At 60.3% G+C, this 56,870-nt stretch carries 51 protein-coding genes, 6 tRNA genes and 2 other RNA genes (1 of these 59 only partly in view); 44 read left to right on the plus strand and 15 right to left on the minus strand.

The window, feature by feature from the left end; genetic code table 11:
- Window positions 1-15: 15 nt before the first annotated feature.
- The 6 genes from kdpE to C3F38_RS08495 all read right to left on the minus strand — a co-directional run bounded on the left by kdpE (window position 16) and on the right by C3F38_RS08495 (window position 7,953).
- On the minus strand, window positions 16-705 hold the full coding sequence (gene kdpE / locus C3F38_RS08470) for a two-component system response regulator KdpE (RefSeq protein ID WP_047728498.1): 690 nt from the start codon (window positions 703-705) through the stop codon (window positions 16-18).
- 16 nt (window positions 706-721) lie between these two features.
- Window positions 722-3,418: a two-component system sensor histidine kinase KdpD gene (kdpD, locus tag C3F38_RS08475; protein ID WP_047728496.1), complete on the minus strand. Its 2,697-nt coding sequence runs from the start codon at window positions 3,416-3,418 to the stop codon at window positions 722-724.
- A gap of 73 nt (window positions 3,419-3,491) precedes the next feature.
- Window positions 3,492-4,061, minus strand: a complete 570-nt coding sequence (kdpC, locus tag C3F38_RS08480; protein ID WP_055311935.1) for a potassium-transporting ATPase subunit KdpC — start codon at window positions 4,059-4,061, stop codon at window positions 3,492-3,494.
- A gap of 18 nt (window positions 4,062-4,079) precedes the next feature.
- A complete protein-coding gene (gene kdpB, locus C3F38_RS08485; RefSeq protein WP_047728494.1) occupies window positions 4,080-6,149 on the minus strand; it encodes a potassium-transporting ATPase subunit KdpB in 2,070 nt (689 codons plus the stop codon).
- A gap of 26 nt (window positions 6,150-6,175) precedes the next feature.
- Window positions 6,176-7,864: a potassium-transporting ATPase subunit KdpA gene (gene kdpA / locus C3F38_RS08490; RefSeq protein WP_038877511.1), complete on the minus strand. Its 1,689-nt coding sequence runs from the start codon at window positions 7,862-7,864 to the stop codon at window positions 6,176-6,178.
- A complete protein-coding gene (locus tag C3F38_RS08495) occupies window positions 7,864-7,953 on the minus strand; it encodes a K(+)-transporting ATPase subunit F (RefSeq protein WP_016928742.1) in 90 nt (29 codons plus the stop codon). Before C3F38_RS08495 ends, kdpA begins: the two co-directional genes overlap by 1 nt.
- A gap of 441 nt (window positions 7,954-8,394) precedes the next feature.
- Between C3F38_RS08495 and C3F38_RS08500 the strand changes: the two genes are divergently transcribed.
- The 12 genes from C3F38_RS08500 (at window position 8,395) to nei (ending at window position 18,693) form a co-directional block, all read left to right on the plus strand.
- A complete protein-coding gene (locus tag C3F38_RS08500) occupies window positions 8,395-8,604 on the plus strand; it encodes a YbfA family protein (protein WP_004939916.1) in 210 nt (69 codons plus the stop codon).
- A 141-nt stretch (window positions 8,605-8,745) separates the two neighbouring features.
- Window positions 8,746-9,702 carry a DUF523 and DUF1722 domain-containing protein gene (locus tag C3F38_RS08505; protein WP_038877513.1) on the plus strand — a complete coding sequence of 319 codons (957 nt, stop codon included), beginning with the start codon at window positions 8,746-8,748 and terminating at the stop codon, window positions 9,700-9,702.
- 15 nt (window positions 9,703-9,717) lie between these two features.
- The gene (gene phrB / locus C3F38_RS08510; protein WP_055315459.1) at window positions 9,718-11,148 is read left to right on the plus strand and encodes a deoxyribodipyrimidine photo-lyase; all 1,431 of its coding nucleotides are present in this window, start codon (window positions 9,718-9,720) and stop codon (window positions 11,146-11,148) included.
- A 22-nt stretch (window positions 11,149-11,170) separates the two neighbouring features.
- Window positions 11,171-12,151 carry an MBL fold metallo-hydrolase gene (locus C3F38_RS08515; RefSeq protein WP_038877517.1) on the plus strand — a complete coding sequence of 327 codons (981 nt, stop codon included), beginning with the start codon at window positions 11,171-11,173 and terminating at the stop codon, window positions 12,149-12,151.
- 18 nt (window positions 12,152-12,169) lie between these two features.
- Complete coding sequence (locus tag C3F38_RS08520; RefSeq protein ID WP_055316096.1) at window positions 12,170-12,913, plus strand: type 2 GTP cyclohydrolase I; 744 nt, start codon at window positions 12,170-12,172, stop codon at window positions 12,911-12,913.
- A 159-nt stretch (window positions 12,914-13,072) separates the two neighbouring features.
- Window positions 13,073-13,729 (plus strand): 5-oxoprolinase subunit PxpB, encoded by a 657-nt coding sequence (pxpB, locus tag C3F38_RS08525; RefSeq protein ID WP_004939909.1) that lies wholly within the window; start codon window positions 13,073-13,075, stop codon window positions 13,727-13,729.
- The gene (gene pxpC / locus C3F38_RS08530; protein WP_038877519.1) at window positions 13,723-14,655 is read left to right on the plus strand and encodes a 5-oxoprolinase subunit PxpC; all 933 of its coding nucleotides are present in this window, start codon (window positions 13,723-13,725) and stop codon (window positions 14,653-14,655) included. Before pxpB ends, pxpC begins: the two co-directional genes overlap by 7 nt.
- A complete protein-coding gene (gene pxpA / locus C3F38_RS08535; RefSeq protein WP_038877521.1) occupies window positions 14,645-15,385 on the plus strand; it encodes a 5-oxoprolinase subunit PxpA in 741 nt (246 codons plus the stop codon). The genes pxpC and pxpA overlap by 11 nt, the downstream gene beginning before the upstream one ends.
- Before the next feature lie 62 nt (window positions 15,386-15,447).
- Window positions 15,448-16,179 carry a DUF969 domain-containing protein gene (locus C3F38_RS08540; RefSeq protein WP_048232937.1) on the plus strand — a complete coding sequence of 244 codons (732 nt, stop codon included), beginning with the start codon at window positions 15,448-15,450 and terminating at the stop codon, window positions 16,177-16,179.
- On the plus strand, window positions 16,176-17,195 hold the full coding sequence (locus tag C3F38_RS08545; protein WP_038877526.1) for a DUF979 domain-containing protein: 1,020 nt from the start codon (window positions 16,176-16,178) through the stop codon (window positions 17,193-17,195). The genes C3F38_RS08540 and C3F38_RS08545 overlap by 4 nt, the downstream gene beginning before the upstream one ends.
- An 8-nt stretch (window positions 17,196-17,203) precedes the next feature.
- The gene (gene pcp / locus C3F38_RS08550; protein ID WP_055316097.1) at window positions 17,204-17,848 is read left to right on the plus strand and encodes a pyroglutamyl-peptidase I; all 645 of its coding nucleotides are present in this window, start codon (window positions 17,204-17,206) and stop codon (window positions 17,846-17,848) included.
- A gap of 53 nt (window positions 17,849-17,901) precedes the next feature.
- Complete coding sequence (gene nei, locus C3F38_RS08555; protein ID WP_038877530.1) at window positions 17,902-18,693, plus strand: endonuclease VIII; 792 nt, start codon at window positions 17,902-17,904, stop codon at window positions 18,691-18,693.
- A 57-nt stretch (window positions 18,694-18,750) separates the two neighbouring features.
- On the opposite strand, the gene C3F38_RS08560 is transcribed toward nei, so the two are convergent.
- The gene (locus C3F38_RS08560) at window positions 18,751-20,043 is read right to left on the minus strand and encodes a citrate synthase (protein ID WP_016928730.1); all 1,293 of its coding nucleotides are present in this window, start codon (window positions 20,041-20,043) and stop codon (window positions 18,751-18,753) included.
- 730 nt (window positions 20,044-20,773) lie between these two features.
- Here C3F38_RS08560 and sdhC point away from each other — a divergent pair.
- From sdhC to sucD, 8 genes are all read left to right on the plus strand, one after another.
- Window positions 20,774-21,163: a succinate dehydrogenase cytochrome b556 subunit gene (sdhC, locus tag C3F38_RS08565; RefSeq protein WP_004939893.1), complete on the plus strand. Its 390-nt coding sequence runs from the start codon at window positions 20,774-20,776 to the stop codon at window positions 21,161-21,163.
- Window positions 21,157-21,504, plus strand: a complete 348-nt coding sequence (gene sdhD, locus C3F38_RS08570) for a succinate dehydrogenase membrane anchor subunit (protein ID WP_004939891.1) — start codon at window positions 21,157-21,159, stop codon at window positions 21,502-21,504. The genes sdhC and sdhD overlap by 7 nt, the downstream gene beginning before the upstream one ends.
- Window positions 21,505-23,271: a succinate dehydrogenase flavoprotein subunit gene (gene sdhA / locus C3F38_RS08575; RefSeq protein WP_015376974.1), complete on the plus strand. Its 1,767-nt coding sequence runs from the start codon at window positions 21,505-21,507 to the stop codon at window positions 23,269-23,271. It begins immediately after the preceding gene.
- Window positions 23,272-23,287: 16 nt separating this feature from the next.
- Window positions 23,288-24,004, plus strand: a complete 717-nt coding sequence (locus C3F38_RS08580; RefSeq protein WP_004939885.1) for a succinate dehydrogenase iron-sulfur subunit — start codon at window positions 23,288-23,290, stop codon at window positions 24,002-24,004.
- A gap of 275 nt (window positions 24,005-24,279) precedes the next feature.
- Window positions 24,280-27,087: a 2-oxoglutarate dehydrogenase E1 component gene (gene sucA / locus C3F38_RS08585; protein WP_004939884.1), complete on the plus strand. Its 2,808-nt coding sequence runs from the start codon at window positions 24,280-24,282 to the stop codon at window positions 27,085-27,087.
- A 64-nt stretch (window positions 27,088-27,151) separates the two neighbouring features.
- Complete coding sequence (gene odhB, locus C3F38_RS08590; protein WP_033637469.1) at window positions 27,152-28,369, plus strand: 2-oxoglutarate dehydrogenase complex dihydrolipoyllysine-residue succinyltransferase; 1,218 nt, start codon at window positions 27,152-27,154, stop codon at window positions 28,367-28,369.
- Between the two features lie 122 nt (window positions 28,370-28,491).
- Window positions 28,492-29,658 (plus strand): ADP-forming succinate--CoA ligase subunit beta, encoded by a 1,167-nt coding sequence (gene sucC, locus C3F38_RS08595; RefSeq protein WP_025301883.1) that lies wholly within the window; start codon window positions 28,492-28,494, stop codon window positions 29,656-29,658.
- Complete coding sequence (sucD, locus tag C3F38_RS08600; protein ID WP_004939878.1) at window positions 29,658-30,530, plus strand: succinate--CoA ligase subunit alpha; 873 nt, start codon at window positions 29,658-29,660, stop codon at window positions 30,528-30,530. Before sucC ends, sucD begins: the two co-directional genes overlap by 1 nt.
- 72 nt (window positions 30,531-30,602) lie before the next feature.
- Here sucD and C3F38_RS08605 read toward each other — a convergent pair whose 3' ends face one another.
- The gene (locus C3F38_RS08605; protein WP_103791718.1) at window positions 30,603-32,501 is read right to left on the minus strand and encodes a bifunctional UDP-sugar hydrolase/5'-nucleotidase; all 1,899 of its coding nucleotides are present in this window, start codon (window positions 32,499-32,501) and stop codon (window positions 30,603-30,605) included.
- A 683-nt stretch (window positions 32,502-33,184) separates the two neighbouring features.
- Here C3F38_RS08605 and cydA point away from each other — a divergent pair.
- The 21 genes from cydA to pnuC all read left to right on the plus strand — a co-directional run bounded on the left by cydA (window position 33,185) and on the right by pnuC (window position 45,381).
- Window positions 33,185-34,753, plus strand: a complete 1,569-nt coding sequence (gene cydA, locus C3F38_RS08610) for a cytochrome ubiquinol oxidase subunit I (RefSeq protein WP_019454034.1) — start codon at window positions 33,185-33,187, stop codon at window positions 34,751-34,753.
- Window positions 34,754-34,767: 14 nt separating this feature from the next.
- Window positions 34,768-35,907, plus strand: a complete 1,140-nt coding sequence (gene cydB, locus C3F38_RS08615; protein WP_019454033.1) for a cytochrome d ubiquinol oxidase subunit II — start codon at window positions 34,768-34,770, stop codon at window positions 35,905-35,907.
- Window positions 35,908-35,924: 17 nt separating this feature from the next.
- The gene (gene cydX / locus C3F38_RS08620) at window positions 35,925-36,038 is read left to right on the plus strand and encodes a cytochrome bd-I oxidase subunit CydX (RefSeq protein WP_004939868.1); all 114 of its coding nucleotides are present in this window, start codon (window positions 35,925-35,927) and stop codon (window positions 36,036-36,038) included.
- Window positions 36,038-36,334: a cyd operon protein YbgE gene (ybgE, locus tag C3F38_RS08625; RefSeq protein WP_038877538.1), complete on the plus strand. Its 297-nt coding sequence runs from the start codon at window positions 36,038-36,040 to the stop codon at window positions 36,332-36,334. The genes cydX and ybgE overlap by 1 nt, the downstream gene beginning before the upstream one ends.
- A gap of 130 nt (window positions 36,335-36,464) precedes the next feature.
- Window positions 36,465-36,869, plus strand: a complete 405-nt coding sequence (ybgC, locus tag C3F38_RS08630) for a tol-pal system-associated acyl-CoA thioesterase (RefSeq protein ID WP_025160034.1) — start codon at window positions 36,465-36,467, stop codon at window positions 36,867-36,869.
- Window positions 36,866-37,549: a Tol-Pal system protein TolQ gene (tolQ, locus tag C3F38_RS08635; protein WP_004939862.1), complete on the plus strand. Its 684-nt coding sequence runs from the start codon at window positions 36,866-36,868 to the stop codon at window positions 37,547-37,549. Before ybgC ends, tolQ begins: the two co-directional genes overlap by 4 nt.
- Before the next feature lie 12 nt (window positions 37,550-37,561).
- Window positions 37,562-37,990: a colicin uptake protein TolR gene (gene tolR, locus C3F38_RS08640; protein ID WP_004939859.1), complete on the plus strand. Its 429-nt coding sequence runs from the start codon at window positions 37,562-37,564 to the stop codon at window positions 37,988-37,990.
- A gap of 81 nt (window positions 37,991-38,071) precedes the next feature.
- Window positions 38,072-39,298, plus strand: a complete 1,227-nt coding sequence (gene tolA / locus C3F38_RS08645; RefSeq protein ID WP_055316099.1) for a cell envelope integrity protein TolA — start codon at window positions 38,072-38,074, stop codon at window positions 39,296-39,298.
- A gap of 132 nt (window positions 39,299-39,430) precedes the next feature.
- The gene (tolB, locus tag C3F38_RS08650) at window positions 39,431-40,723 is read left to right on the plus strand and encodes a Tol-Pal system beta propeller repeat protein TolB (RefSeq protein ID WP_004939856.1); all 1,293 of its coding nucleotides are present in this window, start codon (window positions 39,431-39,433) and stop codon (window positions 40,721-40,723) included.
- A 44-nt stretch (window positions 40,724-40,767) separates the two neighbouring features.
- A complete protein-coding gene (pal, locus tag C3F38_RS08655) occupies window positions 40,768-41,277 on the plus strand; it encodes a peptidoglycan-associated lipoprotein Pal (protein ID WP_025160033.1) in 510 nt (169 codons plus the stop codon).
- 9 nt (window positions 41,278-41,286) lie between these two features.
- Window positions 41,287-42,081, plus strand: coding sequence for a cell division protein CpoB (gene cpoB / locus C3F38_RS08660; RefSeq protein ID WP_055316100.1), 795 nt, complete (start codon window positions 41,287-41,289; stop codon window positions 42,079-42,081).
- A gap of 178 nt (window positions 42,082-42,259) precedes the next feature.
- Window positions 42,260-42,335, plus strand: a tRNA-Lys gene (locus tag C3F38_RS08665).
- 29 nt (window positions 42,336-42,364) lie between these two features.
- Window positions 42,365-42,440, plus strand: a tRNA-Val gene (locus tag C3F38_RS08670).
- Between the two features lie 7 nt (window positions 42,441-42,447).
- Window positions 42,448-42,523, plus strand: a tRNA-Lys gene (locus C3F38_RS08675).
- A gap of 15 nt (window positions 42,524-42,538) precedes the next feature.
- Window positions 42,539-42,663: non-coding RNA, RtT sRNA (locus C3F38_RS08680), on the plus strand.
- 152 nt (window positions 42,664-42,815) lie between these two features.
- Window positions 42,816-42,891: transfer RNA gene (locus C3F38_RS08685), tRNA-Lys, on the plus strand.
- Between the two features lie 13 nt (window positions 42,892-42,904).
- Window positions 42,905-43,027: non-coding RNA, RtT sRNA (locus tag C3F38_RS08690), on the plus strand.
- A gap of 36 nt (window positions 43,028-43,063) precedes the next feature.
- Window positions 43,064-43,139, plus strand: a tRNA-Val gene (locus C3F38_RS08695).
- Window positions 43,140-43,145: 6 nt separating this feature from the next.
- Window positions 43,146-43,221: transfer RNA gene (locus C3F38_RS08700), tRNA-Lys, on the plus strand.
- Between the two features lie 352 nt (window positions 43,222-43,573).
- The gene (nadA, locus tag C3F38_RS08705; protein WP_015376982.1) at window positions 43,574-44,635 is read left to right on the plus strand and encodes a quinolinate synthase NadA; all 1,062 of its coding nucleotides are present in this window, start codon (window positions 43,574-43,576) and stop codon (window positions 44,633-44,635) included.
- 20 nt (window positions 44,636-44,655) lie between these two features.
- Window positions 44,656-45,381, plus strand: a complete 726-nt coding sequence (gene pnuC / locus C3F38_RS08710; protein ID WP_038877544.1) for a nicotinamide riboside transporter PnuC — start codon at window positions 44,656-44,658, stop codon at window positions 45,379-45,381.
- Between the two features lie 36 nt (window positions 45,382-45,417).
- Here pnuC and zitB read toward each other — a convergent pair whose 3' ends face one another.
- From zitB to C3F38_RS08725, 3 genes are read right to left on the minus strand one after another with little or no spacing between them, the layout of a single operon-like run.
- Entirely contained in the window at window positions 45,418-46,380 is a 963-nt protein-coding gene (gene zitB / locus C3F38_RS08715) for a CDF family zinc transporter ZitB (protein WP_055317475.1), read from the minus strand.
- Window positions 46,380-49,580, minus strand: coding sequence for a transporter substrate-binding domain-containing protein (locus tag C3F38_RS08720; protein WP_055317476.1), 3,201 nt, complete (start codon window positions 49,578-49,580; stop codon window positions 46,380-46,382). The genes zitB and C3F38_RS08720 overlap by 1 nt, the downstream gene beginning before the upstream one ends.
- A complete protein-coding gene (locus C3F38_RS08725; RefSeq protein ID WP_038877570.1) occupies window positions 49,577-50,182 on the minus strand; it encodes a response regulator transcription factor in 606 nt (201 codons plus the stop codon). Before C3F38_RS08725 ends, C3F38_RS08720 begins: the two co-directional genes overlap by 4 nt.
- Before the next feature lie 212 nt (window positions 50,183-50,394).
- On the opposite strand from C3F38_RS08725, the gene aroG reads away from it, so the two are divergent.
- The 3 genes from aroG to C3F38_RS08740 all read left to right on the plus strand — a co-directional run bounded on the left by aroG (window position 50,395) and on the right by C3F38_RS08740 (window position 53,960).
- Window positions 50,395-51,447 carry a 3-deoxy-7-phosphoheptulonate synthase AroG gene (aroG, locus tag C3F38_RS08730; protein WP_038877552.1) on the plus strand — a complete coding sequence of 351 codons (1,053 nt, stop codon included), beginning with the start codon at window positions 50,395-50,397 and terminating at the stop codon, window positions 51,445-51,447.
- 271 nt (window positions 51,448-51,718) lie between these two features.
- A complete protein-coding gene (locus C3F38_RS08735) occupies window positions 51,719-52,909 on the plus strand; it encodes a YjgN family protein (protein WP_055317483.1) in 1,191 nt (396 codons plus the stop codon).
- Window positions 52,910-52,916: 7 nt separating this feature from the next.
- Window positions 52,917-53,960 (plus strand): M48 family metallopeptidase, encoded by a 1,044-nt coding sequence (locus C3F38_RS08740; protein WP_055317477.1) that lies wholly within the window; start codon window positions 52,917-52,919, stop codon window positions 53,958-53,960.
- A gap of 49 nt (window positions 53,961-54,009) precedes the next feature.
- Here the strand turns inward: C3F38_RS08740 and gpmA are convergent, their stop codons facing one another.
- The 4 genes from gpmA to galK all read right to left on the minus strand — a co-directional run.
- Entirely contained in the window at window positions 54,010-54,762 is a 753-nt protein-coding gene (gene gpmA / locus C3F38_RS08745; RefSeq protein WP_004939834.1) for a 2,3-diphosphoglycerate-dependent phosphoglycerate mutase, read from the minus strand.
- Between the two features lie 215 nt (window positions 54,763-54,977).
- Complete coding sequence (locus tag C3F38_RS08750) at window positions 54,978-55,325, minus strand: PsiF family protein (RefSeq protein WP_033642211.1); 348 nt, start codon at window positions 55,323-55,325, stop codon at window positions 54,978-54,980.
- Window positions 55,326-55,522: 197 nt separating this feature from the next.
- Window positions 55,523-56,566, minus strand: a complete 1,044-nt coding sequence (gene galM / locus C3F38_RS08755) for a galactose-1-epimerase (protein WP_055317478.1) — start codon at window positions 56,564-56,566, stop codon at window positions 55,523-55,525.
- Window positions 56,560-56,870: the 3' end of a galactokinase gene (gene galK / locus C3F38_RS08760; protein ID WP_047728448.1), read on the minus strand. 841 nt of this gene lie beyond the right edge of the window; 311 of the gene's 1,152 nt are visible here — the last part of the coding sequence; the start codon falls outside the window, past its right edge — the gene reads right to left on this strand; its stop codon occupies window positions 56,560-56,562. Before galK ends, galM begins: the two co-directional genes overlap by 7 nt.

The raw sequence follows: 56,870 nt of genomic DNA on the forward strand, positions 1-56,870 counted from the left end.
CCGCGCCCGCCGGGGTTAAGGCATGAAGCGATAGCCGACGCCGGTTTCGGTCAGCAGGTGTTTGGGCCGGGCCGGATCGGCTTCGAGCTTCTGCCGCAGGTGGCCCATGTAGATGCGCAGATAGTGGCTGTGCTCCACGTAGTTCGGCCCCCAGACGTGGCTCAACAGCTGGCGTTGGGTGATCACCTTGCCGGCGTTGGCCAGCAGCTCCGCCAACAGGCGAAACTCGATCGGTGTCAGATGCAGATCTTCGTCGTTGCGCAGTACCCGGCGATTCACCAGATCGACGGTGATTTCCGAAAAGCTTATCAGCGGGCTTTCCTGTTGGCTGCCGGAGTGGCGACGCAGTGCGACCCGCACCCGCGCCAGCAGCTCGCCGATGCCGAACGGTTTGCTGAGATAGTCGTCGGCGCCGGCGTCCAGCGCGGCGATTTTGTCCTCTTCGGCGTTGCGCGCCGACAGCACGATCACCGGAATGGCGCTCCACTGCCGCAGATCGCGGATGTAGCTCAGCCCGTCGCCGTCCGGCAAGCCCAAATCAAGAATGATCAGATCCGGTTTGCGCGTGCCGGCTTCAATCAACCCGCGCTGCAGCGTTTCACTTTCAAATACCCGCAGGCCTTCGCTCTCCAGCGCGGTGCGCACGAAGCGGCGGATCTCTTTTTCATCTTCAACAATTAGAATGTTGGTTGGCGTTATGCTCACGTTTCCCCTGCGTTGATTACAGATCGAAGGCGTCGCCGTCGATCTCGGGCGGTTTTTCCAGCGGCAGCACGAAGCGGAAGCTGGCACCGCCGTTGGCGCCGTTTTCCGCCCAGATGCGGCCATCATGCACTTCAATAATGGCACGGCAAATCGCTAACCCCAAGCCGACGCCGGGGATTGCCGACTCTTTATTGCCGCGTGAAAACTTGTCGAAAATCAGCTGCAGCTGATCGGCGGGGATGCCGGGGCCGTTATCCCAGACCTCGACTTCCAGCCACTCGGGCAGCGTGCGCGCGCGAATGCCGATGGTGGCCTCGGTGCCGGCGTATTTATTGGCGTTTTCCAACAGGTTGGTGAACACCCGCTCCAGCAGGCTGCCGTCGCAGTTCACCAGGATCTGTTCCGGCGGCAGCTCGACCACGATCGGATGCTGGCTGAGCAGCGGCTCCAGCATGTGCAGCGAGGCGCCGACGATCTCTTCCAGCGACTGCCACTCTTTGCGCAGGCTGAAACCGCCGGACTGGATGCGCGCCATATCCAGCAGGTTGTTCACCAGCCGGGTGGTGCTCAGCACCTGCTGGCGGATCTGGCTGGCCTGGGTGGCGTGATTGGAACCTTCGGCCGCCAGGTCCAGCGTGAGAATTTCCGCCTGGCCGAACAGCACCGTCAGCGGCGTGCGCAGATCGTGCGACAGCGCCGCCAGCAGCGAGTTGCGCAGCTGTTCGCGCTCGGCGTCCAGCTTGGCTTCTTCGGCGCTGCGCGCCAGGTGCAGCCGCTCCAGCGCGCTGGCGATCAGCACCGCGAAGGTCTGCAACAGCCGCTGCTGTTCCGGCACCATCAGCTGGCGCAGGTTATTGGGCTCGATCGCCAGCAGGCCGAAGGTCTGCTTGGGGGTATTGAGCGGCAGCAGCTGGTAAGGCACGCCGGGCAGGGTGTCGGTGCCGGCGCCGGCCGGCAGGCCTTTGTCGAAGCTCCAGCGTGCGATAGCCTCGTCTACCGACAGCAGCCCGCCTTCCTCGCCGACCATCTGTTGCAGGCGGCCGTCTTCCTGCGGCAGCAGCAGCACGGTTTTCGCCTGGAAACTGCTGGAGAGGAAGTGGCGGCTGGTGTTGGCGATGTCGGCCACGGTCAGCGCGCGGCTCAGCCCGCGCGACATTTCGTACAGGTGACGCGCCCGCTGCTCGCGGTAGCGCGCCACCCGGGCCTGATAACGCACTCCGGCGGTCAGGTTACCGATGATGATGCCGACGGCGAGCATCACGCCGAAGGTCAACAGGTACTGCATGTCGCTGACGGCGAACGACCATTCGGGCTGGACGAAGAACAGATCGAAACTGGCGACGTTGATCACCGCCGCCAGCACCGACGGCCAGCGGCCGAAGAACAGCGCGACGATCGCCACGCCGAGCAGATAGACCATCACCAGGTTGGCCTGATCGAAGCCCGGCAGCAGCCACTGCGAGAGCAGGGTAATCAGCGCGCACAGCGCCACCGCGACCGCGCAACCGCGCAGCTGCATGCGCCATTTATCATTGAAGCTGCGGCCGTCGTGCTCCTTGCCCGGCGGCGGTTGTGCGGTGTCGCTCTCCAGCGCCACGATCACCAGATCGAGATCCGGCCCCAGCCGGCCGAGGCGATCGGCGAAGCTGCCGCGCAGCTTCCAGCGCTGCTCGCTGCGGCGGCCGATGATGATTTTGCCGAGGTTATGCTCGCGGGCGTAGCGCAGCACCGCGCGCTCTTCGGAAGGATCGGCCAGCGTGGCGGTTTCTGCTCCCAGTTCCTGCGCCAGCCGCAGCGCGCGCAGAATGGCGCGGCGCTGGTTTTCCGGCAGCCGGTGCAGCTTGGGGGTTTCCACATAGACCGCATGCCAGTGGCAGCCGAGCCGCGCCGCCAGCCGGGCGGCGATGCGCACCAGCTTTTCGTTGCCGCTGTTGTGGCCGACGCACAGCAGAATGCTGTCGCGGGTGTGCCACACTTTCTCGCGCCCCTGGGTGTCGCGAAACTCGCGCATCTGGTCATCGACCCGATCGGCGGTGCGGCGCAGCGCCAGCTCGCGCAGGGCGATCAGGTTGCCTTTGCGGAAGAAGTGCTCAATGGCGCGCTCGGCCTGGCCGGGAATATACACTTTGCCTTCGTGCAGCCGCCGGCGCAGATCGTCCGGCGGCAGATCGACCAGCACCACTTCGCTGGCCTCGTCAAACACGTGGTCGGGCACCGTTTCGCGCACCCGCACGCCGGTCACGCCGCCCACTACGTCGTTCAGGCTTTCCAGATGCTGTACGTTGACGGTTGTCAGCACGTCGATGCCGGCATCCAGCAGCTCTTCCACATCCTGCCAGCGTTTGGGGTGGCGCGAACCGTGAGCGTTGCTGTGCGCCAGTTCATCCATCAACACCAGCGCCGGGTGGCGCGCCAGCGCGGCGTCGAGATCGAATTCATGCACCAGCCGGCCGCGATGCTGGATGCGTTTTTGCGGCAGCAGCGTCAGGCCGTCGAGCAGGGCGGCGGTCTCGCTGCGGCCGTGGGTTTCCACCACGCCGACCAGCACGTCCAGCCCCTGAGCGCGCAAACGCTGGGCTTCCTGCAGCATGGCGTAGGTTTTGCCGACGCCGGCGCAGGCACCGAAGAATACCTTCAATCGGCCGCGCGGTTTTTCATTGGCCATCGCCAGCAGGCTATCGGGATCGGGGCGCTGCTGCTCTTCTTCGACCATGACAATTCCTTGTGTTACCAAGCAAAAAGGGGTTCGGCATGCCGAACCCTATCACTATGCTGAATACGGCGCGTTACTTCAACGCATCCAGCGCCAGGTTCAGCTTCAGTACGTTCACCACCGATTCCCCCATGAAGTTGGGCGTGGCCCGATCGGTGTTGTCTTCGATCAGTTTGGCTATCTGTTCCGGCGGCAGATGCCGCGCCGCCGCGACCCGTGCCAGCTGATACTGTGCGGCGGCGATCGAGATCTGCGGATCCAATCCGCTGCCGGAGGCGGTCAGCAGATCGACCGGGATCGGGCCGCTCATCGCAGGGTTGGCCTGGCGCAGCTGTGCTGCGCGCTCGGCGATAGCCTTATCCAACGCCGGGTTGGTTGCCGCCAGGTTGCTGCCGGCAGAGGCCAGTGGATTATAGGCCGAATCGCCGGTGGCCGATGGGCGGCCCCAGAAATAGTCGGCGCGCGTGAAGTTCTGGCCGATCAGCGCGGAGCCGACCGCCTTGTCGCCCCGGTACAGCAGCGAACCGTTGGCCGCACCCGGAAACAGCAGCTGCGCCAACCCGGTGGTCAGCAGGGGATAGGCGATGCCGGTGATCAGCGTCAGCAGGATCAGCATCACCAGCGCAGGTCGTAAATAAGTCATGTTCATTTCCCTCAATGGTTAACCGGCGACGTGCAGCGCGACCAGGATCAGGTCGATCAGTTTGATGCCGACGAACGGCACCAGCAGGCCGCCGACCCCGTACAGCCACAGGTTGCGGCGCAGCAGGGCCGCGGCGCTCATCGGTTTGTAGCTCACCCCTTTCAACGCCAGCGGGATCAGGAACACGATCACCAGGGCGTTGAAGATCACCGCCGACATGATGGCGGAGGCCGGGGAATGCAGATGCATCACGTTCAGCGCGTTCAGCTGCGGATAGGTGGCCGCGAACGCCGCCGGAATGATGGCAAAGTATTTGGCCACGTCGTTGGCGATGCTGAAGGTGGTCAGCGAGCCGCGCGTCATCAGCATCTGTTTGCCGATGTGCACCACTTCGATCAGCTTGGTCGGGTTGGAATCCAGATCGACCATGTTGCCTGCCTCTTTGGCGGCCTGGGTGCCGGAGTTCATCGCCACCGCCACATCGGCCTGCGCCAGCGCCGGGGCGTCGTTGGTGCCGTCGCCGGTCATCGCCACCAGGCGGCCTTCCGCCTGGTACTGGCGGATCAGCGCCAGCTTGGCTTCCGGCGTGGCTTCCGACAGGAAGTCGTCCACCCCGGCTTCGGCGGCGATCGCCGCCGCGGTCAGCGGGTTATCGCCGGTGATCATCACCGTTTTGATGCCCATCTTGCGCAGCTCATTGAAGCGTTCCTTGATGCCGCCCTTGACGATATCCTTCAGCGCTACCACGCCCAGCACCCGGGCGCCTTCCGCCACCACCAGCGGTGTACCGCCGGTGCGCGCCACGCTTTCCACCAGATCGTCCACCGCCCGCGGGAAGTGCCCCTGATTGGATTCGACGTGACGGCGAATGGCATCCACTGCGCCTTTGCGGATCATGCGCTCCTGCACGTTGACGCCGCTCATGCGGGTCTGGGCGGAGAAGGGCACGAAGGTGGCGTTCAGCGCCTGCAGATCGCGTTCGCGCAGGTTGAATCGCTGTTTGGCCAACACCACGATGCTGCGGCCTTCCGGCGTTTCGTCCGCCAGCGAGGCCAGCTGCGCGGCATCCGCCAGCTCTTGCTCTTTCACGCCCGGCGCCGGCAGGAACTCCGAAGCCTGGCGGTTGCCCAGCGTGATGGTGCCGGTTTTATCCAGCAGCAGCACGTCCACGTCGCCGGCGGCTTCCACCGCGCGGCCGCTGGTGGCGATCACGTTGGCGCCGAGCATGCGGCTCATCCCGGCCACGCCGATGGCGGACAGCAGGCCACCGATGGTGGTGGGGATCAGACAGACCAGCAGCGCGACCAGCACGGTGATGGTGACCACGCTGCCGCTGCCGGCCGCTTCCACGCTGTATTGCGAGAACGGGAACAGGGTGGCGGTGGCCAGGACGAACACGATGGTCAGCGCCACCAGCAGGATAGTCAGTGCGATCTCATTCGGCGTTTTGCGGCGTTTGGCGCCTTCCACCATGGCGATCATGCGATCGAGGAAGGTTTCCCCCGGGTTGACGCTGCACTGCACCACCAGCCAGTCGGACAGCACGCGGGTGCCGCCGGTGACCGAGGAGAAGTCGCCGCCGGACTCGCGGATCACCGGCGCGGACTCACCGGTGATGGCGCTTTCATCTACCGAGGCGCCGCCTTCCAGCACTTCGCCGTCGCACGGGATGGTGTCGCCGGCTTCCACCAGCACGATATCGCCCTTGCGCAGGCTTTCGGCGGCCACTTTCTCCGTGGCGCCGTCGCGGCGCGGGCCGGCCAGTTTTTTCGCCCAGCTGGTTTTCTTGGTGCCCTTCAGGCTTTCCGCCTGGGCCTTGCTGCGCCCTTCGGCCAGCGCTTCCGCGAAGTTGGCGAACAGTACGGTGAACCACAGCCACAGGGAGACGCTGCCGGTAAAGGCGGCGGCGCCGTCGGTTTGGCCGGTGAGGATCGCCAGCCAGATGGCGGTGGTCAGAATGCTGCCGATATACACCACGAACATCACCGGGTTGCGCCATTGAACGCGAGGGTCCAGTTTTTTCACCGCATCGATCAGCGCGGTGCGCACCAGGGCCGGTTCAAACAGCGCGCGTTGTTTGCGAGTCATCTCTTATTCTCTCTCTGTGACGTCTGTTAGTTTGCCAACCAAAGCTGCAAATGCTCGGCCACCGGGCCCAGCGCCAGCGCCGGCACGAAGGTCAGCGCGCCCACCAGCAACACGGTGCCGATCAGCAGGCCGATAAACAGCGGCCCATAGGTCGGCAGGGTGCCGTTGCCCGCCGGTTGGCGTTGTTTGGCGCTCAGCGAACCGGCGATCGCCAGCACCGGCAGGATCACCCCGAAGCGGCCGACAAACATGGCGAAGGCCAACAGCAGGTTGTAGAACGGCGTATTGACGCTCAACCCGGCGAAGGCGCTGCCGTTGTTGTTGGCGGCGGAGGACAGGGCATACAGCACTTCGCTGAAGCCGTGGGCGCCCGGGTTGAGGATGCCGGCGCGGCCCGCGTCGGTGCCGATGGCCAGCGCGCTGCCCAGCAACACCAGCGTCGGCGTGACCAGGATCGCCAGCGCGGTCATCTTCATGTCGTAAACGTCGATTTTCTTGCCCAGATATTCCGGGGTGCGGCCGATCATCAGACCGGCGATAAACACCGTCAGCAGCACGAACAGCAGCATGCCGTACAGGCCGGAGCCGACGCCGCCGAACACCACCTCACCGATCTGCATCAGCCACATCGGCACCATGCCACCCAGCGCGGTGAAAGAGTCGTGCATGGCGTTAACCGCCCCGCAGGACGCGGCGGTGGTCACCACCGAGAACAGGCTGGTGGCAAGAATGCCGAAGCGCGACTCTTTGCCCTCCATATTGATGTTGCTGTCGGCGCCCAGCGCGCTCAGGTGCGGGTTGCCCGCCAGTTCGGCGTACATCACCACCACCACTGCTACCACGAAGATCAGCGCCATTGCCCAGATCAGTGCATGGCCCTGGCGGTTTTCACCGGCCAACTGGCCGAAGGAGAAGCACAGCGCGCAGGGGATCAGGAAGATGGCCAGCATCTGCACGAAGTTGGTCAGCACGGTTGGGTTCTCGAACGGGTGCGCCGAGTTGGCGCCGAAGAAGCCGCCGCCGTTGGTGCCAAGCATCTTGATCGCTTCCTGCGAGGCGACCGGCCCCATCGGCAGCGTCTGCTGCGCGCCTTCGAGCGTGGTGACGTGCAGGTAAGGCAGGAAGTTTTGCAGCGTGCCCTGGCTGACGAAGAACAGGGCGATCAGCAGCGCGATCGGCAGCAGCACATACAGCGTGATGCGGAACAGATCGGCCCAGGCGTTGCCGACGGTGTTGCCGGCGCGGCGGGTAAAGGCGCGGATCAGCGCAAAGGCCACGGCGATGCCGGTGGAGGCGGAGACGAAGTTCTGCACCGCCAGCCCGGCCATCTGGCTGAAATAGCTGAGGGCGCTTTCGCCGCTGTAGGCCTGCCAGTTGGTGTTGGTGACGAAGCTGACGGCGGTGTTGAGCGCCAGATCCCAGGAGAGGCCCGGGAAGCCTTGCGGGTTGAGCGGCAGCGAGCCCTGCGTCATCAGCAGGGCGAACAGCAGCGCCAGGCCGAGCAGGTTGAACGCCAGGATCGCCAGCGCGTACTGCCACCAGTTCATCTCGGTGGCGCGGATGCCGCAGGCGCGCCAGACGCCGGCTTCCACCCCGCGCAGCGCAGGCAGCGGCTCACCCTCGATCAGGCGCGCCATAAAGCCGCCCAGCGGCCGGGCCAGCAGCAGAAGCACCAGCAGGAAGCTGGCGATCAGTAAAAAGGCTGAAGCCGCCATCAGAAATCCTCCGCGTTAAACAGGGCGTAGACCAAATAGGCCAACAGCAGCAGAACCAACAGCGCACCACCAATAACGCTGAAACTCACGGGACACCTCCAGAGGTGTTGTTTTTGATAGAGGCAGTGTAGGGAGAGGGGTAGAAAGAAGATGAAAAAATCGCGCGGGTGGGTGTAAAAAAAGTATAAAAATGGCTGAAATTTCAGCGGAAATTCAGCGCTTCAACCATCAGGCCGGTGGCGAGATTGCCCCTGATGGGGGAGGGAGAACGGGCGTAAGCGGGAAATAACCACCCGGATAATAACCACAATGTAACCCATGGTAAGTTAAAAATTAACCTGGCTGTAACAAAATTACGGATCGCTGCGGCGATTAGCGATTTTTTGTGCGATTTAGTGGTCGGATGAGTAGTAAAATTTCATCAAGTGCGCTAAAATTTTGCCCAGTTACCAAATTACCGATTGTTCATTTGATACGCCGACGCCGTTTTCCCTGACAAATCAACGGCAGGCGTTTTTAAGGAGGTTCGCATGTCTACTACCTATCACGCTTATTCACTGCATCGGATTCTCCTGCGCCGCAGCGCAGTGGTTATCGCGGGCATTTTGGCCCTGCCGGTGATGCTGTTCCGCAGCGACCGCGGGCGTTTTTACAGCTACCTGCACCGCGTCTGGTCAAAAACCAGCGATAAGCCGGTCTGGCTGCAGCAGGCGGAACTGGCGTCCTGCGATTTCTACTGAGCCACTGCCGATTCACGAAAAACCCTCGCCCTGCGGCGGGGGTTTTTTTATGCCTATAGCCGCCCCTATCAAGCGCAAGGTCGTATTCGGCAAGCCATTCTTCTACACTTTCCTCATCGGCCAACAACACGGGAGAGCGATATGAGCGACAAGATCCCTATCGGTATCAGCGCCTGTTTACTGGGCGAGGCGGTGCGTTTCGACGGCGGCCACAAGCGGCTGGCCTTTGCGGTGGAACAGTTGGCACCCTATGTGCGCTTTGAGCCCGTTTGCCCGGAAATGGCGATCGGCCTGCCCACGCCGCGCCCGGCGCTGCGCCTGGTGAAGCAGGCGCAGCCGTGGCCGGCGATGCGCTACAGCAACGACGCCGGCGTGGATCTTACCGAGGAGATGCGCGGCTTCTCCGCGCAGCGCGTGGCGGCCTTGCAGCATCTGTGCGGCTATATCGTCTGCGCCAAGTCACCGAGCTGCGGCCTGGAGCGGGTGCGGGTCTACAGCGAAAACGGCAAGGACTCGCGTAAAAACGGCGTCGGTCTGTTTACCGCCGAACTGCTGCGCCAGATGCCGTGGCTGCCGGTGGAAGAGGATGGACGATTGCAGGACGCGGCACTGCGGGAAAACTTCATTGAACGGGTATACGCGCTGTACGAGCTGAACATGCTGTGGCGTCAGGGGCTGACCCGCGGCGGGCTGATCGCGTTTCACAGCCGCTATAAGCTGTCGCTGCTGGCGCATTCGCAGCCGGCGTATCGGGAGCTGGGGCGCTTCGTCGCCGATATTCACCGCTGGGACTCGCTGGAGGCCTTCGCCGTGGAATACCGCAGCCGCCTGATGGCGCTGTTGGCGCACAAGGCAACGCGCCGCAACCACACCAATGTGCTGATGCACGTGCAGGGCTACTTCCGCCGTCAGCTCAGTACGGCGCAGCGCCAGGAGCTGGCGCACCTGATCGACCGCTACCGGCAGGGCATGCAGCCGCTGTTGGCGCCGATCGCGCTGCTCAAGCATTACATGGCGGAATACCCCGATCGCTATCTGGCGGAACAACGCTATTTCGAACCTTATCCGGAGGCGCTGCGTTTGCGTTACGGCCATTGATTGACAAGGAGTTTTATGACCACGCATCTGGTCTGGTTGCGTAACGATCTGCGTATCACCGACAACAAAGCGCTGCAGGCGGCCTGCAGCGATCCCGAAGCCCGGGTGCTGGCGGTGTTTATCGCCACGCCGCAGCAGTGGCGGCAACATGAGATGGCGCCGCGGCAGGCGGCGCTGATCCACGCCAGCCTGCAGGCGGTGCAGCAGGCGCTGGCGCACAAGGGCATTGCGCTGCATTGCCATTCCTGTGCGGACTTTGCCGCGTCGATTGATTGGCTGTCGGACTATTGTGAGCGGGAGCAGGTGGATGCGCTGTTTTACAATCGCCAATACGAACTGAACGAACGGCGGCGAGATGCGCGGCTGGAACAGCGGTTGAGTGGCCGGGTGAGGTGCCACGGTTTCGATGACAGCCTGCTGTTGCCGCCGGGCAGCGTGCTCACCGGCGGCGGCGAGATGTACAAGGTCTATACGCCGTTTCGCAACGCCTTTCTTCAACGCCTGACCGAGTCCGACGTGAGTTGCCTGCCGGCGCCGAAGATCCGCGCCGGTGGTGCGTTACCCATGCCTGAAGCGCCGGTGGCGTTCGATTATCCCATGGCAGACATCGGGGATGGCTATCCCGCCGGTGAGGAGGCCGCGTTGCAGCGGCTGCGCGCCTTTTGCCGCGAGCAGGTGCAGGATTACCTCCGGCAGCGCGATCTGCCGGCCCTCGCCGGCACCAGTAGCCTGTCGCCCTATCTGGCGATCGGCGTGCTGTCGCCGCGCCAGTGCTTCAATCGCCTGCGCGCCGAATGCCCGCAGCTGCTGGAAGATCGCGAAAGCGGTGCCTTCGCCTGGCTCAACGAGCTGATTTGGCGCGAGTTCTATCGCCATCTGCTGGTGGCCTATCCCGATCTGTGCCGCCATCGGCCGTTTATTGCCTGGACGGACAAGGTGCGCTGGTGCGATGACGCGGCGAAGCTGCAGGCCTGGCAGCGGGGCGAGACCGGCTACCCGATCGTCGATGCCGCCATGCGCCAGCTCAACGCCACCGGCTGGATGCACAACCGGCTGCGCATGATCAGCGCCAGTTTTCTGGTGAAGGATCTGCTGATCGACTGGCGCGCCGGGGAGCGCTATTTCATGTCGCAACTGCTGGATGGGGATCTGGCGGCCAACAACGGCGGCTGGCAGTGGGCGGCCTCTACCGGCACCGACGCCGCGCCGTATTTCCGCATTTTCAACCCGACGACTCAGGGTGAACGTTTTGATCCACAAGGCACTTTTATCCGTAAATGGTTGCCGGAACTGGCGGATGTGCCCGACAATGACATCCATCATCCCCATCGCTGGGCGGAAAAGCAGCGATGCACGCTGAACTACCCGCTGCCGATCGTCGACCATAAGCAAGCTCGGCTGGAGACGCTGGCGGCGTTCGAGGCGGCAAAACGGGGAGAGTCTTGAGGCAACTGCAAGGAGCGACGCAATGATGAAAAAGGTGCTGGCCCTGTGCCTGAGCGGCTATTCGGCGCTGGCGATCGCCGGCTTTGACGTGGTGGCGCTCGGCGTCGACGGCGGCGTCAGCGACGGGAATCTGACCTCCTACCTGATCCGCAGCGACAATCAGCCGCGTTATGTGGCGCTGGACGCCGGTTCGCTGCTGCCGGGCATCGCCAAAGGGCTGGAGAAGGGCAGCTTCCCGCAGGTGACGCCCGAGCTGGCCGCGCCTTACACGCCGCAGGGCTATGTGTTCCGGCAGTTGATCGGCAGCTACTTTATCAGCCACGGCCACCTGGACCACGTGGCGGGGCTGATCGTCGGCTCACCCGAGGACAATAAAAAAACCGTTTACGCCCAGGCGGACACGGTACTGACCCTGCGTAATCACTACTTCAACTGGAAGGCGTGGCCGAACTTTACCGACGCCGGCAACGGCTCGCGGCTGGGCACCTACCGGCTGCAAACGGTGCGGCCGCAGCAGCGGTTTACCCTCGGCCTGACCGGATTGACCGGCGTGATGTACCCGCTCAGCCACGATCGCTATCCGTCGTCGATGCTGCTGATTTCCAACGGCAACGAGTTCTTCGCCTACTTCGGCGATACCGGGCCGGATAAGGTGGAGCAGTCGCGCGATCTCGATACCGTCTGGCGCGCGCTGGGGCCGCTTGTCGAGCAGAAGAAGCTCAAGGGCATGATTATCGAAACCTCTTACCCTAACGGGGTGGAGGATAAACATCTGTACGGTCATTTGACGCCGGCTTGGCTGCTGAAGGAGCTGAAGAACCTGACGCAGTACAGCGGCGGCGATGGCTCGCTGAACGGTTTGCCGGTGGTGATCAGCCACATCAAGCCCAGCCTGAAACAGGGCGAAGACACGCGCGCCGCCATTGCGCAACAGCTGGCGCAGGGCAACGATCTGGGCGTGAAATTTATCCTGATGGCGCAGGGCGACCGGCAGACATTTTGACTATGAAGAGAGAAGAGAATGCGTAACCTCGATCTGGAACAACTGATCAACACGGAACTGAACGTCGCGGCGTTTCAGGACTACGCCCCCAACGGATTGCAGGTAGAAGGCTGCCCGCACGTGCAGCGTATCGTGACCGGCGTCACCGCCTGTCAGGCGCTGCTGGACGCCGCGGTGGCGCATCAGGCCGACGCGATTATCGTGCACCATGGCTATTTCTGGAAAAACGAGGCGCCGGTGGTGCGCGGCATGAAGCGCAACCGCCTGAAAACGCTGCTGACCCACGATATCAACCTGTACGGCTACCACCTGCCGCTGGACGCGCATCCGGTGCTGGGCAACAACGCGCAGCTGGCGCAGGCGCTGGGCATTCGGGTGATTGGCGAAGTCGAGCCGCTGGTGCCGCACGGCGAATTTGAACAGCCGCTGACCGGCGAAGCGCTGCAGCAGCGAATCGAAAGCCGGCTGGGGCGCGCGGTGCTGCACTGCGGCGATAACGCGCCTGAGCACATTCGCCGGGTGGCCTGGTGCACCGGTGGCGGCCAGGGCTTTATCGACAGCGCGGCGCGCTTCGGCGTCGATGCGTTCATCAGCGGTGAAGTGTCTGAGCAGACCATTCACAGCGCGCGCGAAATGGGCGTGCATTTCTTCGCCGCCGGCCACCACGCCACCGAGCGCGGCGGCGTGAAGGCGCTGGGCGACTGGCTGGCGCAGCACCACGGCTTTGATGTGACCTTTATCGATATCCCGAATCCCGCCTGATTTTTTTCTTCCCCGGATCCAGCCCGGCCTGTGCGCCGGCTGAATCCTTTTACCGCGCTATTTCCTTATTTTCCTTATGGTTGCGTTCTATTGACAGCCGGGGCCGCGTCACGCATAACTGGTGTGTTTTTCATCGCGATAATAATAAGGAGAATAAGGGTGCAACAAGCACGTTATTACCTGTTGGGTGAAAGAGCGGTAGTGCTTGAACTGTCGCCGCCGGTGACCTTACCGAGCCAGCAGCGCATCTGGGCGCTGGCGGAAAAGCTGAATCACCACCCCGACGTGCGGGAAGTGGTGCCGGGGATGAATAACCTGACGCTGTTGCTGCATACGCCGCAGGCCGACGCCGAAGCGATGCTCGCATTGTTGCAACAAGGTTGGGAAAGCAAAGAGAGCCTGACGCCGGAATCGCGTCAGGTGGATATTCCGGTGGTCTACGGCGGGGAGCAAGGCCCCGATCTGGATGAAGTGGCGCGCCATACCGGCATGACGCCGCGGCAGGTGGTGGAATGCCACGCGGCGGCGGCCTACGTGGTCTATTTCCTCGGCTTTCAGCCGGGTTTCTCCTATTTGGGCGGCATGCCGGAACAGCTGGCGACGCCGCGCCGCGCTGAGCCGCGTCTGGCGGTGGCGGCCGGCTCCGTCGGCATCGGCGGCGGCCAGACCGGCATCTATCCGCTGGTGACTCCCGGCGGCTGGCAGCTGATTGGCCGCACGCCGCTGGCGCTGTTCAATCCGCATGAAATGCCGCCGACGCTGCTGCGCCCGGGCGATAACGTGCGCTTCGTGCCGCAGAAGGAGGGCGTATGCTGATTATTCTGCGTGCCGGCATCTATACCACGGTGCAGGATTTGGGCCGCGAGGGATTCCGACGCCTGGGCATCAGCACCGGCGGGGCGCTGGATCAACCGGCGTTGAAGATCGCCAACCTGCTGGTGGGCAATGCGCCGGAGGCCGCCGGGCTGGAGATCACCCTCGGCCAGTTCAGCGCCGAGTTTACCCGCCCTGGCTGGATCGCCCTGACTGGCGCCGGCTGCGACGCGCAGCTGGACGGCAAGCCGCTGTGGACCGGCTGGCGCTACCCGGTGAAAAAGGGGCAGCGGCTGGCGCTGGGCACGCCGAAACGCGGCATGCGCAGCTACCTGGCGATCTCGGGCGGCATCGCCGTGCCGGAAATGCTGGGCTCGTGCAGCACCGACATGAAAGCCGCCTTTGGCGGCCATGAAGGCCGTAATCTGAAGGACGGCGATCGGCTGCCGCTGGGCAAATCCCACGCGCTGCCGCAACACCGCTGTGGCGTGAAGCAGCTGCTGTTCACCAACCGCATCCGCGCACTGCCGGGGCCGGAGTACGCTGAGTTCAGCGAAGAGGCGCAGGACACGTTTTGGCGCACCGCCTGGCAGCTCAGCCCGCAGAGCAACCGCATGGGCTACCGCCTGCACGGCGGCACGCCGCTGGAGCGCACCACCGACCGCGAGATGCTGTCGCACGGCCTGCTGCCCGGCGTGGTGCAGGTGCCGCACAACGGCCAGCCGATCGTGCTGATGGCCGATGCGCAAACCACCGGCGGTTACCCGCGTATCGCCTGCGTGATCGAGGCCGATCTCTACCACTTGGCGCAGATCCGTCTCGGCGAACCGATCCACTTCGTTCTCTGCTCACTGACCGAGGCGCAGCGCGCCAAAGCCGAGCAGGATCTCTTCCTTCGACAGATTGCCTGGGGGTTACATGATCGTTGATTTAAACGCCGATCTCGGCGAAGGCTGCGCCAACGACCAGGCGCTGTTGCAATTGGTGAGTTCGGCCAACATCGCCTGCGGCTTCCACGCCGGCGATGCGCAGACCATGCGTCAGTCGGTGCGCTGGGCATTGCAGTACGGCGTGGCGATCGGCGCTCACCCGAGTTTTCCCGATCGGGAGAACTTCGGCCGCACCCGCATGCAGCTGCCGCCGGAAACGGTCTACGCGCAGGTGGTGTATCAGCTCGGGGCGCTGGCGGCGATCGCCCGCGCCGAGGGCGGAGTGATGGTGCACGTTAAGCCGCATGGCATGCTGTACAACCAGGCGGCGGTTGAGCCGGCGCTGGCGGAAGCGATCGCCCGGGCGGTGCAGGCGGTTGATCCGGCGCTGCGGCTGGTGGGGCTGGCCGGCAGCGAGCTGATTCGCGCCGGGGAACAACTCGGTCTGACCACCCGGCAGGAGGTATTCGCCGATCGCGGCTATCAGGCCGACGGCACGCTGGTGCCGCGCGGTTTGCCGGGGGCGTTGATCGACGATGACGAACAGGCGCTGGCGCAAACGCTGGAGATGGTGCGCCATCACCGGGTGCGCAGCGTGGATGGCGTCTGGACTGCCGTTCAGGCGGAAACCGTCTGCCTGCATGGGGACGGCGAGCATGCGCTGGCGTATGCGCGCAGGCTGCGGGACAGTTTTGTTCAGCAGGGCATCCGCGTCAGCGCGGAGCAGTAAAGCAATAAAGCAAGACACAACATCACAAGCAAAAAACTATTAGAAAATATCGAGGGAAGACTATGGAACAGGCCGTGAATCTCTGGCCACTGATTGGCATCGCCGCCATCGTGGTCGGGTTTATATTGCGTTTCAACCCGGTGCTGGTGGTGATCGCCGCCGGCATCATCACCGGTTTGGCGGCGCTGATGCCGCTGGATGTCATTCTGGAAAAGCTCGGCGAGGGCTTTCTCAACACCCGTAACCTGCCGCTGATCCTGCTGCTGCCGCTGGCGGTGATCGGCCTGCTGGAGCGCCACGGGCTGAAAGAGCGTGCGCAGGCGTGGATCGCCAAGATCAAAAGCGCCACCGCCGGCCGTTTGCTGATCGTATACCTGTTCGTGCGCGAGATTACTGCAGCGATGGGGCTGACCAGCCTGGGCGGGCATCCGCAGATGGTGCGGCCGCTGCTGGCGCCGATGGCGGAAGGAGCGACGGAAAACCGCTACGGCGAGCTGCCGGAGCGCACCCGCCACCGTCTGCGCGCCATGTCGGCCGCGACCGACAACGTCGGGCTGTTCTTCGGCGAAGATATCTTCGTCGCCTTCGGCGCGATCATCTTCATGCACAACTTTATGCTGGAGTCCGGCGGCATTCAGACCGAGCCGCTGCATATCGCGCTGTGGGGCATTCCGACCGCGATTTTCGCTTTCCTGATCCACGCGTTGCGGCTGTATCGGATGGATAAGCAGCTGAGCGCCGAGCTGGCGCAGCTGAATCAGGCGGCGCTGCAGGCGAAGGGGGAGGCACGATGAACTTCCAGCAACAATATCTCTACTGGCTGGCCGGCGCGGTGCTGCTGATTGTGGCGGTGATGTCCTTCCGCGATCGCGCCAACCCGCGCCGCATCACCACCGGGCTGTTTTGGGGGCTGTACGGCCTGGTGTTCCTGGTCGGCGACTGGACTTACCGCCTGCTGGGCGACGTACTGGGCGAGGGCAGCAACGAAAAACGCATGCTGCATATCATCGTTGGCGGGGTGGTGGTGGTGATGGCCCTGATTGCCGGCTTTGGCGGTGTGCGCCTCGGCAGCTATCACCAGCGGACGCCGCAGGAGCGCGAGGCCAGCGCCAAGCGCCTGGGCAACAAGCTGTTTATCCCCGCCCTGGCGATCCCGGTGGTGACGGTGATCGGCGTGCTGTTGTTCAACAACGTGCCGGCGTTGCAAACCGCGGTGTTCGGCAGCGGCAACCATGCGACGTTGATCACCCTGTTCTCGATGACCGTCGGCTGCCTGATTGGCCTGGCGATCGCGGTGAAAATGACCCACGAGAAGGCGCTGCAGCCGGTGCAGGAAGCGCGGCGCTTGCTGGATTCGATCGGCTGGGCGTTCATTCTGCCGCAGATCCTCGCCACGCTGGGGCTGCTGTTTACCGTCGCCGGCGTCGGCACCGCGATCTCGCATTTGACCCAGGAGTATCTGGCGGTCGATAACCGCTTTATCGCTGTGGCAGTCTACGCTATCGGTATGGCGGTGCTGACTATGGTGATGGGCAACGCCTTCGCCGCTTTCCCGATCGTTACCGCCGGCATCGGCATTCCGATCCTGGTGTTGCAGCACGGCGGCAACCCGGCGGTGATGGCGGCGATCGGCATGTTTTCCGGCTATTGCGGCACCCTGATGACGCCGATGGCGGCGAACTTCAACATCGTGCCGGCGGCGTTGCTGGAGCTGCCGGACAAGAATGCGGTGATCAAGGCGCAGGTGCCGACCGGCGTGCTGCTGCTGTTGGTTAACGTGTTCCTGCTGTATTTCCTGATGTTCCTGTAGGAGTAAGGATGCAAAAAGTATTGATTACCGGCTTTGAGCCGTTTGGCGGCGAGCGCCTCAACCCCTCCTGGGAAGTGGTGAAGCAGCTCAATGATATGGAGCTGGTCGGCACGCGCATCGTGGCGCGCCAGCTGCCGTGCGTGTTCGGCGCGGCGTTGGACGCGCTCAATGCGGCGATCGACGAGGTGCAGCCGGTGATGGTGCTGGCTATCGGCCAGGCCGGCGGCCGTACCGACATCACGATTGAACGGGTGGCGATCAACGTCGACGACGCGCGTATCCCCGACAATCAGGGGCAGCAACCGGTGGATGAGCCGATCGTCGCCGGCGGTCCGGCGGCCTATTTCAGCACTTTGCCGATTAAAGCGATGGTCAGTTCGATGCGCGAGGCCGGCATTCCGGCCGCCGTTTCGCAGACCGCCGGCACCTATGTGTGCAACCATGTCATGTATGGCCTGCTGCACCGTTTGAGCGGCCAGCACGAGGTCAAGGGCGGGTTTATCCATATCCCGTACCTGCCGGAACAGGCGGCGGCACACCCGGGTGCGCCGAGCATGGCGGCCTCGACGGTGCTGTTTGCATTGGAGCTGGCCGTTTCCATCGCTTTGCAGGTGGATCACGATCTGAAAGTGGTGGGCGGCGCGACGCATTAATCATGTCATCCCCGGCGCATCGGGCTGCGCCGGGTCTACGCAAGGAGTGGTCTATGCCGGAAGGACCGGAGATTCGCCGGGCGGCGGACAAATTGGCGGCGGCAGTGATCGATCAGCCGCTGACCGCCGTCGATTTCGCTTTTCCCCAGCTGAAACACTATCGCCAGCGTCTGCTCGGCGAGCGCATCGTCGCCATCGAGCCGCGCGGCAAGGCGCTGCTGACCCATTTCTCCAATGGGCTGACAATGTACAGCCACAACCAGCTGTACGGCGTGTGGAAAGTGGCGGCGGCAGGGGAGACGCCGGAGACCAAGCGCGATCTGCGGGTGCGGCTGGAAACCGCCCGCAGCGCGATATTGCTTTACAGCGCTTCCGACATTACCGTCGGGCCGCGCGAGGAAATAGAGCAACACCCGTTTTTGCAACGCATCGGCCCCGACGTGTTGGACATGTCGCTGACGGTAGACGATGTGGAGGAGCGGTTGCTGACGCCGCGTTTTCGCCGCAGGCAGCTGGGGGGCATGCTGCTCGACCAGGCGTTTCTTGCCGGATTGGGCAATTATCTGCGCGCCGAAATCCTGTGGCAGGCCGAACTGGCGCCGCAGCACAAACCGCAGGATCTGACGCCAGAGGCGCTGCGCCGCCTGGCGGAGGCATTGCTGGCGGTGCCGCGCCTTTCCTACCAGACGCGCGGGCAGGCGGATGACAACCGGCATCACGGCGCGCTGTTTCGCTTCAAGGTATTTCATCGCAGCGGCGAGCCCTGCGAACGCTGCGGTGGGATGATCGTGCGTACCGAACTGTCGTCGCGGCCGTTTTATTGGTGCCCGGGCTGCCAGAAATAACCAAAAAAAACGCCGCCCGAAGGGGCGGCGCTGTGCGGTTTCAGCCGGGAAAGCGGCTTACTTGTTTTTCAGCTGGGATTTGAAATCACGCTCGGCATAGCCGGTGTACAGCTGACGCGGACGGGCAATTTTGATGCCTTCGTCGTGCATTTCGTTCCAGTGGGCGATCCAGCCGATGGTGCGCGCGATGGCGAAGATCACGGTGAACATGGAAGAAGGAATGCCCATCGCCTTCAGGATGATGCCGGAGTAGAAGTCGACGTTCGGGTACAGTTTCTTCTCGATGAAGTACGGGTCGTTCAGCGCGATGTGTTCCAGCTCCATCGCGACCTGCAGCAGGTTGTCGTCCTTCTTGTTCAGCTCTTTCAGCACTTCGTGACAGGTTTCGCGCATCACGGTAGCGCGCGGATCGTAGTTCTTGTACACGCGGTGGCCGAAGCCCATCAGGCGGAAGGAGTCGTTCTTGTCCTTGGCGCGCTTGATGAATTCTGGAATGTGCTCGACGGTCTTGATCTCTTCCAGCATTTTCAGCGCCGCTTCGTTGGCGCCGCCGTGCGCCGGTCCCCACAGGGAGGCGATACCGGCCGCGATGCAGGCGAACGGGTTGGCGCCGGAAGAGCCGGCGGTGCGCACGGTAGAGGTAGAGGCGTTCTGCTCATGGTCGGCGTGCAGGATCAGAATGCGGTCCATGGCGCGTTCCAGCACCGGGTTCACCACGTACTCTTCGCACGGAGTGGCGAACATCATGTGCAGGAAGTTGCCGGCATAGGACAGATCGTTGCGTGGGTAAACGAACGGCTGGCCCAGGGAATATTTGTAGCACATCGCGGCCACGGTCGGCATCTTGGACAGCAGACGGAACGCGGTGATTTCACGGTGACGCTCGTTGTTGACGTCCAGCGCATCGTGGTAGAACGCCGCCAGCGCGCCGGTCACACCGCACAGCACCGCCATCGGGTGCGAGTCGCGACGGAAACCACGGAACAGATGGGTGATCTGGTCGTGAATCATGGTGTGGCGGGTGACGGTGGTCTTGAAGGTCTCGAACTCTTCCGGCGTTGGGGTCTCGCCGTACAGCAGGATGTAGCACACTTCCAGGTAGGAAGATTCTTTCGCCAGCTGCTCGATAGGGAAGCCGCGGTGCAGCAGCACGCCTTTGTCGCCGTCGATGAAGGTAATCTTGGATTCGCAAGAAGCGGTGGAGGTAAAGCCGGGATCAAATGTGAAATAACCTTTGGAACCCAGAGCGCGGACATCGAGGACATCAGGGCCCAGTGTCGGTGTCAATACGCCCAGTTCGATCGGAGCTTCGCTGTCGTTAATGGTTAGCGTCGCTTTCTTATCAGTCATTTACTGTCTCCTTAGCGCCTTATTTTAAAAACCACTAACAACTGAAATACCTTAAATCTCTGCAGGTTGCCCGCAAAAAAATGGTGCGGACGCTAACTCTGTGAGCGACTGCGCAACTGTGCGCGGGTAGGGTACAGAGTGCTGACCAGGCGAACGAGACGGGTGACCAGTTGTTAACGATTCATAGTAATTCGTTATAGTCTGTTAATCTTACCTATGAGCTGTTCGAAGAGATGTGAACCTATCCCAATAATCTGTTTTTATTTGCTTTATTTGCTTTTTGACGCCGGCAAAATCGAGCGGGAAACAACGGCTATTGGGATAGGTTCGTCAAATACACTGTTGCATAACTCGAACCCGGGGGGAAGTGTATCTGCTGACCCATAGCGCATCATAGGACCGTTTGTGCCCCTATATGTAATGGAAATGTTGATCTCTTGTCAAATCAGATAATTAATTTTGCACTAATTGTGAAATCCGTGATCTGAATCACTGTTCGGGGGAAATGTTATCAAAGCGGTTGTATGAGAATTGTAATCAGAATGTGATCCTCCTATACTGCCGCCAGGTCTCCGGATTACCCTGAAGTAGGAGCACCCAGCGTTATAAATGCGCGCCGTTTGAGCACAGAGGATGTTGATGTTTGAGCGCGTGACGTGTAAGGGTTTTAGGCTCTTAACGCTGTCTGATCCCCGCCCAGGCCCGGAGGAAGGAAAATAATAAGAGCTGTGTGGGCAAATACGTGAAAAAACAACGACCTGTCAACTTGGATCTGCAAACGATCCGGTTCCCCGTAACTGCGATAGCGTCTATCTTACACCGAGTCTCTGGCGTAATTACCTTCGTTGCCGTGGGTATCCTCCTCTGGCTGCTGGGCCTGTCACTCTCTTCCCAAGAGGGGTTCCTGCAGGCGGCCGCCATCATGAATAGCTTCATCGTCAAATTCATATTCTGGGGCATCCTCACGGCGCTGGCCTATCACATTTGCGGTGGCATCCGTCACTTGTTAATGGATTTTGGCTACATCGAAGAGAGTTTGGCCGCCGGTACCCGTTCCGCCCAGGTGGCGATCGGTCTGACCGTCGTGCTGTCAGTTCTGGCTGGAGTCCTCGTATGGTAAACAACGTTTCTGCATTAGGGCGCAACGGCGTGCACGATTGGCTGCTGCTGCGCGCTTCCGCTATCATCATCACCCTGTACGTCCTGTATATCCTGGGCTTCTTCGTCACGGCCCCGGAACTGACTTATGACATCTGGCGCGGTTTCTTCGCCACTTCCATTACGAAAGTGTTCACTCTGCTGACCTTGCTGTCGATTCTGGTGCACGCCTGGATCGGGCTGTGGCAGGTGCTGACGGACTACGTCAAGCCACTGGCGGTTCGCCTGGTGTTGCAGCTGGCTGTCGTGGTCGCGTTGCTGGTCTATTTACTGTACGGAACAATCGTAGTGTGGGGTGCTTAAATGAAACTGCCAGTCAGAGAGTTTGATGCCGTCGTAATCGGCGCCGGCGGTGCGGGCATGCGTGCCGCGCTGCAAATTTCCCAAGCGGGCTCGACCTGTGCCCTGCTGTCCAAAGTTTTCCCGACCCGTTCCCATACCGTGTCCGCACAGGGCGGCATCACCGTCGCGCTGGGCAACAGCCACGAGGATAACTGGGAATGGCATATGTACGACACGGTGAAAGGTTCCGACTATATCGGTGACCAGGATGCCATCGAATATATGTGTAAAACCGGCCCGGAAGCGATTCTGGAACTGGAACACATGGGCCTGCCGTTCTCTCGTCTGGACGACGGCCGCATCTATCAGCGCCCGTTCGGCGGCCAGTCGCTGAACTTCGGCGGCGAGCAGGCGGCGCGTACCGCAGCCGCAGCCGACCGTACCGGCCACGCGCTGCTGCACACCCTGTACCAACAGAACCTGAAAAACCACACCACCATCTTCTCCGAGTGGTATGCGCTTGATCTGGTGAAAAACCAGGACGGCGCGGTGGTCGGCACCACGGCTATCTGTATCGAAACCGGTGAAGTGGTTTACTTCAAAGCCAAGGCCACCGTGCTGGCGACCGGCGGCGCAGGCCGTATTTACCAGTCCACCACCAACGCCCACATCAACACCGGCGACGGTGTCGGCATGGCGCTGCGCGCCGGCGTGCCGGTGCAGGACATGGAAATGTGGCAGTTCCACCCGACCGGCATCGCCGGCGCGGGCGTGCTGGTGACCGAAGGCTGCCGCGGCGAAGGCGGTTACCTGCTGAACAAACACGGCGAGCGCTTCATGGAGCGTTATGCGCCGAATGCCAAAGATCTGGCGGGCCGCGACGTGGTTGCCCGTTCGATCATGATCGAAATCCGCGAAGGCCGCGGCTGCGACGGTCCTTGGGGCCCGCACGCCAAGTTGAAGCTGGATCACCTGGGTAAAGAGGTGCTGGAATCCCGTCTGCCGGGCATTCTGGAACTGTCCCGTACCTTCGCGCACGTCGATCCGGTGAAAGAGCCGATCCCGGTTATCCCAACCTGCCACTATATGATGGGCGGCATTCCGACCAAGGTGACCGGCCAGGCGTTGACCGTGAACGAGAAAGGCGAAGACGTGGTGATCCCGGGGTTGTTCGCGGTGGGCGAAATCGCCTGCGTATCGGTGCACGGCGCCAACCGCTTGGGCGGCAACTCGCTGCTCGACCTGGTGGTGTTCGGCCGTTCCGCCGGCATGCACCTGCAGGAATCGCTGGAAGAGCAGGGCGTGAGCCGTGACGCCAGCGACTCCGACGTGGAAGCCTCGCTGGACCGTCTGAACCGTTGGAACAACACCCGTTCCGGCGAAGACCCGGTCGAAATTCGCAAGGCGCTGCAGTCTTGCATGCAGCACAACTTCTCGGTATTCCGCGAAGGCGATGCGATGGCCAAGGGCCTGGAAGAACTGAAAGTGATCCGTGAACGTCTGAAGAACGCACGCCTGGACGATACCTCCAGCGAGTTCAACACCCAGCGCATCGAGTGCCTGGAGTTGGATAACCTGATGGAGACCGCGTATTCCACCGCCGTGTCGGCCAACTTCCGTACCGAGAGCCGTGGCGCACACAGCCGCTTCGACTACCCGGAACGCGATGACGCCAACTGGCTGTGCCATTCGCTGTATCTGCCGCAATCGGAAAGCATGACGCGTCGTGAAGTGAACATGCAACCGAAGCTGCGCCCGGCATTCCCGCCGAAAGTGCGTTCTTACTAATTGCGGAGATCGACAGATGAAACTCGAATTTTCCATTTATCGCTACAACCCGGATGTCGATGACGCGCCGCACATGCAGGACTACACCCTGGAAGCGGAAGAAGGTCGCGACATGATGCTGCTGGATGCGTTGATCCAGCTGAAAGAAAAAGACCCGACCCTGTCGTTCCGTCGCTCATGCCGCGAAGGCGTGTGCGGTTCCGATGGCCTGAACATGAACGGTAAAAACGGCCTGGCGTGCATCACCCCGATTTCGTCGCTGCGCAAAGGCAACGGCAAGATCGTGATCCGTCCGCTGCCGGGCCTGCCGGTGGTGCGCGATCTGGTGGTGGATATGGGCCAGTTCTATACCCAGTATGAAAAGATCAAGCCATACCTGCTGAACGACGGCAAGAACCCGCCGGCGCGCGAGCACCTGCAGTCGCCGGAGCAGCGCGCCAAGCTGGACGGTCTGTACGAGTGCATTCTGTGCGCCTGCTGCTCGACCTCTTGCCCATCGTTCTGGTGGAACCCGGACAAGTTCATCGGGCCTGCCGGTCTGTTGGCGGCATATCGCTTCCTGATCGACAGCCGTGACACGGAAACGCAAGAACGTTTAGATGATCTGGACGACGCTTTTAGTGTTTTCCGCTGCCATAGCATTATGAATTGTGTCAGTGTATGTCCTAAAGGCTTGAACCCGACGCGTGCTATCGGGCATATCAAGTCCATGCTGCTGCAACGCGGCGCATAAACGGAATGAGATGCTGCGCCGGGCTCTTTTCCGGCGCACATCCCATAGGGGAGGGAACCTCTAAAAACTGACCTGCGGCTGCGGCGCTATGCAGCCTGGTTCTTCCGCCGGTTTTTAGAGGTTCCTTGTAAGGGACCGCAAGGTCCATAACAGAACGTATCGGGCCGTCATGGCCGCAAGTACGTCGAGTGAACCGTTTTACGGCAAACCGTATTCATCACGGTAATTATGTTAACCACGGCGAAAACTAAAGCTTCAAAGCTTAAGGGATCATGATGCAGAACGGCGCAATGAAGGCCTGGCTGGATTCCTCCTATCTGGCGGGCGCGAACCAGTCTTACATAGAACAGCTCTATGAAGACTTCTTAACCGATCCGGGTTCCGTTGAAGATAGCTGGCGTTCCATTTTTCAACAGCTACCAACCGCGGGTGTCAAACCCGATCAGCTTCACTCTCAAACGCGCGATTACTTCCGCCGCCTGGCGAAAGACTCCGCGCGCTATAACACCACCATCACCGATCCGGAAACCGACGCCAAACAGGTCAAGGTACTGCAGCTGATCAACGCCTTCCGCTTCCGCGGGCATCAGCATGCCAACCTCGATCCGCTCGGCCTGTGGCAGCGCGAGCAAGTTCCTGACCTTGATCCCGCTTACCACAACCTGACCGAAGCCGATTTCCAGGAAACCTTCAACGTGGGCTCTTTCGCCATCGGCAAAGAAACCATGAAGCTGGGCGATCTGTACGCCGCGCTGAAGCAGACCTATTGCGGGTCGATCGGTGCTGAGTATATGCACATCACCAACACCGAAGAGAAACGCTGGATCCAACAGCGCATCGAGTCAGTGGTGGGGCGCGCCAGCTTTACCGCCGACGAAAAACGCCGTTTCCTGAACGAGCTGACCGCGGCGGAAGGCCTGGAACGTTACCTGGGCGCCAAATTCCCGGGTGCTAAACGCTTCTCGCTGGAAGGCGGCGACGCGCTGGTGCCGATGCTGAAAGAGATGGTGCGCCACGCCGGTAAGAACGGCACGCGCGAAGTGGTGTTGGGCATGGCCCACCGCGGCCGTCTGAACGTGCTGATCAACGTGCTGGGCAAAAAGCCGGCAGACCTGTTCGACGAATTCGCCGGCAAGCATAAAGAACACCTCGGCACCGGTGACGTGAAATATCACCAGGGCTTCTCTTCCGACGTGGAAACCGAAGGCGGCATGGTTCACCTGGCGCTGGCGTTCAACCCGTCGCACCTGGAGATCGTCAGCCCGGTGGTCATGGGCTCGGTACGTGCCCGTCGCGATCGTCTGGACGAAGCGCGCAGCAACATGGTGCTGCCGATCACCATCCACGGCGACGCCGCCATCACCGGCCAGGGCGTGGTTCAGGAAACCCTGAACATGTCTCAGGCTCGCGGCTACGAAGTGGGCGGCACCGTGCGTATCGTCATCAACAACCAGGTTGGTTTCACCACCTCCAACCCGCTGGATGCGCGCTCTACCGAATACTGCACCGACATCGCCAAAATGGTTCAGTCGCCGATCTTCCACGTTAACGCGGACGATCCGGAGGCCGTGGCCTTCGTCACCCGCCTGGCGTTGGATTTCCGTAACACCTTTAAGCGTGACGTGATGATCGATCTGGTCTGCTACCGTCGCCATGGGCACAACGAGGCCGACGAGCCGAGCGCCACCCAGCCGGTGATGTATCAGAAGATCAAGAAACACCCTACGCCGCGCAAAATCTACGCTGACGTTCTGACCGAGCAGAAAGTGGCCAGCCTGGAAGATGCCACGGAAATGGTCAACCTGTACCGTGACGCGCTCGACCGCGGCGATTGCGTGGTTGAAGAATGGCGTCCGATGAACCTGCACTCCTTCACCTGGTCTCCGTACCTGAACCACGAGTGGGACGAAGAGTACCCGAGCAAGGTCGAGATGAAGCGCCTGCAGGAGCTGGGCCGCCGCATCAGCACCGTGCCGGAAGCGATCGAAATGCAGTCGCGCGTGGCGAAAATCTACGCGGACCGCGCCGAGATGGCGGCGGGCAACAAGCCGTTCGACTGGGGCGCCGCCGAAACGCTGGCCTACGCCACCATGGCGGATGAAGGCATTCCAATCCGCATCTCCGGCGAAGACGCCGGCCGCGGTACCTTCTTCCACCGCCACGCGGTGGTGCACAACCAGAAAAACGGTTCCGTCTACGTTCCGCTGGCGAACATCCACAGCGGCCAGGGCGAATTCAAGGTCTGGGACTCCGTGCTGTCCGAAGAAGCGGTGCTGGCGTTCGAATACGGCTACGCGACGGCGGAACCGCGCACGCTGACCATCTGGGAAGCGCAGTTCGGCGACTTCGCCAACGGCGCGCAGGTCGTTATCGACCAGTTCATCAGCTCCGGCGAGCAAAAATGGGGCCGTATGTGCGGCCTGGTGATGCTGCTGCCGCACGGCTATGAAGGCCAGGGCCCAGAGCACTCTTCCGCGCGTCTGGAACGCTATCTGCAGCTGTGCGCAGAGCAGAACATGCAGGTGTGCGTCCCGTCCACGCCGGCGCAGGTTTACCATATGCTGCGTCGTCAGGCGCTGCGCGGTATGCGCCGTCCGCTGGTGGTGATGTCGCCGAAGTCGCTGCTGCGTCACCCGCTGGCGATTTCTTCGCTGGACGAACTGGCCAACGGCACCTTCCTGCCGGCGATCGGCGAGATCGACGACTTGGATCCGAAAGCGGTCAAGCGCGTCGTGCTGTGCTCCGGTAAGGTCTACTACGACCTGCTGGAACAGCGTCGCAAGAACGAGCAGAAAGATGTGGCCATCGTGCGTATCGAGCAGCTGTATCCGTTCCCGCATCAGGCCGTGCAGGCCGTGCTGGAGCAATACTCGCACGTGCATGATTTCGTCTGGTGTCAGGAAGAGCCGCTGAACCAGGGCGCCTGGTACTGCAGCCAACACAACTTCCGTGAAGTGGTACCGTTCGGGGCTTCTTTACGTTACGCAGGACGTCCGGCCTCCGCTTCTCCGGCGGTGGGCTATATGTCCGTACACCAGAAGCAGCAGCAGGCTCTGGTGAACGACGCGCTGAATATTGACTAATGTTCGCTCGCTTGCCGGCCGAGGGGCCGGCAAGCAGATGATAAAAAACTTAAGGGAAAGCTAAATGAGTAGCGTAGATATTCTGGTTCCTGACCTTCCTGAATCGGTTGCCGATGCGACCGTAGCCACCTGGCACAAAAAACCGGGCGACAGCGTGCAGCGTGATGAAGTCCTGGTTGAAATCGAAACTGACAAAGTGGTGTTGGAAGTGCCGGCCAGTGAAGCGGGCATTCTCGATGCTATCGTGGAAGAAGAGGGCGCGACCGTGCTGTCTCGCCAGCTGCTCGGCCGCATCCGTCCGGGCGACAGCTCCGGCAAGCCGACCGCTGAGAAGAGCCAAGAGAAAGAAGCCACGCCTGCCCAGCGCGCTACCGCGAGCCTGGAAGAAGAAAGCAATGACGCGCTCAGCCCGGCGATTCGTCGCCTGATCGCCGAACACGATCTCGATGCCGGCGCCATCAAAGGCACCGGCGTGGGTGGCCGCATCACGCGTGAAGACGTGGAAGCGCACCTGGCCAAAGGCGGCGCCGCTGCCAAACCGGCCGCCGCCGCTGAAGCCGCTCCGCAGCCTGCTCTGGCCGGCCGCAGCGAAAAACGCGTGCCGATGACTCGCCTGCGCAAACGCGTCGCCGAGCGTCTGTTGGAAGCGAAGAACAGCACCGCGATGCTGACCACCTTCAACGAAATCAACATGCAGCCGATCATGGACCTGCGCAAGCAGTACGGCGAAGCCTTCGAGAAGCGCCACGGCGTGCGTCTGGGCTTCATGTCCTTCTACATCAAGGCGGTGGTTGAAGCGCTGAAGCGCTTCCCGGAAGTGAACGCGTCGATCGACGGTTCCGACGTGGTTTACCACAACTACTTCGACATCAGCATCGCGGTTTCGACCCCGCGCGGCCTGGTGACGCCGGTACTGCGCGATGTAGACGCCATGAGCATGGCTGACATCGAGAAGAAAATCAAAGAGCTGGCCGTTAAGGGCCGCGACGGCAAACTGACCGTGGAAGAGCTGACCGGCGGTAACTTCACCATTACCAACGGCGGCGTATTCGGCTCCCTGATGTCTACCCCGATCATCAACCCGCCGCAGAGCGCCATCCTGGGCATGCACGCCATTAAAGATCGCCCAATGGCGGTTAATGGTCAGGTGGTGATCCAGCCGATGATGTATCTGGCGCTGTCTTATGACCACCGCCTGATCGACGGTAAAGAATCCGTCGGTTATCTGGTGACGGTCAAAGAGATGCTGGAAGATCCGGCTCGTCTGCTGCTGGACGTCTAGTAACCCTTGCCGGGCGCGGCATGCCGCGCCCGCACTCTGTGCTATGTGGCCGGAAAACCATGCGGTTTACCGCGTAATAATGGTCCGGCTAAAAACCTTCAGAACTGAATGGATAGAACATCATGAATTTACACGAATATCAGGCAAAACAGCTGTTTGCTCGGTATGGCATGCCGGCACCAACCGGTTACGCCTGTACCACTCCGCGTGAAGCAGAAGAAGCCGCATCCAAAATCGGCTCCGGCCCGTGGGTGGTGAAATGTCAGGTTCATGCTGGCGGCCGCGGTAAAGCGGGCGGCGTTAAAGTCGTCAACAGCAAAGAAGATATCCGTGCCTTCGCGGAAGCCTGGTTGGGCAAGCGTCTGGTGACTTACCAGACTGACGCGCTGGGCCAGCCGGTTCACCAGATCCTGGTAGAAGCGGCGACCGACATCGATAAAGAGCTGTACCTGGGCGCGGTAGTGGATCGTTCTACCCGTCGCGTGGTGTTCATGGCGTCTACCGAAGGCGGCGTGGAAATCGAGAAGGTGGCGGAAGAAACCCCTGAACTGATCCACAAAATGACCATCGATCCGCTGGCGGGTCCACAGCCTTATCAGGGCCGTGAGCTGGCCTTCAAACTGGGCCTGACCGGTAAGCAAGTCAGCCAGTTCGCCAAGATCTTCATGGGCCTGGCGACGCTGTTCCTGGAGCGCGACCTGGCGATGGTTGAGATCAACCCGCTGGTGATCACCAAGCAGGGCGATCTGGTGTGCCTGGACGGCAAACTGGGCGCCGACGGCAACGCCCTGTTCCGCCAGCCGGAACTGCGTGAAATGCGTGACCCTTCCCAGGAAGACGAGCGCGAATCCCGTGCGGCTCAGTGGGAGCTGAACTACGTTGCCCTCGACGGCAACATCGGCTGCATGGTTAACGGCGCCGGTCTGGCGATGGGCACCATGGACATCGTTAAACTGCACGGCGGCGAACCGGCCAACTTCCTGGACGTTGGCGGCGGCGCGACCAAAGAGCGCGTGACCGAAGCGTTCAAAATCATCCTGTCCGACGATAAGGTGAAAGCGGTTCTGGTTAACATCTTCGGTGGTATCGTACGTTGCGATCTGATCGCCGACGGCATCATCGGCGCAGTGGCCGAAGTGGGCGTTAACGTCCCGGTGGTGGTGCGCTTGGAAGGGAACAACGCCGAACTGGGCGCCAAGAAACTGGCGGACAGCGGCCTGAATATCATTGCTGCGACCAGCCTGACTGATGCGGCTCAGCAAGTTGTTGCAGCAGTGGAGGGTAAATAATGTCCATTTTAATCGATAAGAACACCAAAGTAATTTGCCAAGGCTTCACCGGTAGCCAGGGGACTTTCCACTCCGAACAAGCTATCGCTTACGGCACCAAAATGGTTGGCGGCGTAACCCCGGGCAAAGGCGGCACTCAGCACCTGGGCCTGCCGGTGTTCAACACCGTGCGCGAAGCGGTTGAAGCGACCGGCGCCACGGCCTCGGTCATCTACGTTCCAGCGCCGTTCTGCAAAGACTCCATCCTGGAAGCGATCGATGCCGGCATCAAACTGATCATCACCATCACCGAAGGCATCCCGACCCTGGACATGCTGACCGTGAAAGTGAAGCTGGACGAAGCCGGCGTGCGCATGATCGGGCCGAACTGCCCTGGCGTGATCACCCCAGGCGAGTGCAAAATCGGCATCATGCCTGGCCACATCCACCTGCCGGGCAAAGTGGGCATCGTTTCCCGCTCCGGTACCCTGACCTATGAAGCGGTGAAACAAACCACCGATGCCGGTCTGGGCCAGTCCACCTGTGTGGGCATCGGCGGCGACCCGATCCCGGGCTCCAACTTCATCGATATCCTGAAGATGTTCCAGCAGGATCCGCAGACCGAAGCGATCGTGATGATCGGTGAGATCGGCGGCAGCGCTGAAGAAGAAGCGGCAGCTTACATCAAAGAACACGTCACCAAACCGGTTGTCGGCTACATCGCCGGCGTGACCGCGCCGAAAGGCAAGCGTATGGGCCACGCGGGCGCCATCATCGCAGGCGGCAAAGGCACGGCGGACGAGAAGTTTGCTGCGCTGGAAGCCGCGGGCGTGAAAACCGTTCGCAGCCTGGCAGACATCGGCGACGCGGTAAAAGCGGTGCTGAAGCGCTAAGAATTTAGTACGAAATAACAATATCTCGACATGTTTGGCCACCCATTGGGTGGCCTTTTTTATTGGCGCAGATCAGAAGTCGTTGATCGCCTTGATCAGTGCGATCCGATCCTGCAGGCGGCGCTGTTGCACCGGATCCGTAGCGGCTTGGCGCTGTTGCTCCAGCGCGGTGAGGGCGGCGCGGTAATCGTCGGCGTTGCGGAACAGCGCGTCTTTGACGTTGATCGACGCGACGTTGGTGTAGCGGCCGTCGTCGGTGGTCGGTACCTGGATAATGCCCTCATTGAGCAGCCGTTTGACGATCGCCCGCTGTGGTTCGTAACCCTCCATGCCGATCAGCTTCCAGCGCTGCGGCGGCACGCCCTGATAGTGGCCGTGTTTCACCTCCGTCAGGTAGCGCAGAGTCAGGTGGCGGATAGTGCCTTCTTCTTCACCGTATTGCGCTTTGCTGTCGAACAGCACCGGGAAGGATTGCCCCTCCAGCGCGCCACCCTTTTGCGTCAGGTGGCCCATGCGGTAACTGTTCATGCCCAGGCGGATCGGCATATCGTCGGTGACCGGCGTGCCGTCCGCCAGGCGCAAGTCGACGATGCGCGAACCGGCAGGTTGGCGCAGGTCGATGGTGTAAGTGACGCCGTCGAAGAAATCATTGGTGGAATATTTGGACGATCGCCGCGCCGGGTTAAAGCTGTAGGTGACATCGCCCGGCTGCAGCTGATTGAAATAGTCGGCGGACCACTCCATGTAGCGTTTAAGCACTTTGCCGTTGAGCTGATACACGGTGATCTCGCCGCCGGCGTATTGGTAGTTAAAGGCGATATCCTTGGCCTTGATGTCGCCGACGTCCAGCTTGGCGCGATCGTTGTCGATCTGCAGGGCGACCACCTGCGCCAGCGGCGCATAGTGGCGGGCGGCCTGCTGGAACAGCGCGCTGATGCCGGTATCCTGCACGTGTACCTGGGGAATGCCGCGGAATTCGTCGGCGGGCACCAGATCGCTGCCGCTCAGTTTCGCCACGACCCGGTTGGCATTGGCGCGCAGAATGTCATGGTACGGCTGGTAGAGCGCTTGCATGGCGCTGTCCGGCGTCATCCCTTTGATGGAGTAGGTGTAGCTGTTTTTGTCGATCAGCGCGAACTTGCCGTCGCGGCGCTCAAACTGCAGATCGATACGCGACAGCGCGCGGCCGTATTTATCCGGCTCGGTGATGATGACGCCGTTAACCACCGCTTTGTCGATCTTCACGTGCATATGGCCGGCGACGATCGCCGCCAGCTCCGGGTTGGCGTTGGCGATGTCGGCCACGCCGGTGCCGGGGCGCTGATTTTCGTTGTCGATGCCCATATGCGCCACCAGCACGATAGCGTCGACCTGGCCGTCGATTTGCCTGATGACCTGTTTCACCGCCTGCACCGGATCGGTGAAGTTTAGCCCCTTGATGCGATCGGTGCCCTTGGCGAATTCCGCGGTCATCGGCGTGTCCATGCCGATAATGCCGATCTTCACGCCCTGGCGTTCGACGATGGTGTAGGCCGGCAGATAGGGGTTGCCGTTGTCCCAGACGATATTACCCGCCAGCGCCGCGCCCTTAAACTGCTTCAGCGGGGGGGGCAGCACCGGCAGGCCGAAGTCGAACTCGTGGTTGCCCATCACCCAGACATCGTAATTGAGCGCGTTGAGGCCCAGCATCATCGGGCTGATGGCCTCATGCTTGAAGGTTTCGACGAAGTTGCCCTGAATGGTGTCGCCGGCGTCCACCAGGATCAGGTTGGGCTGCTCGGCCCGCACTTTTTTGACCTGGGTAGCTATCTGGCTCAGGCTGCCCGCCAGATTTTCCGTGTCGCTGGCGTAGTCCCAGGGCACGAAGGTGCCGTGCAGATCGGAGGTGCCCAGCAGGGTGATATTTACCGTTTCGGTGGCCATGGCGTTTCCCGAGAGTCCCAAGACAGAGGCAAAGATGATTTTTTTCATAAGTTATTGTCACTCAATGCAATTTTAACATAAGTGGTCATTTTGCTACAAAAACGCAACCTTTACGATCCCATCGCGAGAAATAGACTAATATTGGAGAGAGATTTGTTGTTTTGTGACTGCTATCACTGTCACGGCTTATTGGAAATAAAAGGTTAATTATGTCGCATAATAAGCGCGTAATAATACAATGGCGGCTCTTTTAAATTACATTTATTTAACACAAAAATATCATTAAAAAACAATTAAACCATTGCGCAACATGACCCTAAGAAAATTATGCGAAATGTGCTGATGAATATGGAAATAAGATGCGGATAGGCTTAAATTGTCTCAGATCAAATTAGCCCGAAGTACCTCTTTCGGCTAAGATTTGACCTGTAACCAAAAGTCTAACCCACGTCACGTAAAAACCTATTTATTGTGTGGGATTGGGCGAGTATCATCCATGTTGTGATTATGGATGGTTGATCTTGTTGCATTTGTTACCCGTTGTCGGTTTTCAGTGGCGTGCTTGTCGGCGGCCCGAGGGGCTATTGGCCGAGTGTGCGGTTGAAAGCGGAGAAGCTGGATCAAATTTGTTGTGTTTAAGGGCATTCACTGCGGGGCGTTACTGGCGGCTTTGAAAGAGGCGTGCCGATAACCGCGTGTCGGAGTCTTCCTGCGAGGAGCAAGGAGTCAAGATGTTTGATATTGTCGAACTGTCGCGCTTACAGTTTGCTTTAACGGCGATGTATCATTTCTTATTTGTCCCATTAACGCTCGGTATGGCGTTCTTGCTGGCAATTATGGAAACGGTATATGTCCTGTCTGGCAAACAAATCTATAAAGACATGACCAAATTCTGGGGAAAGTTATTTGCGATTAACTTTGCTCTGGGTGTGGCCACCGGTTTGACCATGGAGTTCCAGTTCGGGACTAACTGGTCGTATTTCTCTCACTACGTCGGCGATATCTTCGGGGCCCCTCTGGCTATCGAAGGTCTGATGGCGTTCTTCCTTGAATCGACGCTGGTCGGCCTGTTCTTCTTCGGCTGGGATCGTCTGAGCAAGGTGCAGCACATGGCGGTAACCTGGTTCGTGGCCCTCGGCTCCAACCTGTCCGCGCTGTGGATCCTGGTCGCCAACGGCTGGATGCAGAACCCGATCGCTTCGGATTTCAACTTCGAAACCATGCGCATGGAGATGGTCAGCTTCTCCGAACTGGTGCTTAACCCGGTTGCGCAGGTTAAATTCGTTCACACCGTGGCTTCCGGCTACACCTGCGGCGCGATGTTCGTTCTGGGCATCAGCTCCTACTACCTGCTGAAAGGCCGCGACATCGCCTTCGCCAAGCGCTCCTTCGCCATCGCTGCCAGCTTCGGTATGGCTGCCATTCTGTCCGTTATCGTTCTGGGTGATGAATCCGGCTACGAAATGGGCGACGTGCAGAAAACCAAACTGGCCGCTATCGAAGCGGAATGGGACACCCAGCCGGCACCGGCGTCCTTCACCCTGTTCGGCATTCCCGATCAGGACAAGATGGAAAACTCCTTCTCTATTCAGATCCCGTATGCGCTTGGCCTGATCGCCACCCGCTCCACGGACACTCAGGTCACCGGCCTGAAAGATCTGATGGCGCAGCATGAAGTGCGCATCCGCAACGGGATGAAAGCCTACCAGCTGCTGGAAGAGCTGCGCGGCGGCAACACCGATCCTGCGGTGCGCGCCGAATTCAACAAAACCAAGCAAGACCTGGGCTACGGCATGCTGCTGAAGCGCTATACCCCGAACGTCACCGACGCGACGGAAGCGCAGATCCAGCTGGCGACCAAGGACTCCATTCCGCGCGTGGCGCCTCTGTACTTCGCCTTCCGCATCATGGTGGCCTGTGGCGTGATCATGCTGTTGATCATCGGCCTGTCGTTCTGGAACGTGATCCGCGGCCGCATCGGCCAGAAAAAATGGCTGCACCGCGCGGCACTGTACGGTTTGCCGCTGCCTTGGATCGCGATCGAGTCCGGTTGGTTCGTGGCGGAATACGGCCGTCAACCGTGGGCGATTGGTGAGGTGCTGCCGACGGCGGTCGCCAACTCTTCGCTGACCGCGGGCGACATTCTGTTCTCGATGGGGCTGATCTGCGGCTTGTACACCCTGTTCCTGGTGGCTGAATTGTACCTGATGTTCAAGTTTGCGCGTCTGGGTCCAAGCAGCCTGAAAACCGGCCGCTATCACTTTGAACAACCGACTGCCGCCGTGCAGGAAGCGCGCTAAACAGGAGTCCACGTATGTTTGACTATGAAGTACTGCGATTTATTTGGTGGGTCCTGGTTGGCGTACTGCTGATCGGCTTCGCCGTCACCGACGGTTTCGACATGGGCGTCGGCATTCTGGTGCGCATCATCGGGAAAACCGATACCGAGCGCCGGGTGATGATCAACTCCATCGCCCCGCACTGGGACGGTAACCAGGTGTGGCTGATCACCGCCGGCGGCGCGCTGTTCGCCGCCTGGCCGATGGTCTACGCAGCGGCCTTCTCTGGCTTCTACGTCGCCATGATCCTGGTGCTGGCCGCCTTGTTCTTCCGCCCGGTCGGTTTCGACTACCGCTCCAAGCTGGAGAGCAGCCGCTGGCGCAACATGTGGGACTGGGGCATCTTCATCGGCTCCTTCGTGCCTGCCGTGGTATTCGGCGTGGCGTTCGGCAACCTGCTGCAGGGCGTGCCGTTCCACATGGACGAGTACATGCGCCTGTTCTACACCGGTAACTTCTTCCAACTGCTGAATCCGTTCGGTCTGTTGGCGGGCGTGGTCAGCCTGACCATGCTGGTTACCCAGGGGGCGACCTACCTGCAAATGCGCACCACCGGCGAGATCCACCTGCGTTCACGCGCTGCGGCGCAGATCGCGACGCTGATCATGGCGGTGTGCTTCCTGCTGGCGGGCGTATGGCTGGTGAAAGGCATCGACGGTTTCGTCGTGACGTCGGCGCTGGACACCCTGGCGGAATCCAACCCGATGCGTAAAGAAGTGGCGCATCAGGCCGGTGCCTGGTTGATCAACTTCAACAAGTATCCGCTGCTGTGGGCGTTGCCTGCGCTGGGCGTGGTGCTGCCGTTGTTCACCATCCTGTTCTCGCGTCTGGAGAAAGGCGCACTGGCGTTCGTCACCTCGTCGCTGACCATCGCCTGCGTCATCCTCACCGCCGGGGTCACCATGTTCCCGTTCGTGATGCCGTCCAGCACCGTGCCTAACGTCAGCCTGACCATGTGGGACGCGACGTCGAGCCTGTTGACGCTGAAAGTGATGACCGTCGTGGCGGCGATCTTCGTGCCTATCGTTTTGGCGTACACCAGCTGGTCGTACTACAAAATGTTCGGTCGCCTCGACAAGAACTACATCGAAAACAACAAGCATTCGCTGTACTAAGGATAAGGAGCTAAACCATGTGGTATTTTGCCTGGATTCTCGGAACGCTTCTTGCCTGCGCCTTCGGCATCATCACGGCGCTGGCGCTTGAGCAGAGCGAAGCGACCAAAGCTCAGCAAGACGGTAAGTGATGAGCTCGTCCGTGATTGACAAGCTGTACGCTGTCACCGACAAGGGCCCGATCCGGGCCCTTTCCCTGGTGCTGGCGTTGATTTTGGCGGGGTGCGTGTTCTGGGATCCGACGCGTTTCGCCGCCAAAACCAGCTCGCTGGAGATTTGGGAAGGGCTGTTGCTGATTTGGGCGGTGTGCGCCGGGGTGATCCACGGTTTCGGATTCCGCCCGCAGCGCAGCATCTGGCGCGCCTTTTTCGCGCCACTTCCCGCAATTGTGATCCTGTGCGCAGGATTACTTTACGTTTCTTTATAATCTCCCTGATGTCCCCACGTTATGGGCCCTCACGGCCCATAATTATTTTCATTCCCATCTTGTAACCCATTCCCAACCCGATCCGTCTTGCGTATAGTAGCAGCGTTAAATTGCATTGCTGGGAAGTAGAGTGAGTAATACGTTGTTTCGATGGCCGGTTCGCGTTTACTACGAGGATACCGATGCCAGTGGTGTGGTCTATCACGCCCGCTACGTCGCCTTTTTTGAAAGAGCGCGCACAGAGATGCTGCGTCAGCACAACTTTCATCAACAGCAGCTGCTCAGTGAACAAGTCGCTTTTGTCGTCCGGCGCATGACGGTGGATTATCTGGCTCCGGCTCGTCTCGACGAGCAACTGGAGGTTCAGAGCGAAATCACCTGTCTGCGCGGGGCTTCTCTCACGTTTGCTCAACGCATTGTCAATTCTGACGGGGCCCTACTGAGCCAGGCAGATGTCCTGATTGCCTGTATTGATCCACACCAAATGAAGCCAAGAGCGCTTCCTAAGTCTATTGTCGCGGAGTTTAAGCAGTGACTGACATGAACATCCTAGATTTATTCTTGAAGGCGAGCCTGCTGGTTAAGCTTATCATGTTGATTTTGATATGCTTCTCGGTAGCCTCTTGGGCGATCATCATTCAGCGCACCCGCATCCTCAATGCGGCGACGCGTGACGCCGAAGCCTTTGAAGACAAATTCTGGTCCGGTATCGAGCTTTCCCGTCTGTACCAGGAAAGTCAGGCGCGTCGCGATAGCCTGACCGGTTCCGAGCAGATCTTCCATTCCGGGTTCAAAGAGTTCGCCCGCCTGCACCGCGCCAACAACCATGCGCCGGAGTCGGTGATCGAAGGGGCGTCGCGCGCGATGCGCATTTCGATGAACCGCGAGCTGGAAACGCTGGAAACCCATATTCCGTTTCTCGGCACCGTCGGTTCGATCAGCCCGTATATCGGTCTGTTCGGCACCGTGTGGGGGATCATGCACGCCTTTATCGCGCTGGGCGCGGTGAAGCAAGCCACGCTGCAGATGGTGGCGCCGGGTATCGCCGAAGCGCTGATCGCCACCGCGATCGGTCTGTTCGCCGCCATCCCGGCGGTAATGGCCTATAACCGTCTCAACCAGCGCGTCAACAAGCTTGAGCAGAATTACGACAACTTTATGGAAGAGTTCACCGCTATTCTGCATCGTCAGGCCTTCTCCAGCGACAGCAAATAAGTAGGAGGTAGCATGGCGAGAGTACGTGGACGTAGTCGGCGCGAGCTGAAGTCCGAAATTAACATCGTTCCGCTGCTCGACGTGTTGCTGGTGCTGCTGCTGATCTTTATGGCAACCGCGCCAATCATCACGCAGAGCGTGGAGGTTGACCTGCCGGACGCCACCGATTCCAAAACGGTGTCCAGCGATGACAATCCGCCGGTGATCCTCGAGGTTTCCGGTGTAGGTCAATACACCCTGGTGGTGGATCACAACCGTATGGAGCTGTTGCCGCCTGAGCAAGTCGCGGCCGAAGCCAAGTCGCGTTTGGCGGCTAACCCGAAAACGGTCTTTTTGATCGGCGGTGCGAAGGAAGTCCCTTACGATGAGATTATCAAGGCATTGAATATTCTCCATCAGGCGGGCGTGGCTTCCGTGGGGCTGATGACCCAGCCGATCTGACCGTAAGGCGAACGGCAACCCGGTTCCTGCGCTGCGGCCCAGGAACCCCGTATAAGCAACACCAGTTTTTGGGAATCTATTTTGGTAAAGGCAACTGAGCAAAACGATAAGCTGAACCGCGCCGTTATTGTTTCGGTCGTTCTGCACTTCATATTGATTGCCCTGCTGATTTGGGGATCGCTGCAGGAAAAGGTCGACATGGGCGCCGGCGGTGGCGGTGATGGCACCGTGGTGGGCGCAGTGATGGTCGATCCCGGCGCCGTGGTGGAGCAATACAACCGCCAGCAGCAGCAGAGCAACGATGCGCAGCGTGCCGAGAAGCAGCGCCAGAAAAAGGCGGAGCAACAGGCCGAAGAGCTTCAGCAGAAGCAGGCGGAGCAGCAACAGCGCCTGAAGGAGCTGGAGAAAGAGCGTTTGGCGGCGCAGGAGAAAGCTGCGCAGGACGCCAAAGTGCAGGCTGAGCAACAGCAGAAGGCAGCGGAGCAGCAGAAACAGGCCGCCGAGCAGCAAAAAGCGGCGGAAGCCGCCGCTGCGAAGGCCCAAGAGCAACAGAAGGTCGCCGAAGCCGCCGCCGCCAAGGCGAAGGCCGAAGCGGACAAGGTCGCCAAGGCGCAGGCGGACGCGCAGAAGAAAGCCGAAGCGGAAGCCAAGAAAGAAGCGGCCGCTGCCGCCGCCGCCAAGAAACAGGCGGAAGAGGCGAAGAAAGCCGCCGCCGCCGCGGCAGAAAAGAAAGCTGCAGAGGCCGCAGAGAAGAAAGCGGCTGCTGAAGCCGAGAAAAAAGCCGCAGCGGAAGCCGAGAAGAAGGCTGCCGCCGAGGCAGAGAAGAAAGCGGCGGCCGAGAAAGCCGCTGCCGCCAAAAAAGCCGCTGCGGACGCCAAGAAGAAGGCCGCCGCCGAGGCTGCGAAACAATCGGAGGAAGTTAGCGATCTGTTTGGCGGCTTGGCGGATGGCAAGAACGCGCCGAAAGGCGGCGGTGCTAAATCGAAAGGCGACGGTAAACCGGCCGGGCAGGGCAATGCCAAAGCGGCTGGGGCCAGCGGGGCGGATATCAGCGGTTATATGGGGCAGATTCAAGGGGCGATTCAGAGCAAGTTCTATGACGCCAGTTCGTTCGCCGGCAAAACCTGCGACCTGCGTATCAAGCTGGCGCCGGACGGCCTGCTGATAAGCGTACAAGCGGCGGGGGGCGATCCTGCCCTGTGTCAAGCAGCAGTGTCTGCCGCCAAGTTGGCGCATATACCGAAGCCGCCGAGCGATGCCGTTTATCAGCACTTTAAGAATTCTATACTTGAATTCAAGCCGCAATAACGGTTGATTGAGTGAGTGATATCACAGGGATGTACTAAGGTAACCAACAGGGATTATGTAGTTTTACGTAAGTTGGTTTGTTAAAATTCTGCTAATTTATCGCAGGCATCCCGCCTGGATAAGGGAGATGAGATGAAGCAGGCATTTCGAGTAGCGCTAGGTTTTTTAATTCTGTGGGCGTCCGTGCTGCACGCGGAAGTTCGCATTGAAATCACCCAAGGGGTCGACTCCGCTCGTCCGATTGGCGTGGTGCCGTTTAAATGGGCGGGCCCAGGCACGCCGCCGGAAGATATCGGCAAGATTGTCGGCGCGGATCTGCGCAACAGCGGCAAATTCAACCCGATCGACGTGGCGCGCATGCCGCAGCAACCGACCTCCGCGTCTGAAGTGACGCCGGCGGCCTGGACTGCGCTGGGCATCGACGCCGTGGTTGTCGGCCAGGTTCAACCTGGCGCCGACGGCAGCTACCTGATCTCCTACCAGCTGGTGGATACCTCGGGTTCGCCGGGCACCGTACTGGCGCAGAACCAGTATAAAGTGACCAAACAGTGGTTGCGTTATTCTGCCCATACCGCCAGCGACGAAGTGTTCGAAAAGCTGACCGGCATCAAGGGCGCGTTCCGTACCCGTATCGCCTACGTCGTGCAGACCAACGGCGGGAAATTCCCGTATGAGCTGCGCGTAGCGGATTACGACGGTTACAACCAATTCACGGTGCACCGTTCGCCTGAGCCGCTGATGTCACCGGCCTGGTCGCCGGACGGCAGCAAACTGGCTTACGTAACCTTCGAAAGCGGCCGTTCCGCGCTGGTGGTACAGACCCTGGCTAACGGTGCTATCCGCCAGATCGCCTCGTTCCCGCGCCACAACGGTGCGCCGGCGTTCTCGCCGGACGGCAGCAAGCTGGCCTTCGCGCTGTCCAAGAGCGGCAGCCTGAACCTGTACGTGATGAACCTCGGCTCCGGCCAGATCACGCAGCTGACCGATGGCCGCAACAACAACACCGAACCAACCTGGTTCCCGGATGGCCAGTCGCTGGCGTTTACCTCCGACCAGGGCGGGCGTCCGCAGATTTATAAAATCAGCGCCAGCGGCGGTGCCGCACAGCGTCTGACGTGGGAAGGCTCTCAGAACCAGGATTCTGAAGTCAGCTCCGACGGTAAATTCCTGGTGATGGTAAGCACCAACAGTGGTGCACAACACATCGCCAAACAAGATCTTGGATCGGGCGCCGTTCAGGTTTTGACCGGCACCTTCCTGGATGAAACGCCTAGTATTGCGCCAAACGGCACCATGGTGATCTATAGCTCCACGCAAGGTATGGGCTCCGTGTTGCAGTTGGTGTCAACTGATGGGCGTTTCAAAGCGCGTCTTCCGGCAACTGATGGACAGGTCAAATTCCCTGCCTGGTCGCCGTATCTGTGATGCATGTGTAAATATGTATGGCAAACTATAAAAGGATCAAAGAAATGCAACTGAACAAAGTGCTGAAAGGGCTTCTGCTGGCACTGCCAGTTCTGGCTGTAGCAGCTTGTAGTTCTAACAAAAGCGCAAACAACGACCAATCTGGTATGGGCGCTGGCACTGGTATGGAAAACGGCAGCAGCAACCTGTCTTCCGAAGAACAAGCTCGTCTGCAGATGCAAGAACTGCAGAAGAACAACATCGTTTACTTCGGCCTGGACAAGTATGACGTAAGCTCCGAATTCGCTCAGATGCTGGACGCGCACGCTGCATTCCTGCGTAACAACCCGTCTTACAAAGTGACCGTTGAAGGCCACGCTGACGAACGCGGCACGCCGGAATACAACATCGCTCTGGGTGAGCGCCGTGCTAACGCCGTTAAAATGTACCTGCAGGGTAAAGGCGTTTCCGCTGACCAGATCTCTATCGTTTCTTACGGTAAAGAAAAACCAGCAGTACTGGGCCACGACGAAGCGGCTTATGCTAAAAACCGTCGTGCCGTTCTGGTTTACTAAGAGAATCGCATGAACAGTAACTTCAGACGTCACCTGTTGAGTCTGTCGTTACTGGTTGGCGTAGCGGCCCCCTGGGCCGCTACTGCCCAAGCGCCAATCAGTAATGTCGGCTCCGGCTCGGTCGAAGACCGTGTCACCTCGCTTGAGCGCATCAGCAATGCTCAAGGCCAGCTTTTAAACCAACTCCAGCAACAACTCTCTGATAACCAACGCGACATTGATTCTCTCCGTGGGCAAATCCAGGAAAGTCAGTATCAGTTGAATCAGGTGGTTGAACGCCAGAAGCAAATCTATCAGCAGATGGATAGCCTCAGCCAGGGCGGCGCTCAGAGCGCCTCTGCGGCCGCGGGCGCTGCCGGTGGGGCAGTCGCAGGCGCATCTTCCGATGCGGGCGGCAGCGCGCCTGCAGCCGCTTCTGCAACGCCGAGCGGCGGTGATGAGAACAGCGACTACAACGCCGCTGTTTCTCTGGCGCTGGAAAAAAAACAGTATGACCAGGCGATTTCCGCCTTTCAGTCCTTCGTAAAACAGTACCCGAAGTCTACCTACCAGCCCAACGCCAACTATTGGCTGGGCCAGTTGTTCTACAACAAGGGTAAAAAAGACGACGCGGCCTACTATTTTGCGGTGGTGGTGAAGAATTACGCGAAATCACCGAAGGCGCCGGACGCCATGTACAAGGTGGGTATCATCATGCAGGAGAAAGGGCAGGCTGATAAAGCCAAAGCCGTGTTCCAGCAGGTGATTAAACAGTACCCAACCAGTGCGGCGGCCAAACAGGCGAAAAGCCGCGTAGGCGGTTAACAGTCAGAAAAATGAGCCCAGAAGTTAGTCGATTTGACCGATTTCTGGGCTCATTCGCGTGAAGAACAAGCAGTTGAACGCATCAGTAAAAAATTTAGGTTGCGCTGCCAAGATAAATTAGTAATATATGCCGCCGTTGCCAAGATATCTTGCAAGATGTTAAAGCGGCAGGGAAATTGGGTCGTTAGCTCAGTTGGTAGAGCAGTTGACTTTTAATCAATTGGTCGCAGGTTCGAATCCTGCACGACCCACCAATTTCTGAAGTAGCAGTAACCACAACAGTGGGTGATTAGCTCAGTTGGTAGAGCATCTCCTTTACACGGAGGGGGTCGGCGGTTCGAGCCCGTCATCACCCACCACTGTTATGGGTCGTTAGCTCAGTTGGTAGAGCAGTTGACTTTTAATCAATTGGTCGCAGGTTCGAATCCTGCACGACCCACCATTCTTTAAGAATGGCTGCGATAGAGAATCGTAAAGGATGAGAACCGTAAAGGTTCGAGTCTCGCGAAGCGAGACAACATCACTCCGGTGATGGCCCGCAAGGGCGAGGCCAAAGGCCGAGTTATCCTGTACGATCCACCATTCTTTAAGAATGGCAGCTTCAGGATCGGTTTGATGTGGCAAAGTAAAGGTCCGAGTCGAGTACCCGTCGAGTTGTCCTGAACATCCCCATCCTTGTTTTCCGCGAGTCGGTTTCAATAGCCTATTCGCCATCAGCAGTAAACCACATCAGTGGGTCGTTAGCTCAGTTGGTAGAGCAGTTGACTTTTAATCAATTGGTCGCAGGTTCGAATCCTGCACGACCCACCACTCTTTGATAGAGCAAGGTGTTAAATCGTCAGGATGAGAACCGTAAAGGTTCGAGTCTCGCAACGCGAGACAACATCACTCCGGTGATGGCCCGAAGGGCGAGGCCAAAGGCCGAGTTATCCTGCACGACCCACCACTCTTTGAGAGTGAAAAATAGCAGTACCACAGCAGTGGGTGATTAGCTCAGTTGGTAGAGCATCTCCTTTACACGGAGGGGGTCGGCGGTTCGAGCCCGTCATCACCCACCACACTGCGGGTCGTTAGCTCAGTTGGTAGAGCAGTTGACTTTTAATCAATTGGTCGCAGGTTCGAATCCTGCACGACCCACCAATTCAGAGAAAAGCGCCTTTTGGCGCTTTTTTCGTTCTGTAACATCTAAACCTGACCTTATCTTCTCGCCAGCACCGTCACCTACATTCGCGCTTTCTCGTTTCAACACCGCACCGATCGTCATCACGCTGTTCTCTGAACGGCTATACGGTCTCGTCAGGCCATTATCCGCTGTGAGCTGTGCAGCCAATGTCTGTGTTTTTTAATTCATTAAACAATAGGTGCGCAAATATGAAAATATCAGCGGACTTTTCGCGCGGTTTTAGGTATTTTGTTTAGTATATAAAACGAAGGGCGTTGCGGCAGGCGATATTCACGCGGCAGGCGCCCAGCCTAGCATGAGATTGCAGCGATGAGTGAAATGTTTGATGTCAATGCGGCGGTGTATCCCTTCCCGCCTAAACCGGTTCCGCTGGACGTAGCCGAAAAAGCCTTTTATCGCGAGAAGATCAAAACCCTGCTCAAGCAGCGCAATGCGGTGATGGTCGCCCACTATTATACCGATCCGGAAATCCAGGCGCTGGCGGAAGAAACCGGCGGCTGCGTGGCGGATTCGCTGGAAATGGCGCGCTTCGGCAGCGCCCATCCGGCTTCCACGCTGTTGGTGGCCGGCGTGCGCTTCATGGGGGAAACCGCCAAGATCCTCAGCCCGGAAAAGCAGGTGCTGATGCCGACGCTGTTTGCCGAATGTTCGCTGGATCTGGGCTGCCCGGAAGAGGAGTTTCATGCGTTTTGCGACAGCCACCCCGATCGTACCGTGGTGGTCTATGCGAACACCTCGGCGGCGGTCAAAGCGCGCGCCGACTGGGTGGTCACTTCCAGCATCGCCGTTGAGCTGATCGAACACCTGGACAGCCTGGGCGAGAAGATCATCTGGGCGCCGGATCGCCATCTCGGCAGCTACGTGCAGAAGCAGACCGGCGCCGACGTGCTGTGCTGGCAAGGTGCCTGCATTGTCCATGACGAGTTCAAGACTCAGGCGCTGCGGCGCATGAAGGCGCTTTATCCGCAGGCGGCCATCCTGGTGCATCCCGAATCGCCACAGGCGGTAGTTGAGTTGGCGGATGCGGTGGGATCGACCAGCCAACTGATTCAGGCGGCGAAAACATTGCCGCATCAACAGCTGATCGTCGCCACCGATCGCGGTATCTTTTACAAGATGCAGCAGGCCTGCCCGGACAAGGAGCTGTTCGAAGCGCCGACCGCCGGAGAGGGGGCGACCTGTCGCAGCTGCGCGCATTGCCCGTGGATGGCGATGAATGGCCTGAAGGCGATTGCCGAAGGGCTGGAGCAGGGGGGCGCGCAGCATGAGATCCACGTGGACGCCGCGCTGCGTGAGAAGGCCCTGGTGCCGCTGAACCGCATGCTGGATTTCGCCGCTCAGCTTAAGATGCAGGTTAAAGGCAACGCTTAACCGTTTAAAAGGATGACTTCATGAGCTTCTTCAGTACCAGCAATATTCTGGTGCACATTCCGCTTGGCGCGGGCGGTTACGATCTGTCGTGGATCGAAGCCATCGGCACGCTGTTCGGGTTGCTGTGCATCTGGTACGCCAGCAAGGAAAAAATCATCAACTACCTGTTCGGCCTGATCAACGTCACGCTGTTCGCGGTGATTTTCTTCCAGATCCAGCTGTACGCCAGCCTGCTGTTGCAGCTGTTCTTTTTCGGCGCCAACATATACGGTTGGTATGCCTGGAGCCGCCAAACCCAGGATAATCAGGCTGAGCTGCAGATCCGCTGGCTGCCGTTGCCGAAAGCGTTGGCCTGGGCGGCGGTTTGCGTCATCGGCATTGGCCTGATGACCTTTAACATCGACCGTGTGTTCGCCTGGCTGACGCAGGTTGCGGTGGCGGTGATGCAAGGGCTGGGGCTGAACGTGCAGATGCCCGAGCTGCAGCCGGACGCGTTCCCGTTCTGGGATTCGGCGATGATGGTGCTCTCCATCGTGGCGATGATCCTGATGACGCGCAAGTACGTGGAAAACTGGCTGCTGTGGGTGGTTATCGACGTCATCAGCGTGGCGATCTTCGCCTACCAGGGGGTGTACGCGATGGCGCTGGAGTATGTCATTCTGACGCTGATTGCCCTGAATGGCTCCTGGCTGTGGATCAAGAGCGCCGGGCGCAACCGTTCCAACCCGCTCTCGTCCGCACCGTAGCAACAGCAGAGGGCGCCGTGGTGGCGCCCTCTTGGCTTAGTGACGATGTTCCAGATGGGAGTGCGCTTCGGCATGTGAGTGTTCACTCGGCTCCGGCGCCCGGTTGATACCGCAGTCCGGTGTCTCGCAGTGCCGGTACTCCATCTGAATGGTCACGTGGCCAATCTTGTAGTGTTCCAACAGATAAGCCTGAATGCGTTGCAACAGCCCATCGTGGTCATGCGGCGGGATCACCTGCGCATGCAGCGTCATCAGCTTCTGTTCGCCGATCTGCCAGACATGCACGTGATGGATGTTGCGCACTTCCGGGATATTCAGGCACAGGTCTTTTTGCAGCTTGGCGATATCGACCTCCTGCGGCGTGCCTTCCAACAGCTCGTGGAAACTCTCCTTCAGCAGCCGCCAGGCGCTGCGTAGCACCAGACAGGAGACCAGCACCGACAGGATCGGGTCAATCGGCGTCCAGCCGGTGGCAAGAATGACGATGGCGGCGACGATAGCACCCACCGAACCGAGCAGGTCGCCCAGCACATGCAGCGCGGCGGCGCGCACGTTGATATTTTTCTCTTCGCTGCCGCGATGCAGCAACCAGAAGGCGAACAGGTTCGCCAGCAGCCCCGCTACGGCGATGATCAGCATCGGGGTACCCATCACCGGCTGCGGTGCGAAGAAACGCCGTATCGCCTCCCACAGGATGAATACCACGATCACCAGCAGCGCCGCGGCGTTGAGGAAGGCCGCCAGGGTGGTGAGGCGCAGATAGCCGAAGGTGTGGCGCGCGTTGGGCTTGCGCTGGGAGAAGTGCACCGCCATCAGGGCCACCAGCAGCGCGGCGGCATCGGTCAACATATGGCCGGCGTCGGCCAACAGCGCCAGCGAGCCGGACAACAGGCCACCGACCACCTCGGCCACCATAAAGACGGCGGTGACTAAAAAAGCGGTCAGTAGGCGTTTACTATTACTGTCTTTCGGCAGGTGTACGTGTGGAGTGTCCGACATTATTCATCCTTATGCATAGCGAAAGAGGGGGCGGCGGCGAGCAGGGCGTCCAGCTCCGTTTCTATCTGCGCCACTAACGCCTTTAATTTAGTATAAGCGGCGGCGGCAAGCTCGCCCCGACGTGCGGTATCCACCAGCTGCTGGCACAGCTGCGCGGCTTCCGGCAGCTGCAGCATCAGCAGGCTGCCCTTGATGCGGTGCGCCGCCTGCTCCAGGCGCGGCCAGTCGCTCGCGGCGACGGCGTCCGCGAGCCGCTGCCGGTCTTGGCGCAGCGTATCGCCGAGCGTCTGCGCCAGCCGCTGCAGCATGGCGCGATCGCCACCTGCCATTTCGGCCAGCGTTTGTCGCAGGTCAGTAAGGACTGACTTTTCTTCCTGAGCCTGCGGTTGCTGAGCCAATACCTGGCCGATCGCCGCCAGTGAAATCGGTTTGGTCAGGAAGTGGTCGATCGCCACCAGCCCCGGCGGGATGCGGGTAAACTCCTGCACGTCTGCCGAGCAAAGCACGATGCGGCAAGGCGGGCGTTGCAGCCGCTGTTCGTCGCGGCGGATCAGCCTGGCCAGCGTCAGCCCGTCCGGGCGCGGCATGTTATAGTCGATAAACAGCAGATCGAACGGTTGCCGGCGCTGGGCCTTCAACAGCGCATAGCCTTGTTCAAAGCGGGCGGGTTGCAGCCCGAAGTGGCGCAGCTGGCGTTCCAGCAGCAACAAATTGGTGGGGTGATCGTCGATCAGCGCGGTACGCAAGGCGGAAGACGGCAGAGCATAGGTGTGCTCCTCCTGGGCGACAGCCGGCGCGGCGCCGCTCAGCTCGACCGGTATCGCGACCTCGACGCGGGTGCCGACGCCCGGCTGCGAGTGCAGCTCGATGCGGCCGCCCATCTGTTCGACGATCTCTTTGCAGATAGACAGTCCCAAACCGGTGCCCTGCACCGAAATGCGTTGCGCGCCGCGCGCGCGGTAAAACGGTTGGAACAGCTTGCCTATCTCATCGGCGGCGATGCCGCAGCCGCTGTCGTTCACCGTTAATCGCAATTCCCCCTGCCGCTCATCCTGCGCGCGCCAGCCGATCTCGACCTGAATAGTGCCGCGCAGTGTAAACTTTATCGCGTTGTTTATCAAGTTGTTAGCCACCTGAAGTAAACGCTCACCATCAATTATCACCGCCTCCGGCAGCGCCGGATCCGCCAGCACGCTCAGCGTCAACGGGCGTTCGCCGATCAGCGGCCGGTAAAGGGCGTCGATGCGCGCTACCCAGGGGTGCAGCGCCACCGGTTTCGGCGCCAGCGTCAGCGAACCGGTTTCCAGCCGGGCGTGATCCTGCAGGTCGTTGAGCAGATTGAGCAGCGAAGAGGCCGAGCTGTATATCACAGGCAGGCCTTCCGGCGCGGGTTGGCGTTTGAGCTCCAGCTCCAGCAGGCCGAGGATGGCGTGCATCGGCGTGCGCAGCTCGTGGCTGACGGTGGCGAGGAATTTGCTCTTCATGCGGTTTTCCGCCTCGGCGCGGCGGCGCGCGTGCTCGAGTTCTTCGCGTTCGCGTTTTTCACGGCGCTGCAGCATGAAACGGCGCAGCGTTAGCGCCAGCAGCAGCACGGTGGCGGCGGCCAGCAGCGCCAGCAGCCAGGTGGTCTGCGGCGGCATACGGTTGTCATTCACTGCGTCGATAAGATTGCTGCGGTCGACGATCCACTCGTCGCGCAGCGATTGCAGGGTGTCCGCCGGGATCTGCATCAGATTCTTATCGAGGATCGCCAACAGAAGAGGTTGATCGCGGCGCACGCCGAAGGCCACCGGGTAGGGGATGTTGTTGGCGGCAAAGGCCAGCTTGATGGCGCCGGAATAGCGCGACAGCGCCAAAAAGTTGGCGGAGATGACGTTATCCACCAGCGCATCCAGCTGGCCGTTGGCCAGCGCGTCGTACATCGACTTGCTGTCGGCGAAGCTGACGGTCTGCTCCTGTTCCGGCACCAGCCCCTGCGCCAAATCGCCCTGCAGCACGCCGATGCGCTTGCCGGCCAAATCGCTCCAGGTGGAAATGCCGTCGGCGTGCTGGCCAACGTAAACGCCCCACAGCGAACGGTGGATCGGCATGCTGGCGCCGTAGCGCACCTTGACGCCGCGCGCCAGCGGCAGGGCGGCGCGGAAGCTGGCCTGGCCGGACTGCACCAGCTGATCGGCTTGCTCGGCGTTGCGCGCCCACAGCGGTGCGAAACGCAGCCCGGTGTTTTGCGCGATGATGTTGAGAATGTCGATGGCGTAGCCGCGCGGCTGGCCGTCAGAGCCGCGGTAGGCGAACGGGAAGTTGTTCTCGATGGCGGCGTAGTAAACCACGCGGTGGCTCGCCACCCAATTCTTCTCCATCGTCGTCAGGTCGGCATTGCCGGTGTCGAGGTAGCTGGGGATCTTTTTGCTCCAGCGGCTCTGCAGGGCGTTCATCAGCTCCATCGGCGCGTCGGCGATGGCGGTGTCCAGCGTGTCTATCAGCCGTGAGTCGGCGGCGGCGAACACAAAGGACAGGTTGCCCAGATTCTCGTTGCTTTCAATCTGATAGAGCTGGCCGAGCTGCAGTTGGTCGATGATAAAGCTGGCGCTGGCCTCGTCGGCGATAAAGTAGTCGCTGCTGCCGTTGAGCAGCGAGTAGACCGCCTGCAGATTGTTGTCGTAGCGCTGGATCTGCGACGCCACGGCCTGCAGAGCGCCGCCGGACTGCATGTCGGTCAGCGCGCCGATCGCGACGCGGGCGTTGGCGGAGTTGAGCATCACCGGCCGATCGTTGCTGCGATCGCGCAATACGCGCAGGTTGCTGACGTAATAGGGCTGAGAGATCGCCAGGCCGTGCAGCGCCTCACTCTGCGGGATGCCATACAGCAGATCGATCTTGCCGTCGTGCAGCGCCTGCTCCAGCTGCGTCAGATCGGCAAAGCCGTAAATGGCGAAGCGAATGCCGGTTACCTGCTGGATATAGCCGAGGTAGTCGGCGTTCAGTCCGTACAGATCGTCGTCCACGATGATGTTGTACGGGCTGGTGTTCTCACTGATGATGCCGATGCGCAGCGTTCGGTCGCGCCAGGGGTTTTTCTCGCCGACGATCAGCATGTTCTCGGGGGTATTCAGGTTGCTGACCAGCTGATAGCGTACCGGCTCCGCCGCCTGCGCCAGACCGCACCACAGGAGCAGCAGCAGCAGAGCGCGGCGCATCATGGCGCCAGCTCTTTAAACACCGCCACCAGCTCCAGCAGGTTGCCGGCGCCGGTTTTGCGCTGGATGTTCTTCTTGTGCGTGCTGACGGTCTTGTTGCTGATGTGCAGCCGATCGGCGATCTGCAGGTTGGACAGCCCCTGGCTCAGCAAGCCCAGCACTTCGAGCTCTTTAGGAGTGAGCAGCCCGCCGTCTGCCGTCGGCGCTTCTTCGGCCAGCGCGGCGGCGGGGAAGTGGGTTTCACCGTCCAGCACCTGCTCGATCGCCTGTACCAGCTCTGCCAACGAGCTGCCTTTATTGACGAAACCGTTGGCTCCGGCGGCATGGGCCATGCGCGCATAGACCTCGGCCTCCTGCGCGGTATAGATCAAGATCGGCTGCTGCGGGTAGCGGCGGCGGATTTTTTTCAACAGCTGCAGCCCGTCGACCTGCGGCAGGCCGATATCCAGGATCACCAGGCCGAAAGCGGCCTCGGCCAGCAGGGCCAGCGCCTGGACGTCGTCCTGCGCCGCCTGCAGGCGGTAAGGGCGGGATGATTTCATTAGCGCCGCTTCCAGTGCGACATGAACCACCGGGTGGTCATCAACTAATAACAGAGAGGGCATGTTCAACTCGGGTCGCTTTATATTCCGATCGCTAGCATAGCGAAAAAGGAGGCTCTGCGCTCCCCTGATGAAACAGCACAATATGCTGTTAATTTGGCGGTTCCAGCGGAGGGGGGCAAAGGTGATTTACAGCGCCATTCCCACAGGCTAGATTGTTGGGATCTACACCGTTACGCACTGCGAAATACCCCTCGATACCGAATGGAAAAGCTATGAATTACCAAAACGACGATTTACGCATTAATGATATTAAGGAACTCTTGCCGCCGGTGGCTTTGCTGGAGAAATTCCCGGCCACTGAACGCGCAGCAAAGACGGTGTCCCAGGCCCGCAGCGCAATTCACAATATCCTCCGCGGCAGCGACGATCGCCTGCTGGTGGTGATTGGCCCTTGCTCTATTCACGATACCCAAGCCGCCAAAGAGTACGCGGGGCGCCTGCTGGCGCTGCGTGAAGAACTGAAGGGTGAGCTGGAAGTGGTCATGCGCGTTTACTTCGAAAAACCGCGCACCACCGTGGGCTGGAAAGGCCTGATCAACGATCCGCAGATGGACAACAGCTTCAACATCAACGACGGTCTGCGCCTGGGGCGCAAGCTGCTGGTGGAGATCAACGACAGCGGCCTGCCGGCCGCCGGCGAATTCCTCGACATGATCACGCCGCAGTACCTGGCGGATCTGATGAGCTGGGGCGCCATCGGCGCGCGCACCACGGAATCGCAGGTGCACCGCGAGCTGGCCTCCGGCCTCTCATGCCCGGTCGGCTTCAAGAACGGCACCGACGGCACCATCAAGGTGGCGATCGACGCCATCAACGCCGCCGGCGCGCCGCACTGTTTCCTGTCGGTAACCAAGTGGGGCCACTCGGCGATCGTTAACACCAGCGGCAACGGCGACTGTCACATTATTCTGCGCGGCGGCAAAGAGCCGAACTACAGCGCGGCGCACGTGAAGGACGTCAAAGCTGGCCTGAGCAAAGCCGGGCTGCCGGCGCAGGTAATGATCGATTTCAGCCATGCCAACAGCAGTAAACAGTTCAAAAAGCAGATGGACGTGAGCGCTGACGTTTGCGGGCAGATTAGCGGCGGTGAAAAAGCGATCATCGGCGTGATGATCGAAAGTCACCTGGTGGAAGGCAACCAGAACCTCGAAAGCGGCGAACCGTTGGTTTACGGCAAGAGCGTGACCGACGGCTGCATCGGCTGGCAGGACACCGAAACCGTGTTGCGCGATCTGGCGGCGGCGGTGAAAGCGCGCCGCGGTTAATCGCGAAAATGACAAGGGCCCGGCAGTGGGCTCTTGTTTTAATTCTCATCATTGCACTTCTCTATCTCCCCCTTCCGATAATTTAAGGCTTACAATTAATAGGCCAATGAAATCATTAAGCGACCTCCTTCGCATTATTCCTATTTAATAAAAGAATAATTGTCACTGCTCATGGCATTGTGCTTATATAAGACGCTTTTTTATTCCACAAACCCCGCATGACAAATAAGCGGGGAGTGGTATGACCTATTCCTTTCAGGACGAAAGAATTATGACAAGCAATACCTCGCAGCCGCTGGGGCTGCACCGGATTAAATTCCATGGGAAAGGCGGCGAGTACTTCGCTATTTGGTTAGTCAATGCATTATTGACCATCGTGACCCTGGGCATCTATTCCGCCTGGGCGACGGTGCGTCGTCGCCGCTATTTTTACGGCAACACGGAATTGGACGGCGATCGTTTCGATTACCATGCGCAGCCGCTGCAAATTCTGAAAGGGCGGCTGTTGGTGATCGGTGGCATCATCGTGTTTTATATCCTGCTGGCGGTGGCGCCGCTGCTGGGGCTGCTGGCCTTATTGGCGTTGCTTGCCCTGCTGCCATGGGTGGTGATTCGCAGCTGGCGCTACAATGCGATTATGTCGAGCTATCGCGGCGTACGTTTTAATTATGTTTGCCGCACCGGGCGTGCTTATTGGGCGCTACTGTTCTGCCCGCTGTTACTGATTATCGGGCTTTATGTCGGCTTAATCATTTTGCTCAGTATTGGCAGCAGCTTTGACAGCATTAACGCCATCGGCCTGATGCTGGTGTTGACGTTGCTGCTGGCCGTGCCGGCATTCGCCGCCGTCAACGGTATTATTAGCGCGCTGCAGCACGATCTGTACGTTAATAATCTGTTCTTCGGCCGCACGCCGTTTATTGCCGAGCTGAAAAAGTCGGCCTTTATCAAATTTGCCTTGATCGGCCTGCTCATTTTCCTGCCGTTTATGTTGGCGGCGCTGGTGTGTATGGGGTCGTTCATGCTGTCGCTGTACCAAATGGTATTGATGGGCATACTGACGGATGAAACCGCTGACTTGCTGGTGTTGGAGAATATTGGCAGCCTGCTGCTGATGATGGTGGTGTTGCTGGTTGGCGCCTTGATTGCCGGCAGCTACCAGATTGTCGCCCAACGCAACTATCTGTATAACCAAGCGACGCTGAATGGCAACGTTAAACTGCGCTCTTCCATGCAAACCCTGCCGTATATGGGGCTGTTGATCACCAATACCCTGATCACGCTGTTCTCGCTCGGCTTTGCTGCGCCGGTGGCGGAAGTGCGTCACGCCCGTTATCTGGCGGAGTGCACGGCGGTTGAAGGCGATCTGGCATTGCTGGACATCGCGGCGCATCAGGAAACCGCCAACAGCGCGGTGGCCGAAGAAGCGGTGCAGGCGCTGGATCTGGGCGGCAGCTTCTGAGGCGCCAATGATCCTTGAGGGCGCCTACCAGTTGCCGGGGCGGGCCGCACGTGAGGCGGCCCGCCTGCTGGTGAACGAAAGCGGCGAGGGCGTGACGCTGCAGCGGCAGGATGAGCAACGTTACATCCCCTTGGCGGACATCACCGTCTCTGCGGCGCTGGGCAATATTCCGCTGACGCTGACCTTTAAGGACGGCGCACGCTTTGTGCCGGACGACGACGCGGCGTTTCGCCGCTGGTTCTATCAGCGCCGTTCGCCGGGCTGGGTGCATCGTCTGGAACGCCACAAACGCGGCGTCGCTCTGGCGCTGCTGATGACGCTGCTGGCGGTCGTGGCCTACGTTTACGTCGTGCTGCCGTGGGCGAGCAGCGAGATCGCCATGCGCATCCCCACCTCGGTGGAACAAACGCTGGGCGAACACACGCAGACGTTTTTAAGCCAGAGCGGCTTCAAGCCCTCTGCACTCCCGGCCGAGCGGCAGCGGGCGTTGCAGCAGCTGTTCCGGCAGGTGATGCCGGCTGAGATGCGCGAGGAGCGTACGCCGCTGTCGTTGAAGCTGATGGCGGTGCCCGGTGCGCCGAACGCCTTTATGTTGCCGGACGGCACGCTGGTGCTCAGCGATAGTCTGGTCGCCCTGGCGAAAAACGACGATGGGCTGGCGGCAGTCATGTTGCATGAGATGGGGCACCACGCTCATCGTCACCCGATGCGCATGTTGGTGCGTTCGTCGCTGGTGGCGTTGACGCTGATGTGGATGACCGGTGACGTCAGCGGCATCGGCGATACGCTGCTGCAGTCTGCGTCCTTCGTGAATGAGATGCAGTTTTCCCGCGGGATGGAGCGCGAGGCGGATGCGTTCGCGATAGCGGAAATGCAGCGCCAGGGGCGTTCGCTGGCGCAAATGGCGGCGATCTACCGCGCGTTGGCGCAGGCGCCTGAACGAGAAAAGGCCAATGACTGGGCGCCGCCGGCCTGGCTCAGCACCCATCCGGCAATGCAGGAACGGCTGGACGCGGTGAACGAGGCGATGGCGCAGCAGCCGCGACAGTAATAAAAAAGCCCCCGGTTTTCACCAGGGGCTTTTTCGTTAACGGGCGAAATTACTTCGCTTTACCCTGGTTTGCCACGGCGGCCGCTTTTGCAGCGATCTCGTCGGCGTTACCCAGGTAGTAACGTTTGGTTGGCTTGAAGTTCTCGTCGAACTCATACACCAACGGCACGCCGGTTGGGATGTTCAGCTCGAGGATTTCGTCTTCGCTCAGGTTATCCAGGTATTTCACCAGCGCGCGCAGCGAGTTGCCGTGCGCCGCAACGATCACGCGCTCGCCGCTCTTGATGCGTGGCAGGATCTCTTCGTCCCAGTAAGGAATCACGCGATCGATGGTCAGTGCCAGGCTTTCGGTCAGCGGCAGCTCTTGCTCGGTCAGCGAGGCGTAGCGCGGATCGTGGCCAGGGTAACGTTCGTCTTCTTTGGTCAGTTCAGGTGGGGTCACCGCGAAGCCTCGACGCCATTGTTTCACCTGCTCGTCGCCGTATTTTTCAGCGGTTTCCGCTTTGTTCAGACCCTGCAGCGCGCCGTAATGACGTTCGTTCAGCTTCCAGGATTTTTCGGTCGGCAACCAGGCCTGATCCAGCTCGTCGAGGATGTTCCACAGGGTGTGGATCGCGCGCTTCAGTACGGAGGTGTAAGCGAAGTCGAAAGTGAAACCTTCTTCTTTCAACAGCTTGCCTGCTGCTTTCGCTTCGGTACGGCCCTTGTCGGACAGATCGACATCATACCAACCGGTGAAGCGGTTTTCTTGGTTCCACTGGCTTTCGCCGTGACGCACCAGAACCAGCTTAGTTACAGCCATAGCTTAACTCCTTAATAATCTGACATTTCAATGATAACGAAAATCATTATATTGCCGCGGGCCGGGGCTCGGCAATCGATAGTGTCTAACCATAGCCAATTTCTTGCCGCAAAGTAAGGGCTGGCGAAAGGAAAAAGCTGAATCGTTCAGGCTGGCGCTGCGAGGGAGAAACGGCGCGCCGAAATTGCTCCGGGCGCGCCGTGGCGTGGGGAAAGTCAGGCCGATTTTTTCAGGCAGTTGCTCATGAAGGTTTTACGCGCGTCGCCCTTCAGATCCTTGGTCTTGGCGTCGGCGTTGCAGCTTTTCATTTTCTGCTGCTGCGGCGTCAGGGTTTTGCCCGTCGCGGCGGCGCCTTCGGATTTCAGACAGGTGCTCATAAAGGTGGAGCGATCCGCGCCTTTCAGCGACTTGGTGGATGCCTGCTGGTTGCAATCGGTCATGCGTTTCTGTTGGGCCGCCTGCGCCGGCGAAGGCGTTTTTGTCGCCGTCGTCGCGTCGGCCGCCATCAGATTGGTACTCAGCATTAAGCCCGCCAGCAATGGAAGTGCAGTAATCAGACGCATAGGTGTTCCTTCAGCTATTGATTGGCCGCCATCGGCCGAAAATTGTGACGTTGCACAAGGCGTTGTGCTTATCACGGTAGCCTGAGTGTAGTGCGCGCTTTGGAATAAGGGAAGGTGGGCGCCGGTGGGGGGATAGCGCTAAAAGGTAAGCATTTATAACAAATCGCCCCCGGCCGCACGGCGAGGGGCGTGGCGGGTCAGATAGGATAAAACTGATAATGCGTGGCGCTGCGGTAGCGGCTCCCCGGCTGCAGCCAACAGTCCGGCTGCGGCCATTCGGGATGGTGCGGGCTGTCCGGCAAAAACTCGCTCTCCAGCGCCACGCCGGCGTGGTTGGCATAGCTGCCGCCGTCGCGCGCCGGCGTGCCGGCCAGATAATTGCCGCTGTAGAGTTGCAGTGCGGGCGCGTCGGTGAACACGCTCATCTGCACTTGCCCGTCGGCGGACCATAAATGGGCCGCCGGGCACTCCAGCGCGCCGCAGGTGCGGTGCAGCAGAAAAGCGTGATCGTAGCCTTTTACCCGCTGCTGGTCGCGGTCGTGCAGAAAATCCTGCAGCAGCGTTTTCGGCTGGCGAAAATCCATGCCGCTGCCGTCCACCGGCGTCAGCCCGGCACAGGGAATGCCCTCGGCGTCGACGGGCAGATAGCGTTCGGCGAACAGCTGCAGCCGCTGGGCGCGGGCGTCGGTGCCGGCACCGTCCAGATTGAAATAGGCGTGGTTGGTCAGGTTGACCGGGCAGGGGCGATCGACCTGCGCCAGATAGCTGATTTCCACGCGATTGTCGGGGGTCAGGCGGTAGCAGACCTGCACGTCGAGATTGCCCGGGAAACCCTGATCGCCCTCCGCTGAATGCAACGCATAGCAGACCTGTTGCGCATCGTGCTGTACCCGGCGCCAGCGGCGGGCATGGAAACCGTCGGGGCCGCCGTGCAGCTGGTGGGCGCCCTGATTGGCGGCCAGCGCATGGGGTTTACCGTCGATGGGCAGACTGGCGTTGGCGATACGGTTGGCGTAGCGGCCGACGGTGGCGCCCAGATAGGCGCCCTGACGTTGGTAGTCCGCCGGGCTGCGGCAGCCGAGCAACAGCTCGCGGCTTTCACCGGATTTGAGCGGCAAGACGGCGGACAGCCAGGTAGCGCCCCAGTCCATCAGCGTCACCGTCATGCCGCCGGCGTTTTGCAGCTGCGTCAGCTGATAAGGTTGCCCATCGGGGGCGAGTGCCGCCGTTGCCGTCAGCATAGGCCGGCGCCTTGCGAAGCCTGGCAGACATAGAAGGTTTCCCGCAATCCGCCGGTTTGCCGCGGATACTCGTACGCCACGGCGGCACGCACCGTCTCCACGAGATCTTGCGGTATCAGCGCGACGATGCAGCCGCCAAAGCCGCCGCCGGTCATGCGCACGCCGCCGCGTGGGCCGATCGTCGCTTTGACGATCTCGACCAGCTTATCGATCGGCGGCACGGTGATTTCAAAGTCGTTGCGCATCGAGGCGTGCGACTCCGCCATCAGCCGGCCCATGCGCTGCAGATCGCCGGCCGCCAGCG

It is taken from the genome of Serratia sp. SSNIH1 (genome assembly GCF_002935055.1).
Lineage (GTDB): Bacteria > Pseudomonadota > Gammaproteobacteria > Enterobacterales > Enterobacteriaceae > Serratia > Serratia nevei.

Excerpts from the sequence above, each read along its gene's own strand:
- kdpD (WP_047728496.1), bottom strand. The coding sequence starts at position 3,418 with ATGGTCGAAGAAGAGCAGCAGCGCCCCGATCCCGATAGCCTGCTGGCG.
- kdpC (WP_055311935.1), bottom strand. The coding sequence starts at position 4,061 with ATGACTTATTTACGACCTGCGCTGGTGATGCTGATCCTGCTGACGCTG.
- kdpB (WP_047728494.1), bottom strand. The coding sequence starts at position 6,149 with ATGACTCGCAAACAACGCGCGCTGTTTGAACCGGCCCTGGTGCGCACC.
- kdpA (WP_038877511.1), bottom strand. The coding sequence starts at position 7,864 with ATGGCGGCTTCAGCCTTTTTACTGATCGCCAGCTTCCTGCTGGTGCTT.
- C3F38_RS08500 (WP_004939916.1), top strand. The coding sequence starts at position 8,395 with ATGTCTACTACCTATCACGCTTATTCACTGCATCGGATTCTCCTGCGC.
- C3F38_RS08505 (WP_038877513.1), top strand. The coding sequence starts at position 8,746 with ATGAGCGACAAGATCCCTATCGGTATCAGCGCCTGTTTACTGGGCGAG.
- phrB (WP_055315459.1), top strand. The coding sequence starts at position 9,718 with ATGACCACGCATCTGGTCTGGTTGCGTAACGATCTGCGTATCACCGAC.
- C3F38_RS08515 (WP_038877517.1), top strand. The coding sequence starts at position 11,171 with ATGATGAAAAAGGTGCTGGCCCTGTGCCTGAGCGGCTATTCGGCGCTG.
- C3F38_RS08520 (WP_055316096.1), top strand. The coding sequence starts at position 12,170 with ATGCGTAACCTCGATCTGGAACAACTGATCAACACGGAACTGAACGTC.
- pxpC (WP_038877519.1), top strand. The coding sequence starts at position 13,723 with ATGCTGATTATTCTGCGTGCCGGCATCTATACCACGGTGCAGGATTTG.
- pxpA (WP_038877521.1), top strand. The coding sequence starts at position 14,645 with ATGATCGTTGATTTAAACGCCGATCTCGGCGAAGGCTGCGCCAACGAC.
- C3F38_RS08540 (WP_048232937.1), top strand. The coding sequence starts at position 15,448 with ATGGAACAGGCCGTGAATCTCTGGCCACTGATTGGCATCGCCGCCATC.
- C3F38_RS08545 (WP_038877526.1), top strand. The coding sequence starts at position 16,176 with ATGAACTTCCAGCAACAATATCTCTACTGGCTGGCCGGCGCGGTGCTG.
- pcp (WP_055316097.1), top strand. The coding sequence starts at position 17,204 with ATGCAAAAAGTATTGATTACCGGCTTTGAGCCGTTTGGCGGCGAGCGC.
- nei (WP_038877530.1), top strand. The coding sequence starts at position 17,902 with ATGCCGGAAGGACCGGAGATTCGCCGGGCGGCGGACAAATTGGCGGCG.
- C3F38_RS08560 (WP_016928730.1), bottom strand. The coding sequence starts at position 20,043 with ATGACTGATAAGAAAGCGACGCTAACCATTAACGACAGCGAAGCTCCG.
- sdhD (WP_004939891.1), top strand. The coding sequence starts at position 21,157 with ATGGTAAACAACGTTTCTGCATTAGGGCGCAACGGCGTGCACGATTGG.
- sdhA (WP_015376974.1), top strand. The coding sequence starts at position 21,505 with ATGAAACTGCCAGTCAGAGAGTTTGATGCCGTCGTAATCGGCGCCGGC.
- C3F38_RS08580 (WP_004939885.1), top strand. The coding sequence starts at position 23,288 with ATGAAACTCGAATTTTCCATTTATCGCTACAACCCGGATGTCGATGAC.
- sucA (WP_004939884.1), top strand. The coding sequence starts at position 24,280 with ATGCAGAACGGCGCAATGAAGGCCTGGCTGGATTCCTCCTATCTGGCG.
- odhB (WP_033637469.1), top strand. The coding sequence starts at position 27,152 with ATGAGTAGCGTAGATATTCTGGTTCCTGACCTTCCTGAATCGGTTGCC.
- sucC (WP_025301883.1), top strand. The coding sequence starts at position 28,492 with ATGAATTTACACGAATATCAGGCAAAACAGCTGTTTGCTCGGTATGGC.
- sucD (WP_004939878.1), top strand. The coding sequence starts at position 29,658 with ATGTCCATTTTAATCGATAAGAACACCAAAGTAATTTGCCAAGGCTTC.
- C3F38_RS08605 (WP_103791718.1), bottom strand. The coding sequence starts at position 32,501 with ATGAAAAAAATCATCTTTGCCTCTGTCTTGGGACTCTCGGGAAACGCC.
- cydA (WP_019454034.1), top strand. The coding sequence starts at position 33,185 with ATGTTTGATATTGTCGAACTGTCGCGCTTACAGTTTGCTTTAACGGCG.
- cydB (WP_019454033.1), top strand. The coding sequence starts at position 34,768 with ATGTTTGACTATGAAGTACTGCGATTTATTTGGTGGGTCCTGGTTGGC.
- cydX (WP_004939868.1), top strand. The coding sequence starts at position 35,925 with ATGTGGTATTTTGCCTGGATTCTCGGAACGCTTCTTGCCTGCGCCTTC.
- ybgE (WP_038877538.1), top strand. The coding sequence starts at position 36,038 with ATGAGCTCGTCCGTGATTGACAAGCTGTACGCTGTCACCGACAAGGGC.
- tolR (WP_004939859.1), top strand. The coding sequence starts at position 37,562 with ATGGCGAGAGTACGTGGACGTAGTCGGCGCGAGCTGAAGTCCGAAATT.
- tolB (WP_004939856.1), top strand. The coding sequence starts at position 39,431 with ATGAAGCAGGCATTTCGAGTAGCGCTAGGTTTTTTAATTCTGTGGGCG.
- pal (WP_025160033.1), top strand. The coding sequence starts at position 40,768 with ATGCAACTGAACAAAGTGCTGAAAGGGCTTCTGCTGGCACTGCCAGTT.
- cpoB (WP_055316100.1), top strand. The coding sequence starts at position 41,287 with ATGAACAGTAACTTCAGACGTCACCTGTTGAGTCTGTCGTTACTGGTT.
- nadA (WP_015376982.1), top strand. The coding sequence starts at position 43,574 with ATGAGTGAAATGTTTGATGTCAATGCGGCGGTGTATCCCTTCCCGCCT.
- pnuC (WP_038877544.1), top strand. The coding sequence starts at position 44,656 with ATGAGCTTCTTCAGTACCAGCAATATTCTGGTGCACATTCCGCTTGGC.
- zitB (WP_055317475.1), bottom strand. The coding sequence starts at position 46,380 with ATGTCGGACACTCCACACGTACACCTGCCGAAAGACAGTAATAGTAAA.
- C3F38_RS08720 (WP_055317476.1), bottom strand. The coding sequence starts at position 49,580 with ATGATGCGCCGCGCTCTGCTGCTGCTGCTCCTGTGGTGCGGTCTGGCG.
- C3F38_RS08725 (WP_038877570.1), bottom strand. The coding sequence starts at position 50,182 with ATGCCCTCTCTGTTATTAGTTGATGACCACCCGGTGGTTCATGTCGCA.
- aroG (WP_038877552.1), top strand. The coding sequence starts at position 50,395 with ATGAATTACCAAAACGACGATTTACGCATTAATGATATTAAGGAACTC.
- C3F38_RS08735 (WP_055317483.1), top strand. The coding sequence starts at position 51,719 with ATGACAAGCAATACCTCGCAGCCGCTGGGGCTGCACCGGATTAAATTC.
- C3F38_RS08740 (WP_055317477.1), top strand. The coding sequence starts at position 52,917 with ATGATCCTTGAGGGCGCCTACCAGTTGCCGGGGCGGGCCGCACGTGAG.
- gpmA (WP_004939834.1), bottom strand. The coding sequence starts at position 54,762 with ATGGCTGTAACTAAGCTGGTTCTGGTGCGTCACGGCGAAAGCCAGTGG.
- C3F38_RS08750 (WP_033642211.1), bottom strand. The coding sequence starts at position 55,325 with ATGCGTCTGATTACTGCACTTCCATTGCTGGCGGGCTTAATGCTGAGT.
- galM (WP_055317478.1), bottom strand. The coding sequence starts at position 56,566 with ATGCTGACGGCAACGGCGGCACTCGCCCCCGATGGGCAACCTTATCAG.